Origin of the sequence: Streptomyces hamibioticus, assembly GCF_047946815.1 — a bacterium.
GTDB lineage: Bacteria > Actinomycetota > Actinomycetes > Streptomycetales > Streptomycetaceae > Streptomyces.
The window spans coordinates 1,072,532-1,130,026 of the sequence record NZ_JBKKQY010000001.1; the positions used below are offsets into that span (position 1 = coordinate 1,072,532).

General features: G+C 71.8%; 45 protein-coding genes and 5 pseudogenes (2 of these 50 only partly in view). 29 read left to right on the forward strand and 21 right to left on the reverse strand.

Annotated elements, in window-relative coordinates; all coding sequences use genetic code 11:
* Positions 1 to 981, reverse strand: partial view of a M14 family metallopeptidase gene (locus ACLGIH_RS04930; protein WP_416523982.1) — the 5' portion only. 306 nt of this gene lie to the left of the window's left edge; the window shows 981 of its 1,287 coding nt (coding positions 1-981); its start codon is at positions 979 to 981; the stop codon falls past the left edge of the window.
* Positions 978 to 2,933 carry a Xaa-Pro dipeptidyl-peptidase gene (locus ACLGIH_RS04935; protein WP_416523983.1) on the reverse strand — a complete coding sequence of 652 codons (1,956 nt, stop codon included), beginning with the start codon at positions 2,931 to 2,933 and terminating at the stop codon, positions 978 to 980. The genes ACLGIH_RS04930 and ACLGIH_RS04935 overlap by 4 nt, the downstream gene beginning before the upstream one ends.
* A 188-nt stretch (positions 2,934 to 3,121) precedes the next feature.
* Between ACLGIH_RS04935 and ACLGIH_RS04940 the strand changes: the two are divergent.
* Together ACLGIH_RS04940 and ACLGIH_RS04945 are read left to right on the forward strand one after the other, a co-directional pair.
* Positions 3,122 to 4,049: pseudogene (locus tag ACLGIH_RS04940) on the forward strand (gluzincin family metallopeptidase); the annotation flags it as partial.
* Positions 4,050 to 4,137: 88 nt separating this feature from the next.
* Positions 4,138 to 4,839: pseudogene (locus ACLGIH_RS04945) on the forward strand (MerR family transcriptional regulator); the annotation flags it as partial.
* Positions 4,840 to 4,953: 114 nt separating this feature from the next.
* Here ACLGIH_RS04945 and ACLGIH_RS04950 read toward each other — a convergent pair.
* From ACLGIH_RS04950 to ACLGIH_RS04965, 4 genes are all read right to left on the reverse strand, one after another.
* Complete coding sequence (locus ACLGIH_RS04950; RefSeq protein WP_416523984.1) at positions 4,954 to 7,158, reverse strand: 3-hydroxyacyl-CoA dehydrogenase NAD-binding domain-containing protein; 2,205 nt, start codon at positions 7,156 to 7,158, stop codon at positions 4,954 to 4,956.
* A 34-nt stretch (positions 7,159 to 7,192) separates the two neighbouring features.
* Complete coding sequence (locus tag ACLGIH_RS04955) at positions 7,193 to 8,407, reverse strand: acetyl-CoA C-acetyltransferase (RefSeq protein WP_416523985.1); 1,215 nt, start codon at positions 8,405 to 8,407, stop codon at positions 7,193 to 7,195.
* Positions 8,404 to 9,591 (reverse strand): CaiB/BaiF CoA transferase family protein, encoded by a 1,188-nt coding sequence (locus ACLGIH_RS04960; RefSeq protein ID WP_416523986.1) that lies wholly within the window; start codon positions 9,589 to 9,591, stop codon positions 8,404 to 8,406. Before ACLGIH_RS04960 ends, ACLGIH_RS04955 begins: the two co-directional genes overlap by 4 nt.
* 96 nt (positions 9,592 to 9,687) lie before the next feature.
* Positions 9,688 to 9,843: a hypothetical protein gene (locus ACLGIH_RS04965; protein WP_416523987.1), complete on the reverse strand. Its 156-nt coding sequence runs from the start codon at positions 9,841 to 9,843 to the stop codon at positions 9,688 to 9,690.
* Positions 9,844 to 9,944: 101 nt separating this feature from the next.
* On the opposite strand from ACLGIH_RS04965, the gene ACLGIH_RS04970 reads away from it, so the two are divergent.
* Positions 9,945 to 11,123 carry a saccharopine dehydrogenase family protein gene (locus tag ACLGIH_RS04970; RefSeq protein ID WP_416523988.1) on the forward strand — a complete coding sequence of 393 codons (1,179 nt, stop codon included), beginning with the start codon at positions 9,945 to 9,947 and terminating at the stop codon, positions 11,121 to 11,123.
* A 31-nt stretch (positions 11,124 to 11,154) separates the two neighbouring features.
* On the opposite strand, the gene mmpA is transcribed toward ACLGIH_RS04970, so the two are convergent.
* The gene (gene mmpA, locus ACLGIH_RS04975) at positions 11,155 to 11,301 is read right to left on the reverse strand and encodes a morphogenic membrane protein MmpA (protein ID WP_416523989.1); all 147 of its coding nucleotides are present in this window, start codon (positions 11,299 to 11,301) and stop codon (positions 11,155 to 11,157) included.
* A 204-nt stretch (positions 11,302 to 11,505) separates the two neighbouring features.
* Here mmpA and ACLGIH_RS04980 point away from each other — a divergent pair, with 204 nt between their 5' ends.
* Positions 11,506 to 11,700, forward strand: a complete 195-nt coding sequence (locus tag ACLGIH_RS04980) for a hypothetical protein (RefSeq protein ID WP_416523990.1) — start codon at positions 11,506 to 11,508, stop codon at positions 11,698 to 11,700.
* Here ACLGIH_RS04980 and ACLGIH_RS04985 read toward each other — a convergent pair.
* Positions 11,697 to 12,401 (reverse strand): endonuclease V, encoded by a 705-nt coding sequence (locus tag ACLGIH_RS04985; RefSeq protein WP_416523991.1) that lies wholly within the window; start codon positions 12,399 to 12,401, stop codon positions 11,697 to 11,699. The two genes, ACLGIH_RS04980 and ACLGIH_RS04985, sit on opposite strands and share 4 nt — an antisense overlap.
* A gap of 153 nt (positions 12,402 to 12,554) precedes the next feature.
* Positions 12,555 to 12,878, reverse strand: coding sequence for a plasmid stabilization protein (locus tag ACLGIH_RS04990; RefSeq protein ID WP_416523992.1), 324 nt, complete (start codon positions 12,876 to 12,878; stop codon positions 12,555 to 12,557).
* A gap of 252 nt (positions 12,879 to 13,130) precedes the next feature.
* Here ACLGIH_RS04990 and ssgD point away from each other — a divergent pair, with 252 nt between their 5' ends.
* The 5 genes and pseudogenes from ssgD (at position 13,131) to ACLGIH_RS05015 (ending at position 18,888) form a co-directional block, all read left to right on the forward strand.
* On the forward strand, positions 13,131 to 13,547 hold the full coding sequence (gene ssgD / locus ACLGIH_RS04995; RefSeq protein ID WP_416523993.1) for a spore wall synthesis regulator SsgD: 417 nt from the start codon (positions 13,131 to 13,133) through the stop codon (positions 13,545 to 13,547).
* Positions 13,548 to 13,954: 407 nt separating this feature from the next.
* Entirely contained in the window at positions 13,955 to 15,577 is a 1,623-nt protein-coding gene (locus ACLGIH_RS05000) for an ABC-F family ATP-binding cassette domain-containing protein (RefSeq protein WP_416523994.1), read from the forward strand.
* A pseudogene (locus ACLGIH_RS05005) lies at positions 15,558 to 16,834 on the forward strand (hypothetical protein). Before ACLGIH_RS05000 ends, ACLGIH_RS05005 begins: the two are co-directional and overlap by 20 nt.
* 98 nt (positions 16,835 to 16,932) lie before the next feature.
* On the forward strand, positions 16,933 to 17,709 hold the full coding sequence (ddaH, locus tag ACLGIH_RS05010) for a dimethylargininase (RefSeq protein ID WP_416523995.1): 777 nt from the start codon (positions 16,933 to 16,935) through the stop codon (positions 17,707 to 17,709).
* Between the two features lie 204 nt (positions 17,710 to 17,913).
* Complete coding sequence (locus ACLGIH_RS05015; protein ID WP_416523996.1) at positions 17,914 to 18,888, forward strand: acyl-ACP desaturase; 975 nt, start codon at positions 17,914 to 17,916, stop codon at positions 18,886 to 18,888.
* 223 nt (positions 18,889 to 19,111) lie between these two features.
* On the opposite strand, the gene ACLGIH_RS05020 is transcribed toward ACLGIH_RS05015, so the two are convergent.
* The 6 genes from ACLGIH_RS05020 to ACLGIH_RS05045 form a co-directional block, all read right to left on the reverse strand.
* Positions 19,112 to 19,576: an iron chaperone gene (locus ACLGIH_RS05020; RefSeq protein WP_416523997.1), complete on the reverse strand. Its 465-nt coding sequence runs from the start codon at positions 19,574 to 19,576 to the stop codon at positions 19,112 to 19,114.
* A gap of 53 nt (positions 19,577 to 19,629) precedes the next feature.
* A complete protein-coding gene (locus ACLGIH_RS05025; RefSeq protein WP_416523998.1) occupies positions 19,630 to 20,265 on the reverse strand; it encodes a glyoxalase in 636 nt (211 codons plus the stop codon).
* Between the two features lie 39 nt (positions 20,266 to 20,304).
* Positions 20,305 to 20,697: a helix-turn-helix transcriptional regulator gene (locus tag ACLGIH_RS05030; RefSeq protein WP_416523999.1), complete on the reverse strand. Its 393-nt coding sequence runs from the start codon at positions 20,695 to 20,697 to the stop codon at positions 20,305 to 20,307.
* A gap of 172 nt (positions 20,698 to 20,869) precedes the next feature.
* Positions 20,870 to 21,121 (reverse strand): WhiB family transcriptional regulator, encoded by a 252-nt coding sequence (locus tag ACLGIH_RS05035; protein WP_416524000.1) that lies wholly within the window; start codon positions 21,119 to 21,121, stop codon positions 20,870 to 20,872.
* A gap of 315 nt (positions 21,122 to 21,436) precedes the next feature.
* Entirely contained in the window at positions 21,437 to 22,492 is a 1,056-nt protein-coding gene (locus tag ACLGIH_RS05040; RefSeq protein ID WP_416529285.1) for a LacI family DNA-binding transcriptional regulator, read from the reverse strand.
* Between the two features lie 124 nt (positions 22,493 to 22,616).
* The gene (locus tag ACLGIH_RS05045) at positions 22,617 to 23,615 is read right to left on the reverse strand and encodes a multicopper oxidase domain-containing protein (RefSeq protein ID WP_416524001.1); all 999 of its coding nucleotides are present in this window, start codon (positions 23,613 to 23,615) and stop codon (positions 22,617 to 22,619) included.
* 210 nt (positions 23,616 to 23,825) lie between these two features.
* On the opposite strand from ACLGIH_RS05045, the gene ACLGIH_RS05050 reads away from it, so the two are divergent.
* A complete protein-coding gene (locus ACLGIH_RS05050) occupies positions 23,826 to 26,303 on the forward strand; it encodes a ThuA domain-containing protein (protein WP_416524002.1) in 2,478 nt (825 codons plus the stop codon).
* 47 nt (positions 26,304 to 26,350) lie between these two features.
* Entirely contained in the window at positions 26,351 to 28,507 is a 2,157-nt protein-coding gene (locus ACLGIH_RS05055; RefSeq protein WP_416529286.1) for an OmpL47-type beta-barrel domain-containing protein, read from the forward strand.
* 15 nt (positions 28,508 to 28,522) lie between these two features.
* Here the strand turns inward: ACLGIH_RS05055 and ligD are convergent, their stop codons facing one another.
* Positions 28,523 to 29,551 (reverse strand): non-homologous end-joining DNA ligase, encoded by a 1,029-nt coding sequence (gene ligD, locus ACLGIH_RS05060; RefSeq protein WP_416524003.1) that lies wholly within the window; start codon positions 29,549 to 29,551, stop codon positions 28,523 to 28,525.
* 74 nt (positions 29,552 to 29,625) lie between these two features.
* On the opposite strand from ligD, the gene ACLGIH_RS05065 reads away from it, so the two are divergent.
* On the forward strand, positions 29,626 to 30,693 hold the full coding sequence (locus ACLGIH_RS05065; protein WP_416524004.1) for an ATP-dependent DNA ligase: 1,068 nt from the start codon (positions 29,626 to 29,628) through the stop codon (positions 30,691 to 30,693).
* Here ACLGIH_RS05065 and ACLGIH_RS05070 read toward each other — a convergent pair.
* The gene (locus ACLGIH_RS05070) at positions 30,690 to 30,956 is read right to left on the reverse strand and encodes an SMI1/KNR4 family protein (RefSeq protein ID WP_416529287.1); all 267 of its coding nucleotides are present in this window, start codon (positions 30,954 to 30,956) and stop codon (positions 30,690 to 30,692) included. The two genes, ACLGIH_RS05065 and ACLGIH_RS05070, sit on opposite strands and share 4 nt — an antisense overlap.
* A gap of 488 nt (positions 30,957 to 31,444) precedes the next feature.
* Between ACLGIH_RS05070 and ACLGIH_RS05075 the strand changes: the two genes are divergently transcribed.
* The 11 genes from ACLGIH_RS05075 (at position 31,445) to ACLGIH_RS05125 (ending at position 42,974) form a co-directional block, all read left to right on the forward strand.
* On the forward strand, positions 31,445 to 32,473 hold the full coding sequence (locus tag ACLGIH_RS05075) for a 3-deoxy-7-phosphoheptulonate synthase (protein ID WP_416524005.1): 1,029 nt from the start codon (positions 31,445 to 31,447) through the stop codon (positions 32,471 to 32,473).
* Positions 32,474 to 32,549: 76 nt separating this feature from the next.
* A complete protein-coding gene (locus ACLGIH_RS05080) occupies positions 32,550 to 33,968 on the forward strand; it encodes an aldehyde dehydrogenase family protein (RefSeq protein ID WP_416524006.1) in 1,419 nt (472 codons plus the stop codon).
* Positions 33,965 to 35,290: a phenylacetate--CoA ligase family protein gene (locus tag ACLGIH_RS05085; protein ID WP_416524007.1), complete on the forward strand. Its 1,326-nt coding sequence runs from the start codon at positions 33,965 to 33,967 to the stop codon at positions 35,288 to 35,290. Before ACLGIH_RS05080 ends, ACLGIH_RS05085 begins: the two co-directional genes overlap by 4 nt.
* Entirely contained in the window at positions 35,287 to 37,041 is a 1,755-nt protein-coding gene (locus tag ACLGIH_RS05090) for a prenyltransferase/squalene oxidase repeat-containing protein (RefSeq protein ID WP_416524008.1), read from the forward strand. The genes ACLGIH_RS05085 and ACLGIH_RS05090 overlap by 4 nt, the downstream gene beginning before the upstream one ends.
* Before the next feature lie 13 nt (positions 37,042 to 37,054).
* Positions 37,055 to 37,498, forward strand: coding sequence for a hypothetical protein (locus ACLGIH_RS05095; RefSeq protein ID WP_416524009.1), 444 nt, complete (start codon positions 37,055 to 37,057; stop codon positions 37,496 to 37,498).
* The gene (locus tag ACLGIH_RS05100) at positions 37,485 to 37,766 is read left to right on the forward strand and encodes an acyl carrier protein (RefSeq protein ID WP_416524010.1); all 282 of its coding nucleotides are present in this window, start codon (positions 37,485 to 37,487) and stop codon (positions 37,764 to 37,766) included. The genes ACLGIH_RS05095 and ACLGIH_RS05100 overlap by 14 nt, the downstream gene beginning before the upstream one ends.
* A complete protein-coding gene (locus ACLGIH_RS05105; protein ID WP_416524011.1) occupies positions 37,763 to 38,908 on the forward strand; it encodes a class I adenylate-forming enzyme family protein in 1,146 nt (381 codons plus the stop codon). Before ACLGIH_RS05100 ends, ACLGIH_RS05105 begins: the two co-directional genes overlap by 4 nt.
* The gene (locus tag ACLGIH_RS05110) at positions 38,896 to 39,645 is read left to right on the forward strand and encodes an SDR family NAD(P)-dependent oxidoreductase (RefSeq protein ID WP_416524012.1); all 750 of its coding nucleotides are present in this window, start codon (positions 38,896 to 38,898) and stop codon (positions 39,643 to 39,645) included. Before ACLGIH_RS05105 ends, ACLGIH_RS05110 begins: the two co-directional genes overlap by 13 nt.
* 78 nt (positions 39,646 to 39,723) lie before the next feature.
* Entirely contained in the window at positions 39,724 to 40,776 is a 1,053-nt protein-coding gene (locus ACLGIH_RS05115) for a phenazine antibiotic biosynthesis protein (protein WP_416524013.1), read from the forward strand.
* A 31-nt stretch (positions 40,777 to 40,807) separates the two neighbouring features.
* Positions 40,808 to 42,454, forward strand: coding sequence for an HAL/PAL/TAL family ammonia-lyase (locus tag ACLGIH_RS05120; protein ID WP_416524014.1), 1,647 nt, complete (start codon positions 40,808 to 40,810; stop codon positions 42,452 to 42,454).
* A 13-nt stretch (positions 42,455 to 42,467) separates the two neighbouring features.
* Positions 42,468 to 42,974 carry an allene oxide cyclase barrel-like domain-containing protein gene (locus ACLGIH_RS05125; RefSeq protein ID WP_416524015.1) on the forward strand — a complete coding sequence of 169 codons (507 nt, stop codon included), beginning with the start codon at positions 42,468 to 42,470 and terminating at the stop codon, positions 42,972 to 42,974.
* Between the two features lie 21 nt (positions 42,975 to 42,995).
* Here ACLGIH_RS05125 and ACLGIH_RS05130 read toward each other — a convergent pair whose 3' ends face one another.
* Entirely contained in the window at positions 42,996 to 43,868 is an 873-nt protein-coding gene (locus ACLGIH_RS05130) for a helix-turn-helix transcriptional regulator (RefSeq protein WP_416524016.1), read from the reverse strand.
* Positions 43,869 to 44,019: 151 nt separating this feature from the next.
* On the opposite strand from ACLGIH_RS05130, the gene ACLGIH_RS05135 reads away from it, so the two are divergent.
* Entirely contained in the window at positions 44,020 to 45,420 is a 1,401-nt protein-coding gene (locus ACLGIH_RS05135) for an MFS transporter (protein WP_416524017.1), read from the forward strand.
* Between the two features lie 77 nt (positions 45,421 to 45,497).
* Here ACLGIH_RS05135 and ACLGIH_RS05140 read toward each other — a convergent pair.
* Positions 45,498 to 46,328: pseudogene (locus ACLGIH_RS05140) on the reverse strand (chorismate synthase).
* Positions 46,329 to 46,597: 269 nt separating this feature from the next.
* Here ACLGIH_RS05140 and ACLGIH_RS05145 point away from each other — a divergent pair.
* Positions 46,598 to 48,193, forward strand: coding sequence for an FAD-dependent monooxygenase (locus ACLGIH_RS05145; protein WP_416524018.1), 1,596 nt, complete (start codon positions 46,598 to 46,600; stop codon positions 48,191 to 48,193).
* Between the two features lie 56 nt (positions 48,194 to 48,249).
* Here ACLGIH_RS05145 and ACLGIH_RS05150 read toward each other — a convergent pair whose 3' ends face one another.
* Positions 48,250 to 49,206, reverse strand: a complete 957-nt coding sequence (locus ACLGIH_RS05150) for a hypothetical protein (RefSeq protein WP_416524019.1) — start codon at positions 49,204 to 49,206, stop codon at positions 48,250 to 48,252.
* A gap of 315 nt (positions 49,207 to 49,521) precedes the next feature.
* On the opposite strand from ACLGIH_RS05150, the pseudogene ACLGIH_RS05155 reads away from it, so the two are divergent.
* The 3 genes and pseudogenes from ACLGIH_RS05155 to ACLGIH_RS05165 form a co-directional block, all read left to right on the forward strand.
* Positions 49,522 to 50,225, forward strand: a pseudogene (locus ACLGIH_RS05155) (transposase); the annotation flags it as partial.
* Positions 50,226 to 50,392: 167 nt separating this feature from the next.
* Complete coding sequence (locus tag ACLGIH_RS05160) at positions 50,393 to 54,511, forward strand: type I polyketide synthase (protein WP_416524020.1); 4,119 nt, start codon at positions 50,393 to 50,395, stop codon at positions 54,509 to 54,511.
* Between the two features lie 220 nt (positions 54,512 to 54,731).
* A complete protein-coding gene (locus ACLGIH_RS05165; RefSeq protein WP_416524021.1) occupies positions 54,732 to 55,361 on the forward strand; it encodes a TetR/AcrR family transcriptional regulator in 630 nt (209 codons plus the stop codon).
* A 501-nt stretch (positions 55,362 to 55,862) separates the two neighbouring features.
* Here ACLGIH_RS05165 and ACLGIH_RS05170 read toward each other — a convergent pair.
* Positions 55,863 to 57,053 (reverse strand): zinc-dependent alcohol dehydrogenase, encoded by a 1,191-nt coding sequence (locus ACLGIH_RS05170; protein ID WP_416524022.1) that lies wholly within the window; start codon positions 57,051 to 57,053, stop codon positions 55,863 to 55,865.
* Positions 57,054 to 57,275: 222 nt separating this feature from the next.
* Here ACLGIH_RS05170 and ACLGIH_RS05175 point away from each other — a divergent pair, with 222 nt between their 5' ends.
* On the forward strand, positions 57,276 to 57,495 hold the start of the coding sequence (locus ACLGIH_RS05175) for a DUF3048 domain-containing protein (protein ID WP_416524023.1). 755 nt of this gene lie beyond the right edge of the window; only the first 220 of its 975 coding nucleotides appear in the window; the start codon lies at positions 57,276 to 57,278; the stop codon falls past the right edge of the window.

The window sequence follows — 57,495 nt, forward strand, 5'->3', positions numbered from 1 at the left end:
CTCGATGCGTCCACGCCGTTCGTCCGCGTAGCCGAACAGGCCTCCGAGGGCGGCGAGTTGCGAGTGCACCCGGCGCCGGTTGTTCAGCGCCTCGTCGCGCCGCTCGGCGTCGGTGAGGGGGTCGACGCGGCTCTCGATGAGCAGGCCGATGGCGTGCTTGATTCCGGACATGTTGCGCAGGATGCGCTCCTGGCCGTCGCCGGCGGTCTGCTTGATGGGTTCGCCGGTGCCGGGGTCGGTCCAGATGCCGTACGTGCCGGTCGAGTAGCCGGCGTGTCCGGCGGCTGGGCGGACGTGGGCGCGGGACAGGGTCCGGGCCTCGTCATGGACGGCCTCGTGGGTGTTGAGGTTGCGCGGCCAGAGGTCGAACAGGTCCTTGTCGTAGTACGGGGGTGTGGCGCCGTACTCGTGCAGGTCGTAGACGACGTCGGGGCGGTGGTCGCGGACGACTGCGGCCAGGGCGCGGGCCTCGGCCGTCTTCAGGGCGAGGTGGTCGCGGTTGATGTCGACGCCGTCGCCGTTGCCGCGGGTGCCGGCGGCCCGGCCGTCGGGGTTGACGGTGGGCACGACCAGCAGGGTCGTACGGTCCAGGAAGCGACGGGTCTGCCGGTCCCGGGCCCAGGCCAGGTCGCGGACGGTGGACAGGCAGGCCTCGCGGCCGGAGGGTTCGTCGCCGTGCTGGCTGCACACGAGCAGCACCTTGCCGGGGGCGGAGCGCCTGCCGACGGTGACGAGCTGGAGGGGACGGCCCTGCTTGGTGGTGCCGATGCGGTCGACCGAGACCCGGTCGCTCGCGCGGTCGGCGGCGGCCAGCAGGGCCTGTTCCTCGGGCTGGGTGGTCCAGCGGGCCCCGTCGGACTTCTCGAAGCCGGTGCGGGGCGGACCGGCGTGCGCGGAGTCGGCGGCCCGGGCGGGTGCGGTGACGAGGGACGCGGCGAGCGCCGCCGCGGTGAGGGTCAGAACGGGGATGCGGTACTTCACTGGGCTCCCTCCGGGACGCGGTGCGTGGTGCGCGGCGCGGTCACGCCGTCCAGGGGCGTGGCGGCGGGCGCGGTGGCGGCCGTACCGGCGGTGGCGCGGGCGAACGCGGCGGTGCCGCCGACGAACGGTACGCAGGCGGCGGTGCGGGCCAGGTCGAGCGTGAGCGTCGGTGTGTCGGCCGGGGGGTCGATGAGGTCGCGGTCGGTGCCGGCGACGATCAGCGCGAGCCGGTGCCCGGCCGGGACGACGTGGTCGGTGGCGGCGAGGTCGAGGGTGATGGTGTGCGGCTTGCCCGGGGTGAGCGGGCGGCCGTGCCAGGGCGAGGCGTGGTTGCCGAGGTCGGCCCAGCCGCGGCTGACGACCGTGTGGTCCACGTCGGCCGTCTTCGCCGCCGTCTCCCGGTAGCAGGAGCTGTCGCCGGCCGTGCTCGCGCCCCAGCAGGTGCGGTGGTCGAGGGTGGTGATGCCCTCGCCGCGGTCGGCGTAGTCACGGATGGTGGCGGGGCCCAGGTCGACCAGGACGGCGGACAGGTGGGCCGTGGCGGTGGTGGGCGTGGCGGTGACGGTCACCGTCGAGGAGCCGGACAGACGCAGGTCGCGGGTGAGCGGGCCGGTGACGAACCCGGCCTTGTCCGGAGTGGGTCGGTCGATGTCCGCCGCCCAGTCGGTCTCGCCGCGCGACGGGTCGTCGGTGAAGGTCTCGGTGCCCCGGTCCGGCCGCAGGCCCAGGGTGCCGACGCCCGGTTCGGTGCCATCGGCGGGGCGCAGGGTGGCCGTGGCGGTGCCGTGCGGCGGCCAGCTGGCGGACGTGACCCACTGGTCGGGACGGCGCTCGATGTCGGCCATGGGCTCACGGTCGATGCCGTTGTCGTAGCCGAGGAGTTCGTGGTCGAACCAGCGGTGCAGCGTGCGGACCCACTCGGCGCGGCGGAAGTCGAACGGGTCGACGTGCCCGGTCTGGGAGAGCCAGATCTTGCGCTCGACGCCGTGCTCGGCGAGCGCGTCCCACCACGGGCCGACGTGCTGCATACGGACGTTGAGGTCCTGCAGGCCGTGGACGAGGAAGACGCTGGCCTTCACCTTGCCCGCGGCCTTCACGTAGTCGCGTTCGGACCACAGCCGGGTCCGGTCGCCGCTGCGCGGGGCGCCGTCGGCCAGCCTGCGCTGCACGGCGTCGCACCTGGCGCGGGCGTCGGGGCTGTTGACGTAGTTCGACAGCCAGTCGGGGCCGGAGTCGTACAGCGGGGCGCCCTCGGAGAAGTAGTAGTCGTACCAGGAGGAGATGGCGGCGATCGGGACGATGGTCTCCAGGCCCTCGACACCGGTGGCGGCGACGCCGTTGGCGATGGTGCCGTCCCAGCTCTTGCCGATCATGCCGGTGCGGCCGTTGGTCCAGTCGGCTTCGGCGCGTTCGGTGCCGGTGCGGGTGGTGTACGCCTTCGCCCGGCCGTTGAGCCAGTCGACGACGGCCTTCGCGGAGCGGATGTCGGACCGCCCGCCGACGTCTACGCAGCCGTCGGAGCGGTTGGTTCCGGCCAAGTCGACGCCGACGAAGGCGTAACCGCGCGGCACGAAGTAGTTGTCGTAGTACAGCGGCATCCGGTCGACGTCGCCGTCGGCGTCGTACGTCTTCCTCTGGCTCTCGTTGCCGCGCCCGCAGCAGGAGTAGTACGGGCTGGCGTCCATGATGACCGGGATCTTCCGGCCCTGCCGGGCGGGTTCGCGCGGGCGGACGATGTCGACGGCGACGCGGTCGCCGCGGCCGTCGCCGTCCCCGTCGAGTCCGGTGTCCACCCAGACGGCCTCGCGGATGGCGTGCTCGTAGGAGTGGACGGGCTTGCTCTCGCGCGGGGTGGCGTGGGCCGCGGTCGGCGAGAGCAGGGTGGCCATCAGGGCGGCCAGGGCCGCGGTCGCGAGCGGTCTCCAGTTCGTGAAGCGCATGCGTGTCGGCATGGGCGGACGGTACATCGGTCAACTGCCGTGCAGAAGAGGGCATCCGGGCACCGGTGCGGGGCGCGCGCCGGGTGTCGCATGACGGCCGAATGGCGATCGTGTGACGGTGGTGGCCATGGAAACGCCCGGGGGTGAGGCCTCTGAATGGGCTCCGAACGCACCTCGTGCCCCCACGACTTGGAGCGTTCGTGCACCGCAGAATCATCGCGCCGGGCGCACTGGCCGTGGCCTTCCTGATGCCGGCGATCCCGGCGTCGGCCGCGAGCGCCTCCCCCGGCGCCCCGGGCATCGGCGACCCCTACTACCCGGCCTACGGCAACGGCGGCTACGACGTCTCCCACTACGGCCTGCGCCTGAAGTACCGGCCGGCCACGGACCGGCTGGAGGGAACGGCGACGATCCTGGCGAGGGCCACGCAGGACCTGTCGCGGCTCAACCTCGACTTTCTGCTGGACGTCGGCGAGGTGCGGGTGAACGGCCATGAGGCGGCGTACCGCACCTCGGGCGAGCACGAGCTGGAGATCACCCCGGACGAGCCGCTGCGCAAGGGCTCACCGGTGACCGTCGTGGTCCGCTACAGCGGTGTGCCGTCCGAGCAGCGGGCGTACGGCTTCACCGGCTGGCACCGCAACCCCGGACGGCGGCGTCGCGGCCAACGAGCCCGAGGCGGCCTGGTGGTGGTTCCCCGGCAACGACCACCCGTTGGACAAGGCCACCTACGACGTGTCGGTACTGGTGCCGGACGGCACCCAGGCCATCTCCAACGGCACGCTGCAGTCGACGGGTTCGCGGCCGGGCTGGACCCGCTGGAACTGGCGGTCCGGCAAACCGCAGGCCACCTGTCTCGCGACGCCGGCGGTGGGGAGGTTCGACATCACCACCGGCACCACCGAGAGCGGCATCCCGGTCGTCAACGCCTACAGCGAGGATCTCGGTGCCCGCGCCGGTGCCGCGCGGGCCGGTGTGGAGCGGACCGGGGAGGTCGCCGAGTGGCTGACCGGCTACTTCGGGCCGTACCCGTTCAACGCGCTCGGCGGCTATGTGCCGAACACCACCCTGATCGCGGCACAGACCGAGGCAGCGCCTTCCCTCGCCGGGCGCCCTGCACACCATGGTCAATGTCACACAGAGTGACCTCGCACGGCTCCGTCCCAGAGGTCCACGGTGGTTTCACAGTATTGGTGAGACAGCGATACTGCTGCACATGGAGAGCCATGCCGAGGAGCTGACGCTGACGGTCGACGAGCTGGCCGCGCAGGCGGGTGTGACGGTGCGCACCGTCCGCTTCTACAGCACCAAGGGGCTGTTGCCGCCGCCCGTGATCGGGCCGCGCCGGGTCGGTCACTACGGCCGTGCGCACCTGGCCCGCCTCGCCCTCATCGAGGAGTTGCAGGGGCAGGGGATGACACTGGCCGGTATCGAGCGCTATCTGCAGCAGTTGCCGCCGGACCTGAGCGCGCACGATCTGGCCATCCACCGCGCGGTGGTGGCCTCCTGGGCCCCGGACTCCCAGGAGACGCTGACCCGCGAGGAACTCCGGCGGCGGGCGGGGCGGACACTGGGCGACGACGACGTGGACCGGCTGACGGCGATGGACGTGCTGCGGCCCGTGGCCGGCGGTTACCGCGTCGACCTCGGCCTGCTGCGGCTCGGCGTGCGGTTGCTGGACGTGCCGCTGTCCGAGGAGGCGATCCTGGCGGCGCGCAAGGTTCTGATCGAGCACTCGCGCGCCGCGGCACATGAGCTGTCCCAGCTCTTCCGCGGCGAGGTGGCGGAACGCGACGCCCGGGACGTGCGGTCCCTGTCGGCGCACATGCAGCCCCTGGTGGTGCAGGCGCTGCTGACGACGTTCCAGCGGTCGCTGCGGGAAGAGCTGGGCGAGTGGCTCACCGGGTCTCGCGCGGAAGACGCGTCGCGCGAGGCAGGCGCCTCGCGCGAGGCAGACGTCTCCCGCGCGGGAGACACATCGCGCACGGGAGACGCCTCGCGCGCCGGTGAAGCGTCACGCTCGTCAGGGGCGTCACGCGCCGGCTGAGTCGCTGAAGACCTCTCCCTTCTCGGCCTTCTCCACCAGCAGCGCCGGCGGCGCGAACCGGTCGCCGTAGCGCTCGGCGAGCTCCCGGGCGCGAGCCACGAAGCCGGGCAGCCCCGCACCCGCCCCGGCGTAGGCCTCGTAGCCGTTGATGTACTGGAGCACGCCGCCGGTCCAGCCCGGGAAGCCGATGCCGAGGATGGACCCGATGTTGGCGTCGGCGACGGAGGTCAGCACCCCCTCCTCCAGTAGCCGGACGGTGTCCAGCGCCTCCGAGAACAGCATCCGTTCCTGCATGTCCCGGAACGGGATCTCGTACCCCGGCCTGGTGAAGTGCTCGCGCAGGCCCGGCCACAGGTCGGTGCGGCTGCCGTCCTCGCCGTACTCGTAGAAGCCGGCGCCGCCGCTGCGGCCGGTGCGGCCGAACTCGTCGACCATGCGGTCGATGACGGCCTCGGCGGGGTGCGGGGTCCAGGTGCCGCCCGCCTCCTCAACGGCCCGCTTGGTCTCGGCCCGGATCTTGCGGGGCAGGGTGAGCGTCAGCTCGTCCATCAGGGACAGCACCTTGGCCGGGTAGCCCGCCTGCGCGGCGGCCTGCTCCACCGACGCGGGCTCGATGCCCTCGCCGACCATGGCGACGCCCTCGTTGATGAAGTGGCCGATGACCCGGGAGGTGAAGAAGCCGCGGGAGTCGTTGACGACGATCGGCGTCTTGTTGATCTGCCGGACCAGGTCGAAGGCGCGCGCGAGCGCCTCGTCGCCGGTGCGCTCGCCCTTGATGATCTCCACCAGCGGCATCTTGTCGACGGGCGAGAAGAAGTGCAGCCCGATGAAGTCGGCCTGGCGCTCGACGCCCTCGGCGAGTGCGGTGATGGGCAGGGTGGAGGTGTTGGAGCACAGCAGCGCGTCAGGGGCGACGACCTGCTCGACCTCCTGGAAGACCTTGTGCTTGAGGGAGGTGTCCTCGAACACGGCCTCGATCACCGCGTCGCAGCCGGCCAGGTCGGCCGCCTCCGCGGTGGGCGTGATGCGGGCGAGCAGCGCGTCGGCCTTCTCCTGCGTGGTACGGCCCTTGGTGACGGCCTTGGCGCACAGCTTCTCGGAGTAGCCCTTGCCCTTGACCGCCGCTTCCAGGGAGACGTCCTTCAGCATGACGTCGATGCCCGCGCGGGCGCAGGAGTAGGCGATGCCGGCGCCCATCATGCCGGCGCCGAGGACGGCGACCTTGCGGACCCGGCGGGGCTCGATGCCCTTCGGCCGGTTGGCGCCGGAGTTGACGGCCTGGAGGTCGAAGAAGAACGCCTGGATCATGTTCTTCGACGTCTGTCCGGCGGCCAGCTCGACGAAGTAGCGGGCCTCGATGACCTGGGCGGTCTCGAAGTCGACCTGGGAGCCCTCGACGGCGGCGGCCATGATGTTGCGCGGGGCCGGGTAGGGGGCGCCGTTCGTCTGCTTGCGCAGGTTGGCCGGGAAGGCGGGCAGGTTGGCCGCGAACTTCGGGTGGGCGGGCGTACCGCCGGGGATGCGGTAGCCGGGCCGGTCCCAGGGCTGGGCGGACTCGGGGTGGGCGTCGATGAAGGCGCGGGCCTTGGCCAGCATCTCCTCGGGGCTGTCGGCGACCTCGTCGACCAGGCCGTTGTCCAGCGCGCGGCGCGGGTTGTACTGCTGGCCCTGGAGGAGCACCTTCAGCAGCGCGTCGGCGATGCCGAGCAGCCGCACGGTGCGGACGACGCCGCCGCCTCCGGGGAGCAGGCCGAGGGTGACCTCGGGGCAGCCGATCTTGGAGCCGGGGGCGTCCAGGGCGACGCGGTGGTGGCAGGCGAGGGCGATCTCGTAGCCGCCGCCGAGCGCGGCGCCGTTCATCGCGGCGACGACCGGCTTGCCGAGGGTCTCGATGCGGCGCAGGTCGCGCTTGATCGCCATGCCGCCGTCGAACAGGTCCTGGGCGGTCTCCGGGGTGACGCGGATCAGGTCGCGCAGGTCGCCGCCGGCGAAGAAGGTCTTCTTGGCCGAGGTGAAGATGACACCGCGGATGGCCTCCTTCTCGGCCTCCAGGCGGTCGGTGACCGCAGCGAGCGACGCGCGGAACGCCTGGTTCATGGTGTTCGCGGACTGGTTCGGGTCGTCCAGGACGAGGGTGACGACGCCGGTGTCGTCCTGCTCCCAGCGGATGGTGGTGGACTCGCTGCTCATGAGGGTGTGCTCCAGGTGATCCGTCGGGAGGGGGTCAGATGCGCTCGACGATGGTGGCGATGCCCATGCCGCCGCCCACGCACAGGGTGGCGAGGCCGTACCGCTTGTCCTGGCGCTCCAGTTCGTCGACGAGCGTGCCGAGGATCATCGCGCCGGTGGCTCCGAGCGGGTGGCCGAGCGCGATCGCGCCGCCGTTGACGTTGACCTTGTCCAGGCTGAGGTCCATGTCCTTGACGAAGCGCAGGACGACCGCCGCGAAGGCTTCGTTGATCTCGACCAGGTCGATGTCGTCGATGGTCAGCCCGGCCTTGGCCAGCGCCTTGCGGGTGGCGGGGGCGGGGCCGGTGAGCATGATGGTGGGCTCGGAGCCGGACACGGCGGCGGAGACGATCCGCGCGCGCGGGGTGAGGCCATGGCGGTCGCCCACCTCCTTGGAGCCGATGGCGACCAGGGAGGCGCCGTCCACGATGCCGGAGGAGTTGCCCGCGTGGTGGACGTGGTCGATCTTCTCCACCCAGTGGTACTTCTGCAGCGCCACGGCGTCGAAGCCGCCCAGCTCGCCGATGTCCGCGAAGGACGGCTTCAGCCCCGCGAGGGAGTCGGCGGTGGTGCCGGGCCGCAGGTGCTCGTCGTGGTCGAGGACGGTCAGGCCGCTGCGGTCCTTCACCGGCACCACGGAGCGCTCGAAGCGGCCCTCCTTCCAGGCCGTGGCCGCCCGCTCCTGGGACAGGGCCGCGTACTCGTCGACGTCCCGCCGGGAGAAGCCCTCGATGGTGGCGATCAGGTCGGCGCCGATGCCCTGCGGTACGAAGTTGGTGGCGAGGTTGGTCATCGGGTCGTTGAACCAGGCACCGCCGTCGGAGGCCATCGGCACCCGGGACATGGACTCGACGCCGCCCGCGAGGACCAGGTCCTCCCAGCCGGAGCGCACCTTGGCGGCGGCCAGGTTGACGGCCTCCAGGCCCGAGGCACAGAAGCGGTTCTCCTGCACGCCGGCCACCGTGTCGGGCAGTCCGGCGGCGATGGCGGCGATCCGGGCGATGTCGGAGCCCTGGTCGCCGACCGGGCCGACCACGCCGAGCACGATGTCGTCGACGGCGGCCGGGTCGAGGCCGGGGAACCGCGCGCGGATCTCGTGGATGAGTCCGACGACCAGGTCGACGGGCTTGGTGCCGTGCAGGGCGCCGCTTGCCTTGCCGCGTCCGCGCGGGGTGCGGATCGCGTCGTACACATACGCTTCGGTGGTCACTGGCCGGCCTTTCGGTGAGGGTGGGAGAGCGGGGTCAGGAGCCGGGGGAGGTCCCAGTCGCGGGCAACGGCCTCGGTGTCGGCGCCCGGCCGGGCGGGGCCGGTGCGGACGGCGGTCGGGGTCGCGGAGAAGCGGGGTGCCGGGGCGGGCTGGGTGATGCCGTCGTGGTCGGTGAAGGTGCCGCGGGCCGCCAGGTGCGGGTGGTGCGGGGCCTCGCGCAGGGACAGCACCGGTGCGACACACGCGTCCGAGTCCGCGAAGACGGCCGTCCACTCGTCCCTGGTACGGGACTTGAAGCGGGCGGCGATGGCCTCCCGCAGCTCGCCCCAGCGAGTCGGGTCGTCGCGGGCCGGGGCCCGGTCGGGGATGCCGAGGAGCGCCGTGAACTCGTCGTAGAACCGGCGCTCCAGCGCCCCGACCGCCATGTACTGCCCGTCGGCGGTCTCGTAGGTGCCGTAGAACGGGCAGCCGCCGTCGAGGAGGTTGGCGCCGCGCCGGTCCTGCCAGCCGCCGGCGGCGAACATGCCGTGGATCATCGCGGAGAGGTGGGCGGCGCCGTCCACGATGGCGGCGTCCACCACCTGCCCGGTGCCGGTGGCACGCGCGTGGTGCAGGGCGGCGAGGATGCCCACGACCAGGTAGAGGGAGCCGCCCGCGTAGTCGCCGAGGAGGTTGGCGGGGACGGCCGGCGGCTCGTCGGGGCTGCCGATCATGCCGAGGGTGCCGGTGGGCGCGAGGTAGGCGATGTCGTGCCCGGCGCGCGAGGCGAGGGGGCCCTCCCGGCCCCAGCCGGTCATCCGGCCGTAGACGAGGCGCGGGTTGCGGGCGTGGCAGGGCCCGGGGCCGACGCCGAGGCGCTCGGCGACGCCGGGGCGGTGGCCCTCGATCAGCACGTCGGCGCGGGCGGCCAGGTCCAGGACCCGGCCGGGGCCGTCGGGTGCCTTCAGGTCGACGATCACCGAGCGCTTGTTGCGGTTGGTGACGTCGTACGCGGGGTCGATCGCGAGGCCGGGGCCGCCGGGCCGGTCGACGCGGACCACGTCGGCGCCGAGGTCGGCGAGGAGCATGGCGGCGAAGGGGCCGGGGCCGATGCCCGCCAGCTCGACCACCCGCACGCCGGTGAGCGGACCGTGCGGTGGCGGCGTCGGCGCCGTGGGCGGTCCCGTGGTCGGTCCGGTGGTCATCCAGCCCCCAGTGTGTGACACAACTGATGTAACACCAGTGATGCTAGGAACGTGTTCCAGTCGGCACAAGGCCCGGGCGAGCAAGCGCTTAGACAATTATGCGCCGCGGGCGCCCGCCGGGCCGGTTCGGCGTGCCGGACCGCGCCGCGCCGGGCAGCCGGTGTGCCGCGCCCGCCAGCCACCCTGTTTCTTCTCCCGCTTCACCAGGGCGTCCGTCAGGACGTTCGTCGGCACGTTCTGGGACACGGCCACCTGCGCACCTCCGGGCTCGTGGTCGGGCTCCGCACGGTTCACGCTAGCCTCGGCCACCGACAACGGCGCGTGCTGCCGACCGAAGAACGGCGGAGGATGTCATGAGCAGGCCCAACAGGGACGACCGTCCGTACGATGTGGTGCTCTTCGGAGCGACGGGGTTCGTCGGCGAGCTGACCGCACGGTATCTGGCCGCGCACGCACCCGAGGGGCTGCGCTGGGCGATCGCCGGACGGAGCGAGGACAAGCTCCGCCGGTTGCGTGAACGACTGCCCGGCGCCGGGGACGCCGGGGTGCTGCGGGCCGACTCGGCCGATCCCGCCTCGCTGCGCGAACTCGCCGGGCACGCGCGCGTGGTGGCCACGACGGTGGGCCCCTACCTGCGCTACGGAGAGGGACTCGTCGCCGCCTGCGCGGAGGCCGGTACGGACTACCTCGACCTCACCGGTGAGCCGGAGTTCGTCGACCTGATGTACGTCCGCCACGACGCACGCGCGCGGGAGACCGGCGCCCGGCTGGTGCACGCCTGCGGCTTCGACTCGGTCCCGCACGACCTCGGCGCGTACTTCACGGTCCGGCAGCTGCCGGAGGGCGTGCCGCTGAGCGTGGACGGCTTCGTGACGGCGAGCGGGATGTTCTCGGGCGGTACGTTCGCCTCCGCGCTGGGCCAGTTCGCCCGCGGGCGGCAGCTGGCGGCGGCGGCGCGGGAACGGCGCCGGTACGAGCCGCGCCTGGTGGGCCGGCGGGCGACGACGCCGGCGGCCGCGCCGCGGTTCGCCGCGGAGATCGGTGCCTGGGCGCTGCCGCTGCCGACCATCGACCCGCAGATCGTGCGGCGCTCGGCGAAGGCGCTGGAGCGCTACGGCCCCGACTTCCGCTACCGGCACTACGCGGCCGTGCGGCACCTGCCCGTGGCCGTGGGCGGGGCGGCCGGCCTCGGGGCGCTGGTGGCGGCGGCCCAACTGCCACCGGCCCGGCGCTGGTTGTCGGGCCGCCTCAGGCCCGGGGACGGGCCGAGCCCGGAGAAGCGGGCGAGGAGCTGGTTCTCGGTCCGGTTCGTGGGCGAGGGCGGCGGCCGGCGGGTGTTCACCGAGGTCGCGGGCGGCGACCCCGGGTACGACGAGACGGCGAAGATGTTCGCCGAGGCGGCGCTGTCCCTGGCCCTGGACGACCTGCCGGCCACGTCCGGGCAGGTCACGACGGCGGTGGCGATGGGCGACGCGCTGATCGACCGGCTGCGCGCGGCGGGCCTGCGGTTCCGGGTGGCCGCGACCCGCTGAGGCGCCGCCCCGTCCCGCCCTGCGGCGGTTCCTACAGCCCCCACCCGGCGAGGGTGTAGATCATCCCGCCGATCCAGCCCACCCCGGCCAGGACCCCGAGGACAAGTGCCGCGTTGACGGCACGCTCGACGGGCCGGCCGGGGCGGGCTGCGGGCTTCGGGGCGCGATGTGTCGTCATGCGCCCAGGCTGCCGGCGCCGGCCCCGCCGGCACATCCGTACGGATACTCAGACGGCCTGGGCGATACGCCTCTCGACCGCCGCCCGCCCCACCACTCCCCCGGGCGCCCCCCGGTTTGAGGGTTGCGCGCGCCCGGACGCCCCGGTGCCGACGAGCACGGGCACGCAAGTGCCAACAAGCACTTCAATGAAACCCTTGAAGGTATGAAATTCCTTCTCGAAGTCACCATGGACGACGACGCTCTGGCCCGGGATCCGGCGGGGGAACTCGGACGGATCCTGCGCTACTGGGGCGGCAACCTGAAGCACTACGAGCTGCGGCCCGGCGACGGTTCCGCCGTCTACGACTCGGAGTACCGGGAGGTGGGCCGCTGGACCGTCGAGGGCCGGGACGCCTAGCGGCCGCGGTCCGGGCGGAGGGCCTCGCGCAGCGCCCCGCGGCACAGGGCGTCCGCCCTGCGGGTGGTCTCCGGCAGACGGTAGGCCGGGGTCAGCGCCAGGGTGTGGGCGCAGGCGTTGTCGAGGCCCACGCGGTGTCCGACGGAGACGAACACCGGCTTGACGGCGTCCCGGGTGCGCAGGGCCCGGCCGACCTCCTCGGTGCCCGCGCGCAGTGCCGACGCACTGCCGCGCGGCGCGTCCGGGTCGTCATACGTGAAGGTGAACGGGTTCTTGGCCACGCCGATGGTGGGCAGTCCGGTGAGGACGCCGAGGTGGCTGGCGAGGCCGAAGCGGCGGGGGTGGGCGAGTCCGTATCCGTCGCAGACCACCAGGCCGGGCGGTCGGTCCAGCGCGTCGAGGGCGGCGAGGACGGTCGGGATCTCGCGGAAGGCGAGCAGGCCGGGCACGTACGGAAAGGAGATCCGTCCGACGGCGGTGGCCTCGGCGACCACCGTGAGCGTCGCGGCGTCCAGGACGACGGCCGCGGCGGCGACGACGTCCCGCTCGTCGTCGTAGGCCACGTCGACGCCGGTGACATGGCCGGTGCCGGGCGGCGGCCCCGGTTCGTCGAGCACCACGCGTGCCCGCAGTTCGTCCTGGACGGCACGGGCCTGCGCCTCGGTGGCGGGCCAGCCCTCGGGGATGCGTACGGTCGTCATGGTGGCCACGAGCCTACGGGTGCCCGCCCGTTCGGGTGAGCGCCGGCCCCGGCCGCCGGCGTCCGGGTACGACGACCCCCGCGACGGCGGATGATCAACGCCGGCGCGGGGGACCGTGCGGCCGGTGGCCGGAGCGGATGCGGGGGCGCGGGGTCACTTGCCCAGCGCGCGCTGCAGCTCGCTCTTGTTCATGTTCGAACGACCGGAGATGTCGCGGCGCTTGGCCTCCTGGTACAGCTGGTCGTAGGTCTGCCCCTGGGAGCCCTGACCGGACCGTTCGCCGCCCCGCTTGCTCGGGGACTTTCCCCGCGTCGATGACTTGCTCGCGCTCTTGGACTCCCCGGTCCGGGCGCGTTCCTTGTTCACCGTCCGGGCGGCCATCTCCTTGGCGCGGCCGGTGCTCGCGCCGCGCTCCTCGGCGCTCTCCTTGATGTGCTCGTACTGCCGCTCCCGTTTGGAGCTGGATCCGCGTGGCATGTCCGCTCACTTCCTTTCCTCTGCAGCGAACGGATACCCACGTTACGGACAAACGCGACACCCCGCGCGGCGGCAAGTGGCGTACGGGGCGCCCGGGGAGAGCCGTGTCACTTGTGTCCCGCCGCCGAGCATGAACGCGGTGACAGAGGTCACTCGCCTCTCGTGTGCACGGATCGGCGCGTTCCGTCGTCTTTTCCGGTGCCCGGCCGTCCGCCCGCCATGTCCGTCCAGCCGTCACGAGGGAGCAAGGCGTTGTCCACCGTCATAGAGCAGCCCGTCGAGGCACGCCTCGTCGCCGCCGCGCCCCGCATGCCGAGCATTCCCGCGATGCTGCACTACGACCAGCGCGACCCGTTCGCCGTCCGCATGACCTTCCCCGCCCCGGCCACGCTGGAGGGCGTGGAGGTGTGCTGGACCTTCTCCCGCGAGCTGCTGGCCGCGGGCATGGAGGAACCCGGCGGCCAGGGCGACGTGCGCGTGCGGCCGTACGGGTACGACCGCACCGTGCTGGAGTTCCACGCCCCCGAGGGCACCGCCGTGATCCACGTCCGCTCGGGCGAGCTGCGCCGGTTCCTCAAGGCCGCCAACGAGCTGGTCCCGGTCGGCCTGGAGCACCTCCAGCTGGACCTGGACCACGACCTGGCGGAGCTGATGCGCGGCACCTGCTGACACCGGCGTGCGGCCCCGGCCGGCCGTCGGCGCCGCGGCCACGGCCCTCGCCGCGCCCGGGGCGGCGCGCCGTGCCCCATACGACGGCCCTGGGGCACGGCGTGGAAAAAAAGGGGGTTGCTGGTACTCCCGAGTTCCCTTACGCTGTACAGCAGTCCTGTTGTCGTCGATTGGAGAAGGACGTTGCTCGTCTGAGGTCCTGAGACACCGCGTCACACCTGAGGTGTGTTCGCCGCGTGCGACCTCGGCGTTCGAGCCGTCCCCCGACGAGCAGGGCTTTCTTTGTGCCCCGGCCCGGCCCAGGGGCTCTCCTCTTCGCCCCGGCGGTTCTCCCGCGACGGTCGCCCACCCCCGGTGTCTCGATACGCGTTTGCCCCTGAACGCTTCAAGCAACCGCGGAGGCCCGCATGCCTACTTCCATCAGCTGTACGTCCCTCTCCTTCACCTGGCCCGACGGCACCCCCGTCTTCGAGGATCTCGACGCCGCCTTCGGTCCCGGCCGGACCGGGCTCGTCGGCGTCAACGGCTCGGGGAAGTCGACCCTGTTGAAACTGATCGCCGGGGAGCTGACCCCTGCCGACGGCTCGGTCCGGGTCGCCGGCGAGGTCGGCTACCTCCCGCAGAACGTCGCCCTGGACACCGCCCTGCGGGTCGACGAGGCGCTCGGCATCGCCGCACAGCGCGCCGCACTGCACGCCATCGAGGGCGGCGACGTGGCCGAGGAGCACTTCGAGACCGTCGGCGACGACTGGGACGTCGAGGAACGCGCCCTGGCGACCCTCGGCGAACTCGGCCTCGGCCACGTCGGACTCGACCGCACCGTCGGCGAGTTGTCCGGCGGCGAGTCCGTGCTGCTCCGTCTGGCGGCGCTGCTGCTGCGCCGGCCGGACGTCCTGCTGCTGGACGAGCCGACCAACAACCTCGACGTGTACGCGCGCCGGCGGCTGCACGCGGCCGTCGCGTCCTGGCCCGGGGTGATGGTCGTGGTCAGCCACGACCGGGAGCTGCTGGAGCTGGTCGACCAGATCGCCGACCTGCGCTCCGGGGAGATCACCTGGTACGGCGGCAACTTCTCGGCCTACGAGGAGGCACTGGCCGTCGAACAGGAGGCGGCCGAGCGCATGGTGCGGGTCGCCGAGGCCGATCTGCGCAAGCAGAAGCGGGAACTGGCCGACGCCCACGTCAAACTGGCCCGCCGCAAGCGGTACGGGCAGAAGATGTGGGACAACAAGCGCGAGCCCAAGGCCGTCATGGCCGAGCGCAAACGCCAGGCCCAGGTCGCGGCCGGCAAGCACCGCATCATGCACGAGGAGAAGCTCGCCGAGGCCAGGGAACGGCTCGACGAGGCCGTGGAGGCGGTACGGGACGACGACGAGATCCGCGTCGACCTGCCGTACACGGCCGTCCCCGCGGGCCGGACCGTACTCACCCTGCGCGATCTGGAACTCGCCTACGGAGCCCGAGTGGAGGGAGGTTTCGACCTGCACGGTCCGGAGCGGATCGCGCTGATCGGGCGCAACGGCGCGGGCAAGACCACGCTGCTGCGCACGATCGCCGGGGAGCTCCGGCCGGCGGCCGGCGAGGCGACGGCGCACGTGCCGCTGCGGTTCCTGCCGCAGCGTCTCGACGTCCTCGACGAGGAGCTGACCGTCGCCGAGAACGTGGCCCGGTTCGCGCCGGGCGCCACCAACAACCGGATCCGGTCGCGGCTCGCCCGCTTCCTTTTCCGGGGCGCCCGCGCCGACCAGAAGGCGGCGACGCTGTCCGGCGGCGAACGCTTCCGGGCGGCGCTGGCCGCGCTGATGCTGGCCGAGCCGGCGCCGCAGCTGCTGATGCTGGACGAGCCGACCAACAACCTGGACCTGGCGAGCGTACAGCAGCTCACCACGGCCCTGGAGTCGTACGAGGGGGCGCTGATCGTGGCCAGCCACGATCTGCCGTTCCTGGGGTCGATCGGCATCACGCGCTGGCTGATGCTGGACGGAGAGCTGAAGGAAACCACGCCAGAGGCTGTCGGGTTTCCCGCCTAGCGTCCCCGGCACGAGCGAGTTCATCACCATCACCGGAGCCCGGGAGAACAATCTCGACGACGTCACGCTCCGCATCCCGAAGGGCCGGCTGACCGTCTTCACCGGCGTTTCGGGATCGGGGAAGTCGCCGGTCGTGTTCGACACGATCGCGGTGGGAGCCGCAGCGTCAGCTGAACGAGACGTACACATGGTTCATCCGCAACCGGCTGCCCGAGTACGAGCGGCCGCACGCGGACGGACTCACGGACCTGCCCCCCGCGATCGTCGTCGACCAGCGGCCGGTCGGGGGCCACTCCCGGTCCACCGTCGGCACCATGACGGACGTCTACGCGGTGCTGCGGGTGCTGTTCTCCCGGCACGGCACCCCCGGCGCCGGGCCGGCGACGGCCTGCTCGTTCAACGATCCGTCCGGCATGTGCGCCCGGGCTGCGACGGGCTCGGCCGGACGGTGCGGCCCGACTGGGACCGCCCACCCCGACGCCGTGGTGGTCGACCAGTCGTCGATCGGGATCTCGGCGCGGTCGACCCCGGCGACGTACCTCGGGATCATGGACACGGTACGCAAGATCTTCGCGCGGGAGACGGGCGCCGAGCCGGGCCTGTTCAGCGTCAACTCGGCGGGGGCCTGCGCCACGTGCGAGGGCCGCGGGATCATCGACACCGACCTGGCCTTCATGGACCCGGTGACGACCACCTGCCACGCCTGCGAGGGGCGGCCGTTCCGGGACGAGGTGCTGCGCCTGACGATCGACGGCAGCTCCATCGCGGACGTGCTCGGGATGACGGCCGGCCAGGCCCTGGACTTCTTCACGGACCAGGGCGTACGGCGCCGGCTGCGCGCCCTGCGCGACGTCGGCCTCACCTACCTCACGCTGGGTCAGCCGCTGTCCACGCTCTCCGGCGGTGAACGGTGGGGGTGCCCCCAGGCCGTGCAGGCACTGGGGGAGCATCAAGCCGGCGACCCGGCTGCACCGCACGGGTACCGTCTACGTCCCGGACGAACCGACGACCGCGCTGCACATGTCGGACGTCGACAAGCTGCTCGCCCTGCTGGACCGACTGGTCGACACCGGCAACACGGTGGTGGTCGTCGAGCACGACCTCGACGTGGTGGCGCACGCCGACTGGGTGATCGACCTCGGGCAGGACGGGGGCCGGTCCGGCGGCCGGGTGATCTTCGAGGGCACCCCGCGGCAGCTGCTCACCCACCGCGGCTCCTGCACGGCGGAGCACCTCAGGCGGGCCACGGGCCACTGACGGGGCTTCCGTCCGCGCGGGCGGGCACTGCATGATGGCGGACCGGCGCCGCACCACCGGGCGCCGGTACAGCCACCCCCCGATACGGAGACCCGCACGTGCCCAGCAAGAAGGCCCTCGTCCGCCGCCCCAGCCCGCGCCTCGCCGAAGGCCTGGTGACGCACATCGAGCGGGGAAAGGTCGACCACGACCTCGCGGTCGAGCAGTGGGAGTCGTACGTGACGGCGCTGCGCGCACACGGCTGGGAGACGCTGGAGGTCGACCCGGCCGACGACTGCCCGGACTCGGTGTTCGTCGAGGACACGGTGGTGATGTACAAGAACGTCGCCCTGATCACCCGGCCCGGCGCCGAGTCCCGCCGGGCGGAGACCGCCGGGGTAGAGGAGGCGGTGGCCCGCCTGGGCTGCTCGGTCAACTGGATCTGGGAGCCGGGCACCCTGGACGGCGGCGACGTGCTGAAGGTCGGCGACACCATCTACGTCGGCCGCGGCGGGCGCACCAACGCGGCCGGCGTCCAGCAGCTGCGGGCCGCCTTCGAGCCGCTGGGTGCGCGGGTCGTGGCCGTCCCCGTCAGCAAGGTGCTGCACCTGAAGTCGGCGGTGACGGCGCTGCCGGACGGGACGGTCGTCGGGCACATCCCGAAGACGGACGCGCCCTCGCTGTTCCCTCGCTTCCTGCCGGTGCCCGAGGAGGCGGGGGCGCATGTGGTGCTGCTCGGCGGTGACAAGCTGCTGATGGCGGCGAGCGCGCCGCGGACGGCGGAGCTGTTCGCCGATCTCGGGCACGAGCCGGTCGTGGTGGACATCAGCGAGTTCGAGAAGCTCGAGGGCTGTGTGACATGCCTCTCGGTGCGGATGCGGGAGCTGTATGGCTGACGGCCCGCGCATCGTCCGTTCGGCCCCGGGACCTGCGACTTCCGGGGCCTTTCCGTATCACGGACACTCCGCTGATCAGGCACCTTTACGCGAAGTTTAACCTACGGGCTCGTAACCTACGGATTCGTAGCCTACGATCCCGTAGGTTCCGGCACCGCTCGCCGGGCCGCTCTCCGTTTTGCCGCTCGTCCCCCTGGAGTACTCGTGACGCTCACCTCTTCCCACCTCGGCAGCTCTTCCGCCTGGACCGACGCCCGGCTGCTGTACGCACTGGAGGAAGTGGTCGAGAAGGAACTCAACCGGCACCTGAAGATCGCCAAGGACTGGATGCCGCACGAGTACGTGCCGTGGAGCGACGGCCGCAACTTCCCCGGTCTGTTCGAGGACGGCGAGGCCTGGGAGAAGGAGCAGTCCAAGGTCACCGAGATCGGCCGTATCGCCCTGGTCGTCAACCTGCTGACCGAGGACAACCTGCCCAGCTACCACCACGAGATCGCCAGCCTCTTCGGCCGCGACGGCGCCTGGGGCACCTGGGTGCACCGCTGGACCGCCGAGGAGGGCCGGCACGGCATCGTGATGCGGGACTACCTGCTCACCTCCCGCGCGGTCGACCCGGACAAGCTGGAGCAGTTCCGCATGGCCCACATGAGCGAGGGGTTCGAGCACGACCACCGGCACTCGATGCTGCACTCGGTCGCCTACGTCGCCTTCCAGGAGCTGGCCACCCGCATCTCGCACCGCAACACCGGCCACCAGTCCGGCGACCCGGTCTGCGACCGCATGCTGGCCCGCATCGCGACCGACGAGAACCTGCACATGGTCTTCTACCGCAACCTCCTCAAGGCCGCCTTCGAGCTCGCGCCCGACCTGACGATGCAAGCGGTGCGGGACGTGGTCGTCGACTTCCGGATGCCCGGGCACGGCATCCCCGGCTTCGAGCGGGCCGCCGCGCAGATGGCCATCGGCGAGGTCTACAACCTGCGCATCCACCACGACGACGTGCTCCAGCCCGTGCTGCGCTTCCTGAAGGTCATGGAGATCGACGGGCTCGGCCCCGAGGGTCTCAAGGCGCAGGAGGAGCTGGGGCTGTACCTGGAGGGGCTGGACGCCGAGGCCGCCAAGTTCGACGAGAAGCTGGCGGCGCGCAAGGCGCGGATGGCGGCCCGGGCGGCGGGCTGAGGACACCGACGACCACTTCGACGCCGCCCGCCCGCCGGTCCTGGGCGGCGTCCCGCCGGGCCGGGTACGAGGACTTGGCGGGCCGGAACAGGGCTTGACGGGCCGGAACAGGGCTTGACGGGCCGGGCCGGTGGCTTGGCCGGGAAGCGTCTTGCGGGACGAGCCGGTGGCCTGCGGGCCGGGGGCGGGTGGCTCGCGGGACGGGGCGGCCGGGGCGTCGGCCTCAGCCCACCGCCCTCTTGATGAGATCGCTGATGCGCCGCTCGTCGGCGGCGGTCAGCTTCGTCACCGCGTACGAGGTCGGCCAGACGGCGCCGTCGTCGAGGGCCGCCTCATCGCTGAAGCCCAGCGTGGCGTACTTCGACTTGAACTTCTGCGCGCTCTGGAAGAAGCAGAGGACCTTGCCGTTCTTGGCGTACGCGGGCATCCCGTACCACAGCCTCGGGGTCAGCTCGGGGGCGCTGGTCCTGACGATGTCGTGGATCCGCTCGGCCAGTGCCCGGTCCGCGTCCGGCATCTCGGCGATCTTCGCGAGGACCTCGCTCTCCGGGTCCGCCTTGGCCCCGCGCCGGGTGCCCTTCAGCTCCTTGGCGCGCTCCTTCATGGCCTCGCGTTCCTCGGCCGTGAACCCTTCCCGCTTCCCGGCCTCCGCGCCGGAGCCCTTCGCGGTCCTCTTCGTGCTCGTCATGGCAGGTTTCCTCTCTCCGTACCGGACTGTCGCGGTTCTGCCGCGGGTGATCGTCAGGACGAGGCGGGGGCCGACGGCTCGGCGGCCTCCCAGACGAACCCGTCCGGGTCGGTGAAGGGGCCGGCCGGGCTGCCGAGCACGATCCGGTGCGACCCGCTGCCCTCGGCCGGGACGCCGAGGTCCTTGGCCAGGCCACGGCGCTTGTACAGCGCCAGCTTGACGGGGCTCGACTCCTCGGCGACGAACTCGACGTACCTGCTGCCGAAGCTCCTCTCCACGGCCAGGCCCTGCTCGACGTAGAACTGCTTGCTCGCCTTGACGTCCTCCACTCCCAGCAGGAGCACGATCTCTTCGAGGTCTCGGGTGGCCGGTCCGGTGTTCTTCTTCGCCGGGGTCGCGGCCTTCCAGATGGTCCCGTCCGGGGCCTGCACGACGCCGCCGTAGCCCCACAGCGACTTGCCGGCCGGCTTCAGGGACGTGGCGCCGGCGGCGAGGGCGGCGTCCAGGAGGAGGTCGGCGTCGGCCGGCTGGGACACCTGGAGCGACAGGGTGAAGCCGCGGAACCCGGTCGTCGGCGTGTCGCCGGCCCGCAGGCCCACCTGTGGGCCCAGGCCGAAGGCGGTGGAGTAGAAGCGCTCGGCGGCCGCCGGGTCGGCCACTTCCAGGGTGACGGATGCGATGGAGTTCATGACGATCACGCTAGCCGCGGCGCGCTGGCCGGGGCTTCTTCATTTCTGCTCGGTACCGGCGCGGGTCGCGCGGAGCCGGTAGGCGGCGGGCGACATGCCGACCAGCGCGGTGAAACGGGTGGTGAACAGGCCCGGCGACGGGCAGCCGACCGCGCGGCAGACCTCGGTGACGTCGAGGTCCGCGCCGCGCAGCAGTGCCGTCGCGCGCTCCACACGGCGCGCCATCAGGTAGTCGTGCGGCGACCGGCCGTAGGCGAGGCGGAACTGTCCTGCGAGGTGCCCGGGCGGCATGTCCGCGTCGCGGGCGAGCGCCTCGACGTTCAGCGGCTGCGCGTACTCCCGGTCGATCCGGTCGCGGACACGCCGCAGCCGCGCAAGGTCGCGCAGGTGCTGCGCGGCGATCCGCGCACGCCTCCAAGCGGGATGACACATCGGCAAGCTCCTTCCCCCGTGGCCGGGAGAGCGTCGGCGGGTGCGACGGGCCGTCATCGCGCCGAGGTCGCGGCACACGGCGTGCGGCCCGGGACCGTCACGGTAACCGCGGCGCGGCGGCCGGGCTTCTCCATTACTGACGCGTCTGCCTCAGGTGCCGACGCGGTCTGCCTCAGTGCACGGCCGGGGTACGCCGGAGTGCCAGCCGTTCCTTCTCCGACAGGCCGCCCCAGACGCCGAAGCGCTCGTCGTGGTTCAGCGCGTGTTCCAGGCAGGCGGCGCGGATCGGGCACAGTCCGCAGATCCGCTTCGCCTCGCGGACGGAACTGCCGGGCTCGGGGAAGAAGAAGTCAGCCCCGGTCTGCGCGCACAGCGCCTCCTGCTGCCAGGCGAGGTCGGGCGCCGCGTTGGTGTCGATGTGCATGCCCGGGATCGTGCCGGTCGGCGAAAAACGTTCGATCAACGCGCCATCAACGCCGGGGTGCCACCCGGCGCGGCCCTCGGCCCCTGGCGTCCGGCGTCCGGCCCCCGGCATCCGGCGGCCCCCGGGCACCCGGGCACCCGGTATCCGGCCCCTCGATGGTGGCCCGCCCGGCGCCGGTGCGCACGGCGGCGCGCGGGACGCACAGGGCGCGGCCGCGGCGTGCTCACCGGAACCTCCCCGGCGGTGGGAACCTCCCCGGTGACCGGGGCGCCCCAGGTGACCAGGTCGCCCCCGGCAACCGGGCCCCCGGCGCACTCACGCCGACGCGCGGCGGATCAGCGTCGTCGGCAGGACCACTCCGGCCGGCGCGGTGCCCGTGGTCCCGGACCCGACCGCCCCGGCGCCGGTCCCGGGTTCGAGGCCGCGCAGCAGCAGCCGGGCCATCAGGCGGCCCATCTCCTCGATGTCCTGGCGCACCGTGGTCAGCGGCGGGTCGGTCTGCTCGGCGACCGGCAGCATGTCGTCGAAGCCCACCACGGCCACGTCCTCGGGCACCCGCCGCCCGTGCTCGCGCAGGACCCGCAGGGCGCCCGCGGCGGTGAGGTCGTTGGCCGCGAACACGGCGTCCAGGTCCGGGCACCGGCCGAGCAGTTCCCGCATCGCCCGCTCACCGCCGCCCGGGGTGAAGTCGCCGCGCACGACCAGCGCCGGGTCGGTCTCCGCCCGGACGTCCCGGTAGCCGGCGAGCCGGTCGGCCGCGGAGGTCTGGTCGAGGGGGCCGGTGATGTGCGCGATGCGGCTGCGGCCGAGCGCGACGAGGTGGCGCACGGCCTCCCGGGCCCCGCCGCGGTTGTCGCTGTCGACGTACACCGCCTCGCCGCCGCGGTCGTCGCTCCAGCCGGGCCGCCCGCCGAACACGGTCGGCACTCCGGCGCGCCGGATCAGTCCGGGCAGCGGGTCGTCCAGGTGCAGGGAGAAGACGAGCGCGCCGTCGACGTGCCCGCCCGCGAGGTAGCGGCCGACTCGGGCGTGGTCCTCGCGGCCCTCGGTGAGCAGCAGCACGAGCTGGTTGTCGTGGGCCGTCAGTTCCTTGCTGATGCCGCGGAGCTGGAGCGCGAAGTAGGGGTCGGCGAAGACCCTGGTCTCCGGTTCGGCGACGACGACGGCGACGGCGTCGTGCCGCTTCGTGACCAGGCTGCGGGCGGCCTGGTTGGGGACGTACCCGAGTTCCTCCACCGCCCGCCGCACCCGTTCCACGAGCGACTCGCGGACCCCGGCGGCGCCGTTGACCACCCGCGACACGGTGGCGCGCGAGACCCCGGCCCGCGCGGCCACGGCCTCCAGCGTAGGACGCGGCGCGGTCTCGGTCACGGCCTCCGGCGTGGGACGCGGCGCGGTCTCGGTCACGGGCGCTCCTCCTCGGCGGCTGCGGCCCAGGATAGCCGCGGGTCGCCGGGCGGGAGCGGGTGCTCCGGTCAGCGCGAGCATTCCACGCTCAGTGCTCGTGCGCCGGGTCGGCCTCGGCCTCCTGCTCCTCGCCGTGCGGATGGTGCGGCTCGTACCCCGGTATCGTCCCGTCCTTCTTCTTCACCAGGAACAGGCCCACCATCCCCATGTCGGAGTGGCTCTGGACGTGGCAGTGGTACATCCACGCCCCGGCGCCCACCCCCTCCCCCGCGATCACCTGGAAACCGAAGGAGTCCGCCGGTCCGCAGATCTTGTTGTCGATGACCTGGCTGGGGTCGTCGGGACCGGTGAGCATGCCGGTGCGGTTGTCCGCCCAGCGGTGACCGTGCATGTGGAAGGTGTGGTAGTACTCGCCGTGCGTGATCACCACGAACTCGACGCGGTCCCCCACCGTGGCCTCGAAGTCCGGGCCGGTGTGCGGTCGCCGGTTGTTGATGAGCATGTCGTTGAAGACGACCGTGTGCGTGGCGTCCGGCAGGACGTCGCCCTTGCGGCGCACGATCACCGGCCCGTACAGGCCCTTGCGGATGCCGCCGGTGCCGTGTTCGGTGCCGACGACGTGGTCGTGGTAGTGCCAGTAACCCGCGCTGCCCGCCCGCCAGGTGCCGTCCTTGCGGCGGCCCGGGGCGTGGGTGCGCCAGGTGTAGGTGCGGGTGCCGCCGGGCGGCACGTCGCTCTTGTTCATCCTGGTGCCGTCGCTGGAGATCTCGTAGTCCAGGCCGTGGACGTGCAGGCTCACCGGGACGTCCATGAGGTTCTCGAAGGCGATGTGCACCGTGTCGCCCTCGTTGAGTTCGATCAGCGGGCCGGGGATGCTCGCCCTGCCCTTCTCGAAGCCGTAGCCCATCTGCCCGTCGGGCAGCTTCTCGGCGTAGAGCTTGAGGTGCCTCACCTCGCCCCCGGCCGGCGCCGTCCTCGCGGGGGTGGCGGGGGGCGGGGCGGCCGAGGACTCCTGCGTCAGCGACAACGATGTCGCGACGGCCGCGCCGCCCAGCAGCACTCGCCGGTTGAAGCCGCGTCTGTCCATGCCGAACTCCCCACACTCGTACGGATGTTGCGGGAACATGACCGCTGATGGGCCGTCAAGAGCCGTGGTACGCCGGTGAGACGGTACCGGCCACCGCATGGTTTATCCACGTCCAGGACAAAGTTCGTTCCCTCTCGGTGATACCTATTGGCGCAACACGCAAAGAGGTCTACCTTCCTTGGCGCTGCTGCCGTGACCGAGGAGGTGCCCATGCACTTACGAGGGTTGAGCGCGAGAAGAAGAGGGTGGGCGGCCGTCGCGACCGCCGGGTTCGTCGCCGCCGGGCTCCTGACCGGGCCCGCCGCCAGCGCGCGCCCGGCGCCCGAGCCGCCTGTGACAACGATGTCGATCAAGTCCCCGCCGGGCGGTGCCAACGTCCGGGTGCTGGTCTTCCACGGGTCCGCCGCGCCCGGTGACGAGTCACCGCTGGTGAACGCCGGGATCGCGGCCATCGAGCGGATCGGGCTGTCCGGCCCGGCCGACGAGCGCTTCCGGGCCGAGGCGACGGATGACGCCTCGGTCTTCACCGACGAGCGGAGGCTGGGGCGTTACAACGCGGTGGTCTTCCTGACCGGCGGCGGCGACGTCCTCAGCCCGGAGCAGGAGGCCGGGCTGGAGGCGTACATGGAGGCCGGCGGCGGGTTCGTCGGCCTCCACGACGCGGCGCGCGCGGAGCCGTACTCGGACTGGTTCACCGGGCTGGTCGGTGCCCGCCCGGCCGCCTCGAGCCCGGCGAAGGTCCAGCGGGCCACCGTCGAGGTCGGCGACCGACGTCATCCGGCCACCAAGGACCTGCCGGTCCAGTGGAAGCGCCCCGACAAGTGGCTGAACTGGGTGGAGAACCCCTCGGGCGACGTGCACACCGTGGCCCGGGTGCGCGAGTCGTCGTACCGGCCGGGCGAGGGCGCGAACGGATGGGACCATCCGGTCAGCTGGTGCCGGGACTACGACGGCGGGCGGTCCTTCTACACCGGCATGGGCGGCACGGTGTCGTCCTACGACGAGACCGACTTCCGCGAGCACCTGCGCGGCGCCCTGCTGTGGACCACGCGGCTGGTGCGGGCCGACTGCAAGGCGACCATCACCGGCAACTACGAGGCGGAGCGGCTGACGAAGCCCAACCGGCCAGGGCGGAACGACCAGATCGGCGAGCCGCACGGGCTGGTCACCGCGCCCGACGGCCGCGTGTTCTACATCGGCCGCGGCGGCGCCGACGCCTCCCGGCCCGTGGTCACCGACTGGAACGACCCGGACGTCGGCAAGGGCAAGGGCCAGATCCACGTCTACGACCCGAGGACCGGGCAGGTCACGCTCGCGGGAGAGCTGACCGTCTTCGGCAACAAGGGCGGCGGCGACGAGCTGACCAAGGTCGAGGAGGGGCTGCTCGGCATCGAACTGGACCCGCGCTTCGAGCAGAACGGCTGGGTGTACCTGCACTACACCCCGCACTCCCGGATCGACCGCGGGACCCACCTGGGCGAGCGGCGCGTCTCCCGCTTCACGCTCGACCAGGTGACGAACAAGCTGGACCTGGACAGCGAGAAGGTGCTGCTGAAGTGGCCGGTGCAGATCCACAGCTGCTGCCACGCGGGCGGCGGGATGGCCTGGGACTCCGAGGACAACCTGTACATCGCCACCGGTGACACCAACTCCAGCGGCTTCAGCGGCGGTTACTCGGGCAACAACCCCGAGCCGGACTTCAAGGGCGTGTCCTTCGCCGACGCGCGCCGCACGGCCGGCAACACCAACAACCTCAACGGCAAGATCCTGCGCATCCACCCGGAGCCGGACGGCACCTACACCCTCCCCGAGGGCAATCTGTTCACCGGGAAGGAGACCGACGAGGGCGGCGGCAAGACCCGCGGCGAGATCTATGTGATGGGCGTCCGCAACCCGGCACGCATCTTCGTCGACAAGTCGACCGACATCCTCTACGCCGGCTGGGTCGGCCCGGACGCCGGCTCCCCGTCGCCGACCTGGGGCCCGGCGAAGTACGACACGTTCGCCGTGATCACCGAGGCGGGCAACCGGGGCTGGCCGTACTGCATGGGCAACAAGCAGCCGTACCGGGACCGGAACCTGCCGGACCCGTCGAAGCCGCTGGGCTGGTACGACTGCGACGCCCCGAAGAACGAGTCGCCGAACAACGACGGTCTGGTCGACCTGCCGCCGGTGACCGGCAACAACATCTGGTACTCCCCGCAGGGCGGTGCCCCGGACTTCCCGCGCGACGAGAACGGTGTGCCGTCGTACGAGGCGGAGGAGGCGACGTACGGGCTGCCGTGGCTCAAGGGCGGCGGCCAGGCGGCGATGAACGGTCCGGTCTACCGCTACGACGCGGACAGCACCAGCGGCACCAAGTGGCCGGCCTACTGGGACGGCAAGTGGTTCGTCGGTGACTTCTACGACGCCGGCCAGCCGCGCAACGCGGTGCTGATGGACCCGAGGACGCAGGGTGACGGCGGGCTGCCGGTGCACTCGGAGTCGCTGAAGAAGATCGTGCCGGTGGGCAACGACGGCATCAAGAACCTGATGGACTGGAAGTTCGGTCCGGACGGGGCGCTGTACGTGCTCGACTACGGCCGCGGCTTCTTCACCTCCGACGCCAGGTCGGCGCTGTGGCGCGTGACGTACACGGGCGGCGGGCCCACCCCGGCCGCCGGAGAGCTGGCGAGGGGGAACCGGTGATACGCGAACGAAGAGTCTGGGCCGCCCTGCTGGCGGGCGTTCTGGTGATGCTCGGCCTGCAGGCGATGCCCGCGGCCGGGCAGCCGAAGGCCGCGGCGGCCGCCGGGGAGGCCGCGGAACAGGTCCTCACCTGGACCGCGGGCAACGAGATCGACCGGTATCTGTCCGCGCCCGGGACGGCGGTGGCCGGCCCGGCGACGATCGTGTTCGAGAACAGCGCGGCGACCGGCAACACCACGGGCATGCCGCACACGCTGACGTTCGTGACCAGCGACCCGGAGTACAACAACGACGTCCAGCTGAACATCCTGGCCAATCCCGACGACGACCAGGGCGGCCGGCACACCGCCGAGGTCACGCTCACGCCCGGCCGCTACCTGTACCACTGCACGATCCCCGGCCACGGCCAGATGCGGGGCGTGCTGGTGGTGACCGAGGGCGGCGGCGACGACACGACGGCGCCCGAGACGGCGGCCGAGGTGCAGGGCGCGCGGAACGCCGACGGCGCCTACGTCGGTTCGGCGAGCGTCGTGCTCACCGCCACCGACGCGGGCGGCTCGGGCGTCGACCGGATCGAGTACGCGCTCGGTGCCGACGGCGCCTGGCAGCCGTACACCGCGCCGGTCGTGGTCGACACCGTCGGCGGGCACACCGTCCGCTACCGGGCCTTCGACCAGGCGGGCAACGCCGCCGCCGAGAAGAGCGTCACGTTCACCGTCGTCGCCCCGCCGACGGACGACACGACCCCGCCGGAGACCTCGGCGACGGTCACCGGTGAGCGGAACACCGACGGTGCCTACATCGACATGGCGACGGTGACGGTCACCGCCTCCGACACCGGGTCCGGCGTCAACACCATCGAGTACGCGATCGGCGACGGTGCCTGGCGGCCGTACACCGCGCCGGTGATGGTGCACGAGGTGGGTGCCCACACCGTGCGCTACCGGGCCACCGACAAGGCGGGCAACGCGGCGGCGGCCAAGAGCGTGGAGTTCACCGTGGTCGCCGCTCCGCCGCGGGACACCACCCCGCCGGTGACCGGCGCGACCGTCGGGGGCACGAAGAACTCCGACGGTGCCTACGTGGGCTCCGCCGAGGTGACCGTCAGCGCCACGGACGAGGACGGTTCGGGTGTCGCAGGCATCGAGTACTCGCTCGACGGCGGGCCCTACCTGGCGTACTCCGCACCCGTCGTGGTCGACCGGGTGGGCCGGCACACCGTGGCCTACCGGGCCACCGACAAGGCGGGCAACACCTCGGAGCCGCTGACGGTGAGCTTCACGGTGGTGGCGGGCGAGGTGCCGGCGCCGCCCTGCCCGGAGTACGACGAGCGGCTGACGGTGATCGTCGGCACGGTCGACTCGGGTGTGCCGAACCGGGTGACGGACAACCGGTGCCGGATCGGGGAGCTGATCGAGGACGAGAAGGAGTGGACGTCCCACCAGCTGTTCCTGAAGCACGTGCGGGAGGTCCTGGACGCGCTCCTGGGCGAGGGCGTGGTCGACCGGCGCGAGTACCGGGCGATCGAGCGGGCCGCCCGCCAGTCCGGCGTCGGCAAGCCGGGCCAGACCGAGGGCTACCGCAAGATCATGGACGGCAGCCCGGAGTCCTTCGCCCGGTGGGAGCAGGTCGGCGGCGGGTCGTTCGCCCTGAACCCGGACGGGTCGATCACCTCCGGCACCGCGGAACCCGGCCTGGGCATGCTGTGGCTCCCGCAGCGCAAGTACGGCGACTTCTCGCTGCGGCTCCAGTGGCGGGACGACGCCCCCGGCACCGGCAACGCCAACTCCGGTGTGTTCGTGCGCTTCCCGCACGTCCACGACCACCCGGAGGAGTCGCGTCCGGAGTGGGTCGCCATCAAGTACGGCCATGAGGTGCAGGTGCTCGACCGGCCCGACGGCGACATGTACAAGACGGGCTCGGTCTACGGTTTCGACCGGGTGGGGCTCGCCGGGGCCGGCGTGACCGAGAAAGGCACCTGGAACGACTACGAGATCCGCGTGGTGGGCCAGCACTACGAGGTCTACCGCAACGGCCTGCTGATCAACGAGTTCGGCAACACCGGCGGCCAGGACTTCCACCCGCCGCGCCCGGACGACCCGGGCACGGACGGGCGGCGGTACGCCTCCGGGTACATCGGGCTCCAGGTGCACGGCACGGCGGACGTGGTGTCGTACCGGGACATCCGGATCAGGGAGCTGTAGGGCCGCGGGCCCGGGTCACTGGGCCGCGGGCCCCGGCTGCTTCTTCGCGCGGCTCGGCTGTACCCGCCTGGGTTCGCCCGGCATCTTCGGATACTCGGGCGGGTACGGCAGGTCGGCGAGGCCGTGGTCGCGTTCGTCCTTCGAGGCCAGTTCCAGCAGGGCGTCGAGGGAGTAGCGGTGGTCGTCCATGTCCGCGTGCACATCGCCGAGTTCGGCGAAGCGCGCGGGCATGGTCGTGATGTCGAAGTCCTCGGGGTGCGCGACTCCGACCTCGTCCCAGCGCAGCGGCGCCGAGACGGGGGCGTGCGGGCGCGGTCGTACGGAGTAGGCGGAGGCGATGGTGCGGTCCCGGGCGGTCTGGTTGTAGTCGATGAAGATGCGCTCCCCGCGCTCCTCCTTCCACCACTTGATGGTGACCCGCTCCGGCATCCGCCGTTCCATCTCCCGGCCGACGGCGATGGCCGCGCGCCGCACCTGGGTGAAGGTCCAGCGCGGTTCGATCGGTACGAAGACGTGCAGGCCCCGGCCGCCGGAGGTCTTGGGCCAGCCGCGCAGGCCGCCGAACTCCTCGAGCACCGCCCGCAGTTCGTGGGCGGCACGGGCCGCGTCGTCGTAGTCCGTGCCGGGCTGCGGGTCGAGGTCGATGCGCAGTTCGTCGGGGCTGTCCACGTCGGCGCGGCGCACCGGCCAGGGGTGGAAGGTGAGGGTGCCGTACTGGGCGGCCCACACCACCGCGGCCTCCTCGGTGGGGCACATCTCGTCGGCGCTGCGCCCGCTGGGGAAGGTGATGTGCGCGGTGGGGATCCAGTCGGGCATGCTTTTGGGGGCGCGCTTCTGGTAGAACCACTCGCCGGCGATGCCGTCCGGGTAGCGCTCCAGGGTGGTCGGCCGCTCGCGCAGGGCGCGCAGGATGCCGGGGGCGACGGCCTGGTAGTAGCGGGCCAGGTCCAGCTTGGTGTAGCCGCGTTCCGGGAAGAAGATCTTGCCGGGGCTGGTCAGCCGCACGGTCCGGCCGCCCACTTCCAGTTCCACCGCTTCTCCCATGCGAGCCACGGTAGGCGCACCGGGCGACTCTCGCATATCAGGCGACGAGCCGCATATCCGGTCAGAATCGGACCATGGATCTGCCCGTGATGCCTCCCGTGAAGCCGATGCTCGCCAAGTCCGTGGCGAAGATCCCGCCCGGCATGCAGTACGAGGCGAAGTGGGACGGCTTCCGGGCGATCGTGTTCCGCGACGGCGCCGAGGTCGAGTTCGGCAGCCGCACCGGCAAGCCGCTGACCAGGTACTTTCCCGAGCTGGCGGACGCCGTGCGGGAGCGGCTGCCGGAGCGCTGCGTGGTGGACGGGGAGATCGTGATCGCCCGCGAGGGGCGGCTGGACTTCGACGCGCTCACCGAGCGCATCCACCCGGCGGACTCCCGGGTGCGGATGCTGGCCGAGAGGACCCCGGCGTCCCTCGTCGCCTTCGACCTGCTGGCGCTGGACGGCGAGTCCCTGCTCGACGTGGGGCTGTCCGACCGGCGGGCACTGCTGGTCCGGGCGCTGGAGGGGGTCACCCCCCCGGTGCACGTGGCGCCGGCGACGACCGATGTCGCGGTGGCCCGCAAGTGGTTCGAGCAGTACGAGGGGGCCGGGCTGGACGGGGTCGTGGCCAAGCCGCTCGACCTGCGCTACCGCCAGGACGAGCGGGCGATGTACAAGGTCAAGCACGAGCGGACGGCGGACGTCGTGGTGGCCGGCTACCGGTTCCACAAGAGCGGTCCGGTGGTCGGTTCGCTGCTGCTGGGCCTGTACGACGACCGGGGCGCCCTCCAGCACGTCGGCGTGAGCGCCGCCTTCTCCATGAAGCGGCGCCAGGAACTGGTGGCGGAGCTGGAGCCGCTGCGCATGGACGACGTCACCGGGCATCCGTGGGGTGCCTGGGCGGACGAGGCCGCGCACGAGACGGCGCGGCTGCCCGGCGCGCCGAGCCGCTGGTCGGGCAAGAAGGACCTGTCCTGGGTGCCGCTGCGCCCCGAGCGGGTCGCCGAGGTGGCCTACGACCACATGGAGAACGGGGCCCGCTTCCGGCACACGGCCCGGTTCCGCCGCTGGCGTCCGGACCGCACGCCGGAGAGCTGCACGTACGCCCAGCTGGAGGAGCCGGTCCGCTACGACCTGGCGGAGATCCTGGGCGGGCCTTAAGCCGACCTGGGGAGATCCTGGGCGGGCGGGGACTTTGGGAACGCGTCTTGGTACTTCAGCCGGACGTCTGTATTCGTCCTGACGATGTCCGCGACTCCGGCCGGCGGCCCGTGGTGGCTCAGCATCGGTGCCCTCGCCCAGTTCCCCCCGTCATGGCAGCGCAGCGACGCCACCAGGTCGTCGGGTAAGGAGACACCGAGCGCGCGCTGGGCGGCCTTGATGTCCGCGCCGGACTCCGGCGGACGCAGCAGGGCGTGGCTGATGGCCCGCCATCGACACTCGGTCGGGAACGGTCCCCGCGCGTGCGGCGCTCAGCGGCCACGAGACGAATGCCGGAAATCGCCGCCGGTTCCTCACCAGAAGACGGGATCAGGGGAACCGTCCGCCCCGCACGCGGAACACGGAAATTTCCGAAATCGACGGTGTGCGTTGTCGTGCAGCTAGATGCACCACAGCTTGCTGCACGCGACGCGGGTGGCGAGCCGGCCGCGAGATGCGGCACGGTGATCCACGTGTTCGCCGGACGTTTCCCCGCCACTCGACATCGTCCATTCGATCGGTCCTCTCAGGATGTGCACTTACTGAATTTCTGAGAGCCACCCGGATGATTCGTTGCCGACTCCCAGCCGGTGCGCTGAGTAGCACGAATTGAGGAACGATGCAGACTCTTGACACCCTGGCCGAAGAGAAAACCGATTCCACTACAGGACAATTACTGCCGGACGACGTCGGCGGGCGCTGCCGCGCGTATGTGACGAGCACCCCCGACGAACTCCTGAGCGAGCTTCCGCTGACCGAGGCCGCGGCCCGCTCGGTGGGCGCCGGCCGTGTGATGACGCGCCGTGTGCTCAGTGGCGCGGACGACCGGCTACTCGTCGTGGTCGGTCCGTGCTCGATCCACGACGTGAACGCCGGTCTGGCCTACGCCAGGTCCCTGCGCAGCCTGGCCGACGAGCTGGCCGAGGACCTGGCGGTCGTCATGCGGGTGTACGTCGAGAAGCCGCGCACCACGGTGGGCTGGACCGGGCTGCTGTGCGACCCGGTACTCGACGGCGGCCTGGACCTCAACCGGGGGCTTCGCGCCTGCCGGACGCTGATGCTGGAGATCGCCGAACTGGGCCTGCCCATCGCGACGGAGTGGCTCACCCCGGCCGTCCCGGCGTACCTGGCCGACCTGGTCTCCTGGGGAGCCATCGGCGCGCGGACCGTGGAGAGCCAGGTGCACCGGCAGCTGGCCAGCGGTCTCCCCATGCCCGTGGGCATGAAGAACGGCAGCACCGGTTCCGTCAGCGTCGCCCTGGACGCCATGCGGTCCGCGGCGGCTCCCCACGGCTACCTCGGCCTCGGCCCGGACGGCAGGCCGGTCACCCTGCGCACGAGCGGCAATCCGCACTGCCATGTGGTGCTCCGCGGCGCCTCGGGCCGGCCCAACTACCGCGCCGAGGACGTGCGCGAGACGGCGCGACTGCTGTCTGCCGCGGCGCTGCCGGCCGGTCTGGTCATCGATGCCAGTCACGGCAACAGCGGCAAGGACCACCTGCGGCAGGCCGAGGTCGCCCGGGAGATCGGAGACCAGGTCGCGGCCGGCGACCCGGACATCCGCGGCGTCATGCTGGAGGGCTTTCTGGTCCCCGGGCGTCAGGACCTCGACGCGGGCGAGCCCGTGTTCGGGCGGAGCATCACCGACGCCTGCATGGGGTGGGACGCCACCGTGGACGTGCTCCAAGACCTCGCGGCGGCGGCGCGACAGCGCCGCGCGCTGCGGGCCGTCAGCCGCTGACCCGGCCTTCTTCCCCATGCCTGTACGCCCCTGACGCGTGCGCCCTTGACTCGCCGGAAGGAACAGGAGAGCGAGCATGCTGGACATCCCCGCGCTGGGCCCGGCAGGGCCCTACCGGACGCGGAACCGCACCACCGTCGCGGACGCCTCGGGCATCCCGGCACTGGACGTGGCGGCGGTCCCGGGTCTGGTGGTCTCCCATTGGATCGACCAGCTCCGTGACCACGCCCCCCTGCCCGTCGCGGAGGTCCCGGACGTGCTCGGTAAGGCGGCCGACGTCTTCGAGGCCGAGGAGATCCTCGGGGACCGCCTCGACGCCCACGAGCGACGGGTGTCTGCGCTGACGGGCACGCCCCTGACGGTCGTCCGCGCCAGTGACGCGCTCATCACGGACACGCTGCGCGACGTGGCCCGGGCCCCATCGGCGGCACGTCCCACGGGCTGCGCACCGCTCGGCATCGCCGTGTCCGGCGCGCCGTTGGCGGGCGCCGCGTGGTGCCGTACCGGCGATGTGTTCGCCGTGCACGCCGCGGGCAACAGCCCGGGCGTCCACGCCATGTGGCTGGATGCACTGGCGCTCGGCTACCGGGTCGTCGTACGCCCCTCCCACCGGGATCCGCTCACGCCGTTCCGCCTCGTCACGGCGCTGCGCCGGGCGGGACTGCCGCCGGCTCAGCTGATCGTGGCGCCCTGCGACCACACGACGGCGGATCTGATCATCGAGCGCGCGGACCGTGCCCTGGTGTACGGCGGTCAGGACGTCGTGGACAAGTACGGCGACCGCGCCGACGTCCGGCTGCAGGGGCCGGGCCGTTCGAAACTGGTGGTGGCCGCCGACGGGGACCGCGGCGCCGCGCTGGAGCTCGCCGTCACGGGCGCGCTGTATCACGCGGGCACCGCCTGCACGGCCACCACGGGCGTGCTGGTCGAGCGGGATCCCGCGGGTTTCGCCGCAGAACTGGCCGCCGCGCTGGGGAAGATGGCACCGGCTCACCCGCTGGACGTCGGGGCGGTGCTGCCGTGCATGCCCCGGGCCGCCGCGGAACGGCTGACATCCGTGCTCCTGGGGCGGGCGAAGGACGCGGTCGTGCACCTGGCTCCGAGGGCGGAACCGCTCGGCGGCGAGGGCTCCCTGACGGCGGTGACGCCCGCCGTCGTGGAACTGGCGTCCGCGCGGGACCCTTCCCTGTCGTACGAGATGCCCTTCCCGTGTGTGTGGGTCGGGCCCTTCGAGCGGGCCGCCCCGGACGTGCTCGACGGCTCGCTGGTGCTGTCGCTGCTCACCGGGGACCGGGAGCTGGTGGCGGCGGCCACGGAGCTGACAGGGGTCTCCAACGTGTATCTGGGCCGGCCGACGTCCTGGACGCACCCGGACGTTCCGCACGACGGGTTCCTCGGGGAGTTCCTGATGCGTGCCAAGGGGCTGGCGCACGGTGTCCCGCCGACGGGGCTCGTCGATACCCCGGCTCATCCGCGATCGAGGAGTGACACATGAAGATCAAGTCCAGGAGTGAGCTGGACTACCTGGAGCGGATCCGGCGTGAGGTGACCACGCGCCCCCGCGACGCCGCCTCCGACGAGGCGTTCCACACCGCGAAGCTGGCCGAGGTCTGGCAGCGTGCCGCGCGGACGAGCGCCTACACCTCCCTCGGCCCGTTCTCCATGGACGCGTTCCGGGGCCTGCCCGCGACCGCCAAGGAAGACCTGAAGGCCCGGCCTCTCGACTATCTGCGCGTGCCGGTCGGCGATGGGCTGAAGTACTACCAGACCACCGGGACAACCGGAGTCCCCACGCCGACGCCCCGCACCGCGCGGGACATGATCGCCAACACCGTGTCCGTCGCCGAGGCCTGGCGCACCATGCTCGCGGGCCAGGGGCACCGCGCTCTGATCCTGCTGCCGTCGGACATCGTGCCGGTGGCCGACCTCATGGTCGGCGTCTGCGAGTTCCTGGAGGTCCCGCACGTCAAGGCCTATCCCTACACGACCGGGATCTCCGACTGGGACCGCATCGCCGGCCTGTGGGAGGTCTTCGGGCCGACCGTCGTCTTCGTGGCGCCCGGGGTGCTGCTGCAGTTCTCCCAGATCATGAAGAGGCGTGGCGTGCTCGACCGGATGCGTCGGCCGGTGGAGCTTCTCATGCTGCTCGGCGAGGTGAGCACCCCCGAGCTGCGGGCCATGGTCGGGCACTGGTGGGACGCGCGCGCGTACGACGCGAGTTACGGCAGCACGGAAAGCGGCACGCTCGCCGCGTGCTGCGCGCGGGACCGGCTGCATCTGCTGCGCCGGGCCAACTACTTCGAAATCACGGACGAGGACGGCATCGCGCCGGCCGAGGCGGGGCGCGAGGGACGGCTCGTCGTCACCCCGCTCAACAACGACGCCCGTCCGCTCCTGCGCCTCGACATGGGTGACGAGGTGTCCCTGACCGGCGGCTGCCCCTGCGGCGCGGACACCCCGGTGGTGACGGTCCACGGCCGGGGGACCGACGGCACCGGGATCAAGGGCAGCCGGGTGCGCACCCGTGACTTGGAGGGCATCGTCTACGCCAACCACGACGTCATGGGTTATCTGATCGAGGTCGACGAGCGCGGCACCTGGGCCAGGCTGCTGCTGGAGCGGGATCCCCGCACCGACCGCGAGGCTGAGCCCGCGAAGCGGGACCTCATCCAGCGGCGCACGGACGAGCACCTCGGCTTCCGCTGGGACGAGGTCCGGTTCGTCAACCGGCTGCCGGTCACGACGAAGAGCGGCGGGTCGCAGAAGAGCTGGAAGCGCTCGAACTTCCGGGTCGTCGACGAGGTGGTGCCGGCATGACGTACGAGACGCTGCTCAGGTCGTCCGGGGTGGTCTCCGGGGAGTCGGACCTGTGGTGCACCTACGCGGCCGTGCGCACACTCGCCTGGCTCGGCCGCATCGGCGACCTGCCCTCCCCCGGGTCCGTCGCCGGCTTCCTCGCCTCCCGGCAGAACTCCGACGGCGGATTCGCCTGGTCGGCCGGTATGTCCTCCGACGCCTGGGCCACCTACTACTGCACCCAGGCACTCGCCGAACTGCCCGCCCGCGGCCGCGGTACGACGACCAGGCCGAGTTCCGCGTGGGTGCGGAGCACCGCCCACGCGGACGGCGGATTCGCGATGACGCCCGGTCAGGCGTCGGACGTCTGGGCGACCTACTACTCCGTACGCACCCTGGTGGAGATCTACGGCGAGCAGCCGCCGGAGGCGCTGTTCGACTGGCTCGCGGCGCTGCAGGCCGAGGACGGCGGGCTGGCGTGGAGCCCGGCCCATGCCAAGAACGGCGTGTCCGACGTACGGGCCTGCTACTACGCCGTCACTGCGTGGAGCACCGCCACCGGCGGACGCGGTCCGCTGCCGTGGAACCGTGAGCGGTTGACCGATTGGCTCATGGCCCGGCAGAGCGCGGCCGGCGGATTCACCTTCCAGGCGGGCGACGCGACGGACTGCCTGTGGGCGACTTTCCGGGCCACCGGCGCGCTGGCCCGCCTGGGCGAGACCCCGCGGGACCCCGAGGGCTGCGTGGCCTGGATCCGGACCCGGATGCACCCGGAGGGGTCGTTCACCCGGTGGCCCGGATATCCGGTGCCCGACGTGTGGGCGGCGTTCTGCGCGGTGGGAGCGCTGCGGGAACTCGGCGCCGATCTCGACGACGCGGCCGAAGGGGTGGTCCGCACCGTGCTGTCCTTCCGGACCGGACAGGGCGGCTTCACCTATCGCGTGCCCGAGCTGGCCTCGGACGTGCTGACGACCTCCGCCCATCTGATGGCGGGCCGTTTCACGGACGCCGAAGCACGGGAGGCCCTGCGGTGGATGGAGAGCTGCATGCTGCCGAACGAGAACGGCATCATGTACATGCCCGGGCGAGGGAGTGAGGTGCGGTGCACCCTCTGGGCTCTCTCGGCCGGGGCGTTCCACGACGACCCACCCGCCCGTGCCCGGGTCGCGGACTGGCTCGCCGGTGCCATCCAGAACCCCGACGGCGGATTCGGCTACTGGGAGGGCCGCGCCTCGGACATGGTGTCGACGTGCGCGGCCTCGGAGATGCTCCACAACACGGCACGCACGTCCGCCGCCGCCTCCCTGCGCAGCATCGCCGGGTACGTGGCCTCCTGCGAGACCGCGCCCGGTCGGTACGCCAACGTGCCCGGTGGCCTGCCCACACTGCGCGCCACCCTGCAGGGACTCCGGGCGCTGCACAGGACGACGGGCGCGGACGGCACCCGCGCCGGTGAGGCGCTCGCCCGGCACGCCGGCGACGCGCTCGCCCGGCACCGGGTCCGGGGCGGGGGCTTCGCGAACGAGGGCAACCGGGTCCCCGACCTACTGAGCACCTACGAAGCCGTCCTCGCGGCGGACGTGTTCGGCCTTGACTGGGACGCCGACCACCTGACGAGGTTCCTGGACCGCGTGCGCACGGCCGGCGGCGGGTTCGCCTGGACACCCCTCATGTCCGCCGACGGCGGCCCGCTCGCCGACTGCCTGGGACGGCGTCTGGAGACGCGGCTGTCGCCCGGCCGGGCCGCCCTGCCACCGCTGTCCCTGTCGTGAAAGGCGCGGAATCTTGCCGACTGTCGATGTGACCAGCACCCCGCTGGCCCCCTCCGCACGGCTCAGGGCCGCCCTGCGCCTCACCCGGTGGATGGCCGCGCACGGGTCCGACGCCGTCCATGTCGTGGTCACCTTCCGCACCGCGGAGCCCATGACGTACTTCTGCGGCGGCGTGCCATTGACGTCCTATCAGGACGGCGCGGACGAGGGTCCGTCCGCCCGGTGGGCGTCCGCCGTGTGCCACATCCATCCCGACCGCGACCACGCCTACCGGGCGGAGCTGGCCGAGGAGATCAGAGAGGCGCTCGGTCTTGAGGAGAGCGCCCACCTGACGGTCCGCTTCGAACCCACCCAGCCCGACCGGGTGTTCTACCTGGAATCGGGGTCGATGACGAGCGGCGGCCCGGCACTGGCCGACCGCGGAGCAGAGAAAGGTTTCGAACATGCCCACCTCTGACACCGACCTCACCCGGATCCACGGCCGGGTCCGGGCGGTCCTGGAAAAGCGCTTCGGTGACGCCGCCCGAGCCCTGGCCCCGGACGCGGATCTGTCCGCCGCGCTGCCGGGTTTCGACAGCCTGGCGGCTCTCGAGTACGTCACCGCCGTCGAGGGGGAGTTCGGCATCGAGGTCGACTTCGTCGGGGACGACGTGCGTTACTGGTTCAGCACCCTCGACCGGACCGCCGAGTACGTGCGGGAGCGCGTCGAGGACCAGGCGGCATGACGACGAGTACGGCGTACTCCCCCGCCGGGCTCCGCGACGAACCCGGTGAGCCCCGTGAGTCCGGTGAGCCCCGTGCATCCGGTGAGCTTCGTTTCGAGACGTCCGGCAGTACCGGGACCGCGCGTCGCTGGTTCCGGCGCCCGCGCCAGATGGAGCGCGAGGTGGAACTGATCGGCGGACGTCTGGTCGGCCCGGTTGATCACGTGATCAACTATGCCCCGCCACGGCACCTGTTCGGTGCCCTGTTCGGCCGGTGGCTCCCCGGCATGGCGGGGGTGAGCGTCCACCAGGCGTGGGCCGATCCGTTCGCGCCCCTGTCCGTCTCCCCGGGTGCGCGGGTCCTGGTCGTCTGTGTTCCGATGGCCTGGGACCTGCTGCGGCGCGGCTGGCCGGCGCTGGAACGCGCGGGCTCGGTCGTCGCCCTGCACAGCTCGGCGGCCCCGCCGCCCGGGGCCCGTGAACTACTCCGGCGAGCCGCTTCACGGCTGCGCGCCCACGAGATCCTGGGTTCGACCGAGACCGGGGGCATCGCCCACCGGCCGCTCGTCGCCGAGGACGGCGAGTGCGGCGAGGGCGCCGAGGGCCCTTGGGAGGCCTTCCCCGACGTGTCCTTCGTCCGTGCCGCCGGGGCACCGGCGGGAGCGACGGAGGAACTGGTGGTCCGCGGCCCGCGCCTGGCCCGCCCGGAGCACGGGACCCGACCGCCCGCCCAGTGGGCGACCGGCGACCTGGTGGAGTTCACGGGCCCCCGCGCATTCCGGCTGGTCGGGCGCGACAGCTCGCTGCTCAAGGTGAACGGCAGGAGAGTCCATCTCGCCGGGGTCGACGAGCGGCTCAATGCCCGTCTGCCGCACGCCGAATGCGTCACGCTCGCCCTGCCCGGCGACCGGCTCGCCGGGGAGGGATACGCGGTCTTCTGGTCCGCCCGCGACAGCGGAACAGGCGTGGCGGACATCAGAGCGGCCCTGCGGGACTTCCCCAGCCCGTCGCGGATCGTGGAACTGGCGGCCATCCCGAGGACCGCCGCCGGCAAGCCGGATCGCCGGGCGCTCCTGGCGGCCCTCCGGTCACCGTCCGCCTCCCTTTCCCTCTCTGCTCTTCCCTCCCGTAGTCGTACAGAGGATTCAGTGTGTCCAGGTTGATCGTGGTGACCGGTGCGAGCGCCGGCATCGGCAAGGCCACGGCGCGGCGGTTCGCCGAGAACGAGGACAAGGTGCTGCTGATCGCGAGGGGTGAGCAGCGGCTCCGTCAGGCGGCCGAGGAGATCACCTCCAGCGTGCCGGGAGCGGACGTCGAACCGCTCGCCCTCGACTTGTCCGACGCCGCGTCCGCGGAGATTCTGCGCGGTCGGGTCAGGCAGACCGGACTGCCCGTCGGCGGGCTGCTGTGCTGCGCGGGTGCCGTCCCGCCATCCGGTGGCGAGGAGCTGGCATCGGTGGTGGCGGAATGGCAGGACGCCTACCGGTCGAACGTCCTGACCGCCGTCATCGCCGTGGAGTCCCTGCTGCCCCTCATGGCCGACGGCGGTGGCATCGTGCTCTACAGTTCCATCGCCGCCTACCGGGGATCGCGCGGAACCGGCGGCTACGGCGCCGCCAAGGCGGCCCTGCACTCGTACGTCCACGTCCTCGCGACCCGCCTGGGACCGCGCGACATCAACGTCAACGCGATCGCTCCCGGCTATGTCGCGGGCACCGACCTGTTCGGCGGCGAGCTTCCCGCCGCGCGGGAGTCCATGCTCGTCCGGCAGACGGTGCTGGGACGCGCAGGAGCACCCGCGGACGTCGCCGAGCTGGGCTTCTACCTCTGCTCGCCGTCCGGCGGCTACGTCACCTCGCAGATCCTCCAGATCAACGGCGGCTCGCAACACGGCGTATGACGGCGGCGGGGCCGCTCCCCGTCCGCGTCCGCACTCGAATCCGTCCCTCCTCTCGACCGAGAAAGCACGGTGATACGCATGACCGCCCGAGAACAGGCCGACGCGCACGTCCGGGCCATGATGCGCTGGCATTTCGACCCGGCCACGGGCTCCCGCTTCTGGCTGGACCGCCGCGACCGGCTGGGTTTCGACCCGGTCGAGGACGTGCGGTGCGTCGATGACCTGCTGCGGTTTCCCAACCTGGTGGACGAGCTGCGGGACGTACCGGTCGAGGACCTGATCCCCCGCGGCCTGGACGCGACGGAGAAGGTGTTCGCCGTGTACGAGAGCGGTGGCACCACCGGGGCGCCCAAGCGCTTCGTGATGTTCGAGAACTGGTTCGACCAGTACATGGCGTGGGAGAACTCCCACTACCCCGACGACGGCCGGGGCCACGCCTTGGCCGTGGCCCCCAGCGGCCCGCACATGCTCGGCGAGTACTCCCGGCGGATCGCGGAGGCCAGGGGCGGCATCCGGTTCTCCATCGACCTCGATCCCCGCTGGGTGAAGCGCCTCATCGCCGCCGGTGACACGGCCGGCGCCCGCGCCTACGTCGACCACCTCGCCGACCAGGCCGAGCTGGTCCTGCGCTCACAGGACATCGCCTTCCTGATCACCACGCCGCCGCTGCTGACCCGGTTGGCCGAGCGGGCCCCGGTCCGGGCGCTGGTCCAGGAGAAGGTGCGTCTGATCATCTGGACCGGAGCGCACATGGACGCCGACACCCTGGACTATCTGTCCACCGAGCTGTTCCCCAAGGTGCGGTTCCGCGGGTCGTACGGCAGCACCTCCGTCCTCAGCGGCACGGTCCAGCGCCCCGACCCGGAGGGCACCGGCGACACGGTCTTCGACTCGTACGCGCCGTACGTCTTCTATCGCGTGGTCGATCCCTCCTCCGGCCGGCCGGTCGAGTTCGGAGCGGAGGGGGCCGTGGTCATGAACCACCTCACCAGTTACGGCCTCGTACCCAACAGCCTCGAACGCGATCTGGCCACGCGCGTGCCCAGCCCCACGGGTGTCGGGGACTCGCTGCGCGACATCCATCCGGTTGCCGAGGTGGACGGCCAGAAGCTCATCGAGGGCGTCTACTAGGCCACCGGCCGCAGGGGAAGGAACGGTACACATGGCGTACGGGTCCACGGCCGGGCACCTCGAACTCGACGGCGCGGGCCTCTCCTCCCGCGCGGTCGCCGCAGCCGCACGCCGGGGCGGCGGAGGCACTCGGGTGACGCTGAGCGCCGCGGCGGCCGAGCGGATGCGTGCCTCCGTCGGCCTCAAGGAGAGGCTGCTGACCCAGGAGATCCCCGTCTACGGCGTCACCACGGGCTTCGGGGACAGCTGCGTCCGGCAGATCTCGCCGGACAAGGCGCACGCGCTCCAGCGCAACCTGGTGCTCTACCACCTCAACGGAGTGGGGCCGACGGCCACGCCGGAGGTGGCCCGGGCAACCATGATCATCCGCGCCAACGCACTGGCGAAGGGAGTCTCGGCGATCCGGCCGCAGACGGTGTCGACCCTGCTGGAGTGTCTGGGCCGGGACATCCTGCCGCTGATCCCCGAACGCGGCTCGGTCGGCGCCAGCGGTGATCTGGTGCCCCTGTGCTATCTGGCCGCGGCGCTGATCGGGGAAGGCCGGGTGCTGCACCGCGGCACCGTGCGCCCGGCGGCCGAGGCCCTGCGCGAGGAGGGCGTCGAACCGCTGCGGCTCGCGCCCAAGGAGGGCACTGCGCTGATCAACGGCACGTCCTTCGCCGCGGCGTACGCGGTACTCGCCGCCTGGGACACACGGGAGCTGGCCTTCGTCGCCGAACTCGCGACGGCCATGACGATCGAGGCGCTGCGCGGCAACGCGTCCGCGCTGCATCCCTTCGTGCACGCCGCCAAACCGCACCAGGGCCAGGTGCGGTCGGCCGAGGTCATCCGGGATCTGCTGACGGGGTCGAAACTCGCCACGTCCTTCGAGGAGATCCTGGTGCGCCGGGAGCGGCTGCTCGGGCGCGGTCACCTCCAGCTCACCGAGCGGATCCAGGACAAGTACTCGGTGCGCTGCGCCCCGCAGGTCATCGGCATCGTCCGGGACACGCTCGCGTGGACGGAGAGCTGGCTCGACACCGAGATCAACTCCGCCACCGACAACCCCCTGTTCGACGCCGGCACGTCCGTCCTCCACCTGGGCGGCAACTTCTACGCGGGGCATGTCGGACAGGCCATGGACAGCCTGAAGACCGCGGTGGCGGGCCTGGCCAACCTGCTCGACCGGCAGCTCGCACTCGTCGTGGACGAAAAGTTCAACGAGGGACTGCCGCCCAATCTGATCGTCGCAAGGCCACCGGACGCCCCCGAGGCGGGTCTGCATCACGGGTTCAAGGGGATGCAGATCGCGGCCTCGGCCGTCACCGCCGAAGCCCTCAAACAGACCGGGCCGGTCTCCGTCTTCTCCCGCTCCACGGAGGCGCACAACCAGGACATCGTCAGCATGGGCACCATCTCGGCCCGCGATGCGCGCACGGTCAACGGGCTGGTCCGCGAAGTGGCGGCCATCCACCTGCTGGCCCTCGCCCAGGCGATCGACCTGCGCGGCGCCCATCTGGCGGCACCGGCCGTCCGGGCGGTGCACGGGCTCATCAGGGAACACAGCCCCTTCGTCACCCGCGACCGGCGGCTGGACCACGACATCGCCGTGGTGACCGGTCTGATCGAAACCGGAGCGCTGCGGCGCGCCGCGGGGTTCGGCGACGAGACCTTCGACGACTTCGACGACCCGCACTAGGGAGTTACCTCGCGTGTCCAAAACCCCTTTCATGTCCAAGACCCACGTTCTGCGAAAGACCCATGTCGCCCTGTTCGGCGCCGTCGCCACCGGAGTGCTGGCACTGGGCATATCCTCCGTGCTCGCCTTTCCCGCACAGGCCAGGCCCGAGAAGGTCATCGATCTGGCCGTGGGCAACGACGGGGTCGTGCACACCGACGTCGGCACCCCCGGGCTGAGCGTCGGAGACGAGTTCGTGTACGCCGACAAGCTGTTCCGGGACGGCAAGCAGGTCGGCGAGGACGGCAGTTCCTGCCAGGTGGCCAAGCTGGACGGCTCGAAGATCGTCACCAACTGCGTCCTGTCGGTCCAGCTGCCGGACGGGCAGCTCACCGCCCAGTCCCTCTGGATCAAGGGCACCGACACCGTGCGGATGGCCATCACCGGCGGCACCGGCGCCTACCGCGGCGCCACCGGCGAACTCACCTGCAACGACATCCAGACCCCGCACGAGACCTACCGGATCTCGCTGGACAGGTGACCGAGCACGGCGCCGACGGGGTCACCGCTCACTCCTCGCGGAGTGCGCGTCCTCGCCGAGGTCGGCCATGTCCAGCAGCAGCATCGCGTCGTGATCCGGGGTCCCCGGCACCGCCTGGTAGGTGACGAGGCGCTGACCGTCCGTACGGGAGATCGTCATCACCTCGAAGCTGAGGCACATCGAGCCGACCTCGGGGTGCCGGAAGTGCTTCCGGCCACCGCCGTGCGCCCGTACGTCGTACCGCTCCCACAACTGGGCGAACTCCGGGCTCTTCATCACCAGCTCGCCCACGAGCTGGGCCAGCTCCGGCACGTCCGGATCGGCACCCGCCATCGCCCGCAGGTGGGCCGCGCTGTGCGCCGCCATCGTCTCCCAGTCGCGGTACAGCCTGCGGCCCATGGGGTGCAGGAACATGTAGCGGGTGAGGTTCCGCCGCTCCGGCGGCCAGTCGGTGAGCCCGGGGAAGAGACGCAGGCCGGGGCGGTTGGCGGCCAGCAGGTCGTTGGCGCGGCTGACGACGTACGCAGGTGACGGACGCAGCGTCTCCAGCAGGGTGCGCACCGAGTCCCGTACGGCGTGCGGCGGCTCCGGCGACCCAGCCGACGGCTGGCCGGCGGCGAGGGCCACCAGCTCGTGCAACCGGTGCAGCGCCTCCGGCGACAGCCGCAGCGCTCTGCCGAGCGCCTCGACGACGGCGGGCGAGGGCCGGGTCTCGCGGCCCCGCTCCAGCCGCGTGTAGTAGTCGACGCTGACCCCGGCCAGCGTCGCCAGCTCCTCGCGGCGGAGGCCCGGAGTGCGGCGGACGCCCGTGCCGGCGGGCAGGCCCACGTCCTGCGGGCGGACCTGTCCGCGCCGGGCACGGAGGAAACGACCCAGTTCCGTACCTTCACTCATCCGGCCATTGTCGCAAGCCGTCCCGCACCCAGGGAGGTCGTGTCAGGGCCAGGAACACCGTTCCCCCGTACAGCTCGGTCTGCCTGACGGCGCACGAACCGAGCACTGTGATCCCAGGTGAAACGAACGTCTCAGTGAGGAGCAGTACGCGATGAGCGTGGCGCAGTCCAGGACAGGCGCGACGGCCAGGGGAGGGACGGCTCCAGGAGCGCCGGGGCGAGCCGGCTCCGCCACCGCCGCTCTCGTCGCCGCCGTCCTCGGCTTCTTCGTGATCACCCTTGATGTCTCCGGCGTCAACGTGGCCCTGCCCGCCGTGGGGCACGACCTCGGCGGCTCCTTGTCCGGACTTCAGTGGGTCGCCGACAGCTACACCCTGATGTTCGCGGCGCTGATGCTCTCCGCCGGCGCCCTCTCGGACGCCGTCGGCGCGCGGCGCGCGTACGGCTGGGGGATCGGCGTCTTCACCCTCGCCTCGCTGGCCTGCGGGCTGGCGCCGTCAATCGGGACGCTGACCGCCGCGCGGGTGGTGCAGGGAGGCGCGGCGGCGGTGATGGTGCCCGCTTCACTGGCGCTGATCCGGCAGGCCTTCCCCGACGACCCGGACGCGCGGGCGCGCGGCATCGCCCTGTGGACGGTCGGCGGCGCCGTGGCCATCGCCGCGGGCCCCGTCCTGGGCGGGCTGCTCACCACGGAGTGGGACTGGCGCACCGTGTTCTTCCTCAATGTGCCCGCCGGGCTCGCCGCCTTCCTCACGCTGATGCGTGCGGTGCCGTCCCCCCGCCACCCCGTCGTCTTCGACCTGCCGGGGCAGCTGACGGCGGTCCTGGCGCTTGCCTCGCTCACCTTCGCCGTGATCGAGGGCGGGCACCACGGCCTGACCGCGACGGTGCTGGCCGCGGCCGGGGCCGCGGTGGTGACCGGAGCCGCTTTCGTGGTTGTCGAGGCACGGCGGCGCGCCCCGATGCTCCCCCTGGAGCTGTTCCGCCAGCGCGGAGTCAGCGTGCCGGTCGTCGCGGGCTTCGCCTGCAACGCCGCCTTCTACGGCGGGGTCTTCGTACTGAGCCTCTTCTTCCAGGAGCAGCGGGGGCAGTCGGCGTTCTCCGCCGGGCTGATGTTCGTGCCGATGGCGGTGATCACCGCCCACTTCAACTACTTCTCCCCAAAGGCGGTCTCCCGCTACGGCCCGCGGACCGTGGTCGTCGCGGGGCTGCTGACTGGTGCCGTGGGCTGCGGCGGGCTGGCCGCCGTCGGCGCGGACACCCCGTGGTGGGTGACCGCCGTGCTGATGATCCCGCTGGGCGTCGGCGGCGCCCTCGCCATGCCGGCGCTGACCTCCCTGATGCTCGACAGCGTCGCCGCCGAGCGGGCCGGCACGGCCGCCGCGCTGCTCAACACCAGCCGGCAGACGGGTGGAGCACTCAGCATCGCGGTCTTCGGCGCACTCCTCGCGGGCGGTTTCGCCACGGGTATGCGGGAGAGCCTGCTGCTCGCCGCGGGCCTGCTCGTGGCCAACGCACTGGGCGCGGCGACCCTGTTGCCACGGCACCGATGACCGACGAGGACGCCGACGGCGGGCGTACCGGGCCAGGACCCGGTACGCCCGCCGTTCGTTCCCGGCAGGCCGGCGTTCTATCGGATGGGGAGGTTGTCGAGGCGCGACCGCACATTGCCGCGCGTCTCGGTCACGCTGTCCCCACCGAACCTCTCCGCCACCGCGTCCGCCGGCACCAGCGCCACCGTCGCCTCCGCGACGATCCCCGCCGCCGGTACCGCGCACACATCCGAACGCTGATGATGCGCGGCAGCGGGCTCACCCGTGGCCACATCCACCGTCTTCAGCGCCCGCGGAACGCTCGCGATCGGCTTCCCGACAGCGCAACCGCCAGCCGCGCGTCCAGCCGCCGGTCCCAGTGCACAAGCGAACCCAGACCCACCAGCACGCCGTACGCCAGCACCTCCACCACACCCCGGAGCGAGCGTGTCGCCGTCCTGGTGGGCCTGGTCGATCTCGCGACCACCGCCTTCGACGCGTCCGCGTCCAGAACCGCACCGGATCGGCGTCCAGCCTCTCCACGTCCGCCGGAGACGGGTAGACCGCGTACGGCGTCTTCGCAGCCGCCAGCTCAACGACATGGACGATCTCGATCCCGGCCGTCTCCCTCAGAAACGACCGCGCCCAGCGCCACCCGCGCGCCGTCTCCCGCGCCGACGCCCGCTCCAGCACCGGACGGGCCTCGTCGAAACCGTACTTCTGCATCCCCGCCAGATCGGCGTGACCGGGCCGCGGCCGGGTCAGCGGCGCGTTACGCGCCAGCTCGGCCAGCTCCGCCGGATCGACCGGACCGGTGGCCATGGCCTTCTCTCCGTGGTGACCGGCACACCGGCCGGAAGGCCCTCCAACGTCGCGACGAGTGCGGGTCCATGGGACTCCCCCGCGGTCAGCCAGCGCAACCTGCTCAACGGTACTCCTCGTCCATCTGCCCCCGGGTCATAAGGAATTAATAGAGCCACCAGGAATTTTTGTGCAGCAGCAACGGATTGACCGCCGGTGATGTCAGCGCGCCCTTCATCGGTCCCTGACATGCAGGAAGCTGCACCACAACTTGCTGCGCCCGCCGCACGGTGGCCGAAAGACCCGGCGCATCCTCAAGCTGGATCGGTCGGGTGTAATCCGCTCGGCTGCATAACCGCCGGGACGTTCTGTGACCGCCATGTAGGAGGCAGATGTCATGTCAGTTCAAAGAGTTCCCGTCCTCGTCGTCGGTGGCGCCTATACCGGGCTCACGACTGCTGTGAGTCTTGCCGCACGTGGCGTGCGTCCGCTTCTGGTGGAGCGGCGGCCGACTGTTTCCACGCTGCCGAAAGCATGGGGACTCAACACACGTTCGCAGGAACTGCTCAACACGCTGCCTGGAGTCGCGCGGCGCATCCGCGACGCCATCGCCGGCGCGCAGTGGCCCCGTATGAGCCATGGCCTCTCCCTGGCCGATCCGGAGCGGCGCTTCCTCGACCCGCCGGCGGAGCCCGACCCGCGCGAACTGTCCGCTGTGCCGCCGCTGGCCTGGATATCCCAGGCCCAGGTGGAGGAGATCCTGCGGGTCAGTGCCGAGGAAGTCGGCGCGGATCTGCGGCCGGGCACCGAGATGGTCGCCCTCACCCAGGACGAGGAGAAGGTCACTGCGACACTGCGTGAGGTGACCACCGGCCGCGTCTACACGGTCGAGGCGGACTATGTGGTGGCGGCCGACGGCAATATGAGCAGGACTCGGGACCTGCTCGGTATCACGGTCGAAGGCAGCGGAGTCATCGGCCATATGTACATCATCACCTTCGAGGCCGATCTCACGCGATATGTGAAGAAGGGCGCGGTCGAGGTCATCGGCATGCCCGGCAGCGGATCCAGCTTCATTCTGGACGGCTCCGAGCGGCACACCCTGTGGGTCGACTATTTCCCCGAACGGGGAGAAACTCCGGAGGACTTCACCGAGGACCGGTGCGTCGAGCGGATCCGCCGGGCCGTCGGCGATCCCGAGATCGATGTCGCCTTCGTCAACGCCCGTTTCTTCCCCATCAATCACAAGCTGGCCGAGCGGTTCCGGGAGGGCCGAGTCTTCCTGGCCGGTGACTCCGCGCACGCCTGTCCGCCCAACGGCGGGCAGGGCGGCAACCTCGCCATCCAGGACGCCTACGACCTGTCCTGGCGGCTCGCCCTGGTGCTCACCGGACAGGCGGGAGCCGGACTGCTGGACATGTACGAGACCGAGCGGCGACCGGTCGTCGACATCACCCTCAGGCGCGAGGTCGAGCTGGCGAAGATCTCCGAGGGCCGGGTGCCCGCCAGTTACAACCCGGCCGATCCGAACGCCCCCGTTCCCATGCCTAAGGAGTATCTGGGCTTCCGGTACCGCTCGTGCGCGATCCGCACCGAGGCCGACGACGACGACAGCCTCCAGGAGGATCCGTGGCACCCCACTGGGCGACCCGGGGGGCGCGCCCCGCACGTCCCCCTCACCGACGGCCTGCGGGAGTTCTCCACCCACGACCTGTTCGGCCGTGGTTTCGTCCTGCTGGCCGGGTACGAGGCGCCCGAGTGGGTCGCCGCCGCGGAGAAGGTCGCCCGCATGCTCGGGGTGACCATGGCCGCGCACCGGCTAGGTGACCGCTTCACCGACAGGGACGACCTGTGGCGCGGCCGCTACGGCGTCGGGCCGACCGGCGCCTCGCTGATCCGCCCCGACGCCGTCGTGGCCTGGCGCAGCAAGGGGGCCGCAAACGACCCCGAGGCTCAGCTCACGGCGGCCCTCACCGCGATACTCGCCCGCTGACCGCAGCGAGCCCGGCAGGTGACCGCCCGCGGCGCACGGTCACCGGACAACGCCTGTCACCGGGAGCCGCGGGCGGTCGGTTCATGCCGCCGTATGATCCCCGACGGGCCTTCGAAGCCTGCCCCGTCGAGCCCGGACACGAGCAGGTGATCGCGGACCAGCCACCCGGCCTGGAACCGGCTGTGCGCCCCGAGGTCGCCGAACAACTCGGCGATGTACTTCCGACACGTCCGCACACCGATGCCGAGACGCCTGGCCACCACCTCGTCCTTGTAGCCCGCGGCGAGCAGCTGGACGATCGCGGTCTTCGTCTCCTGGGTCAGGCTTTCCGGGATGCGGTTCTTACCGCCCGTCCGCTGGAAGGCCGTGCTTGTCGCCCAGGCACTCACCACCGTGTGCACGATGAACCCCACCAGGGCTTGGTGCTTCACCATGTGCGCCCTGCAGACCTTCTCACCGCCGCCGCCCCCGCCGTCGCCGTCGCCGTCGCCGTCGCCGTCCAGCAGGAACGCCACGGAGCGGTCGAAAACGATCAGCGCGGGCAGCGGCGCGGCGGTGGTGCGCACCTCACCCCCCGATGCCGAGATCCGTTCGACGCAGTCGCGCACCTCGGCGTCGTAGCGGGACAGGTGAGGCAGCAGCACCCGTACGCCGGCCTCCGGCCTCATGGGTTCGAAGTCCCGGCAGACGATGTCCCGGGCGAGTTCCGGAGCACCCCGCCCCAGGGGCTGCACGGCGAGCACGTCGTCGGCGCACCGTGACGCGCACTCCTCCAGCGCGGCACGGATGTCGGCCGCGCCTTCGACCGTGACGACGGAGCCGAGTCCGGTGCCCTGCGTCCCGTCGGCACACAGCCCGGAGAGCGTGTCGAGCTGCTCGCGGATCTGGACCAGCTGGGCCTGCCACGCGTCGATCACTCCCGAGAGGGGCTTGGCGTACTGAAGTCCGACCAGGTCAGGGTGGACCGCGGTCCAGGCGCTGCGGCCGTGTGCCTCGGTTCGCGCGAGCCGCATCCTTCTCAGCCGTGACAGTACGCGCTCCGTCTGTCCCGGGCCCCAGCCAAGGTTTCTCGACAGCCTCTCCAAGGTGGCACCACCTGTGCTGACGAGAAACTGATAAGCCGTCAATTCTTCGTCGGCCAGGAGTGGAACCATCTGACTGATGTCCACAGCCTCCCCCTACCTGCTCTCGGACCAGAGTGATCCAACAATAAACACCGAGTCACTCTTGAACGCAAGTACAAATATTTCGGGGTGCGGGATGCCTGCGCCACGGGGCAAACGGTGCGTCAAGTCCTGCTGACAGCACTTCGTCAGGTCGGGTGATCTCGCAAGTCGGTCCAGCCGACGGCCGATCGGCCGCCGGACGGCAACATGCAGGCCCTGCAGCAGTTCGTGAACCAGTCGCCGTGAGATCGGGCGCCGTGCGGCGGCGGATCGCCGAGCGATTGTGCGGGGCGATCAGCCCTGACGTGCGGGTCGTCGACGATGTGCCTTTCCCCAAGTGCGGGGCAGCGTCGGCGGGGGCGGCACGGCAGCACTGCGGGACCCTGGGCAAGCGAGCGAACTCAGGTCGCGGTCGGCGTGCACGCCGCCACGGACACGACAACAGGTCACGTGGCGACACGGCAACAAAGGCACGACGGCCTCACGTTTCGCTGCTCTTGAGGTGCGGCCGTCGGGCAAGGAAGCCTCCCGCACCGCCCAGGAACAAGCCGGTGGCCGCAGCCGGTGGAACGGGGTACTGCCTTTGCGAACGCCGCTCGCCGAACAGCCCGAAGAAGCCGACGAGCCGACCGGCTACCGGATGACCAACCTGTCCGCCACCACGCCGATCGCCGACCTGGTTCGGTGGGCAAAGATGCGATGGCGGATCGAGCACGACTGCCGCGAACTCAAACGGCCTGGGCCTGGACCACTTCGAAGGCCGCAACTGGCGCGACTGGCACCACCACGTCACTCTCGTCACCGCCGCCCAGGCCTTCCTCACCCTCAGGCGGCTCGACCCAAGAGCCCACAGGCCGGCCACCTAGTCCTCGACGCGCTCCAGGACCTACTGAAAGTCCGAACCAAGCACTGCTGGTTAAGGGTTCCTTAAGAGCATGGATGGGATCCCGGGGCAAGAATGAATCTCGGTGTATTTTTGGATCCCCGCTCGATGATCAACCGGCTCAGTCATGCAGCAAGCCTGGAGTCCTCCATGCACGCACAACAGTTGCCTCAAGCACCCGTCGCGATCGTCGGCATGGGGTGCCGCTTCCCCGCGATCGGAAGCATCGACGAACTGTGGGACGTGCTCATCACCAATACCGACACCGTGACTCCGGTCCCCCGTGAGCGCTTCGACATCCGTGACCACTACGACCCGAGCCCCATGACCCCCGGCCGGACCGTGTCCCGGCACGGCGGCTTCCTTGCCGATCCCTTCGGCTTCGATGCGGCGTTCTTCGGCATCTCGCCCGTGGAGGCCCGCGAGACGGACCCGCAGCAGCGCCTCCTTCTGCACGTCGTCTGGGAAGCCCTGGAGTCCGCCGGGATACGTCCCTCCCGGCTCGCGGGCAGCCGGGGCGGTGTGTTCGTCGGGCAGGCGACGGCGGAACACGCGGACACCGACCCGCGGGGACACGCTCAGGACGTCCGCGGCATGGTGGGAAGCCGGCTGCGCGCCGTCACGGCCGGCCGCGTCTCCTACGCCCTGGACCTGCGCGGACCGAGCGTCGTCCTGGACACGGCGTGCTCCTCCTCGCTGGTCGCCGTGCACGCCGCACGGCAGAGTCTGCTCACCGGCGAGAGCGACCTGTGCGTCGCCGCGGGGGTCAACCTCATCCTCTCGCCGCACGACGCCATCGCCTACTCCCAGGGCGGCATGCTCTCTCCCGACGGCCGCTGCCGGTTCGGCGACGCCCGGGCCCACGGCTTCGTCCGCGGCGAGGGCGTGGCCGCGATCGTCCTCAAACGGCTGGACGACGCCCTCCGGGACGGCGACCCCGTGTGCGCGGTCCTGCTCGGCAGCGCGGTCACCAACGACGGCGCGGCGAGCGAACTGCTGATCCGCCCCTCCGTGGAGGGGCAGGCCGACACACTGCGCCAGGCCTGTGCCGTCGCCGGTGTCAAACCGTCGGAACTCGACTACGTCGAGGCGCACGGCACCGGAACGCAGGTCGGGGACGCGGTCGAACTCCAGGCGCTCGCCGAGTCGGCCGGCCGTGACCGTCCCGCCGGGCAGCCGCTGCTGACCGGGTCGGTCAAGACCAACATCGGTCACGCCGAGGCCGCAGCTGGAATCGCCGGGCTGATCAAGGCGGCGCTGATCCTCCGGCACGGCGTCATCCCCGCGTCACTGCACCTCGACGAGCCGCACAGCCTGCTCGCTCGGGACGACTTCCCGGTACGGGTGGTGACCCGCAACCAACCCCTGGAACCGGCCGGTTCCGGCGCCCTGCTCGGCGTCACCTCCCTGGGGCTGTCCGGGACCAACGCCCATGTCGTCGTCGGCGCCCACACGCCCGCGCCGGCATCCGCTTCCGTATGCGCATCGGCATCGGCATCCGCTTGTGGGTCCGCATCCGCATCCGTACCGGAGACCGCACCAGTACCCGGTTCCGTACCTACCCCTCCCGGCACTGACGGGAACGCCGGCCCCCACCTGCTGGTGCTCAGCGCGCGAACGCCCGGCTCCCTGCGCCGCCTGGCCCGGGACTACGCGGCCTACCTCGCCCCAACCGGCCCAGGGCACGGCCATCCGCTGGGCGACATCTGCTCCGCCGCCACCACCGGACGCGACGCCCATCCCCATCGGCTGTGGGTCGTGGGCGACGACCATGACGCGCTGTCGCGGCGGCTGTCCGCGCTCGCCGCCGGTGAGACGATTCCCGACGGCGGGTTCGCGGAGGCGGGCCTGTCGGGCGACCGGCGCGTCGTCTTCGTCTTCTCGGGGCAGGGTTCGCAGTGGGCGGGCATGAGCCGGGCGCTCTACCGCGCCTCGCCCGCCTTCAAGGCGGCGCTGGACGCGTGCGACCGGGCCGTGCGCGAGGAGTCGGGCTGGTCGGTGCTGGACCGGCTGATGTCCGGGGACTCCGAGCTGCCCACCGACGTGAGTGTCGTCCAACCCGCCCTGTGGGCCGTGCAGGTGGCCCTCGCCGCAGCGCTGCGGGAACGCGGGGTGGAGCCGGACCTGTGCCTGGGCCACAGCATGGGGGAGACCGCTGCCGCCCAGGTCAGCGGCGCGCTGTCCGTCCGGGACGCAGCTGCCGTGATCTGCCGCCGCAGCCGACTGATGCAGCGAACGGCCGGCCAGGGCGCCATGCTCGCCGTGGAGTTGCCGGCCGCCGAGGCCAGGCGGTCCATCGAGGCGTACGGCGACAGCCTGTGCGTGGCGGTCGAGAACGCGCCCACCAGCACTGTACTGGCGGGAGATCCCGTGGCCCTCGCCGCCGTGCGGTCCGAGCTGGAGGAGAGGCACGTCTTGTGCCGCGCGGTGAAGGTGAACGTCGCCTCGCACTCGCCGCAGATGGACGCCCTGCGCGACGACCTGCTGCGCGAGCTGGCCGACCTCGCACCGGGCCGCGGTACGCCGGGGATGGTCTCCACCGTGTACGGCTCCCGGGTCGCGGGCCCCGACCTGACGGCCCACTACTGGGTGGAGAACCTGCGCCGCCCCGTACGGTTCGCCGACGCGGTACGGCGGGTGGCCGAGGAGGCGGAGAGCGTCTTTCTCGAGATCAGTCCGCATCCGGTCCTCGTCGCCGCCATCACCGACACGCTCGCCGACGGCCATGGCGCCGCCGCGGTGTCCTCGCTGCACCGCGCGTGCGACGAGCCCACCGAACTGGCCCGCGCGGCCGGCCGCCTGTTCGCCCACGGCGGGCGGGTGGACTGGCAGCGGTGGCATCGCGGCGGCCCACGGCACGTTCCGTCCCTGCCCACCTACTCCTGGGACGTCGTGCAGTTCCGCCGCGAGGCGGCCGGACCCGCGGCCCGGCCGCGCTCCGGGGTGTCACGGGTGCGCCGTATCGACCTTGCGTCCTGGGGCCGGACCGCCGACTGGGGTGACGGCGTCAGGATCCGCGGAGTCGCGCCCGTCCCGCCCATGGCCCATCTCGCGGCCATGCTGGAAACGGCCCGCGAGGCCGACCCCGAGGCCGCGTTCGCCCTGCGGGACGTACGGCTGGGCGACACGCCCCTGTTCCTTGAGGCGGCCGGCGACACGTCCCTGCGCGTCACCCTGGACGGACCGTATCCGGACGGAGACGGAACCGACGGTACGGTGACGGTGCACGCCGTGCCGCCGGGCACCGCGGACCCTGTCTTCTGCGCCTCGGGACGGCTCGTCCGGGCGGAGACCGCGGGCCCTGCGGCCGGTGATGTCCTCGACTCGGCTCTGGCCCGGTGCCGTGACTACCTGGGGGGGCGGGAATTCGACGCACTCGCTCGGCGCCACGGGTACGACATCGGGAAACCCTTGCGGGGCGTGCAGCATCTGTGGCGGCGCGACGGTGAGGCCGTGGCGCGGGTACGGCTGACGCATCCCCTGCTCCGAATCGGCTGGGAGGCGGGCCTGCTGCCGCTCCTGGCCGCCCTCCCGGGAGCGGCGTCGGGCGACGACCGCCCCCTCGTCCCCGTCTCCTACGACACGGTCCGCTGCCACGCCGAGCCGGAGCCGGATTTCTGGAGCGTGAGCCGCGTACGGACCGAGGCCGGGGAAGACGCGGTCCTGGCCGATGTCCTCCTGCTCGCACCGGATCTGCGCCTCCTCGCGACCTTTTCCGGTATCCGTCTACGGCGTATCGCCGAGACGTCCCGGACGAGGACGTCCCGGGCGGGCACACCCTCGGTGCGCGTGCCCGCGATGGTCTCGGCGCTCGCCGGCCCGTACCTGGCGCCGCTCACCCGCGCGGTCAGGAAGATCACGCACCCCCTCGGCACCGGCCTGCGCACCCGGTTCCCGCGTCCCGTCGTCCCGGCCGCCGACGACCGGGTCCGCGCATCGGCCACGGCGCGAACGCCCGTCGCCGCGCCGCCGCCCGGGAGCGATCCCACTCCCGCGTCCCGTCCCTATGGCGTCAGCGCCGCGGAGTCGCTTCTCGAACACTCCGCGGTGCTGCTCGGCATGCCCGTGTCCGCCATCGACGAACGCCGGTCGCTCCGCGAACTCGGGCTCGACTCCCTCATGGCCGCCCAGCTCCGGCAGCGTCTGCGACGCAGTCACGGCGTCGACATCAGCGCCGGGCGGCTCCTCGGCGCGGAGAGTGTCGCCGGCCTGCGCGAGAGCCTGGCCCGGCACGGCACCGGCCCGGAGACCCTTCCGGACGGGGAGTGACGGCACTCCGCGTGACAGCAGGGCCGGGGAGGCATGTGTCGGCCGGAATACGACAGGACGAGCGGCATCAAAACTTGCACTGTGGTATAAAAAAATCGCGGTCGGGCCGGCAGTGCCACCGACACGCACCGCCGCGACACGCCGCCGAACGGTCCGGGCCTCTCGCTGCCACAGGACCGCGCACCCAGGCTTGAGGGCTCGACACATCCAGGAGGACGGAATGGACTCGCCCGCGACGATGCCGCCGGTCGGCCGCCGGGAACGCAACAAGCAGCGGGTCAGGGAGCGCCTCTACTCGGCGGCGGTCGAGCTGTTCGTGGAGAAGGGGTACGAGAACACCTCCATCAACGAGATCGCGGAACGGGCCGATGTCGCGAGGGGAACGTTCTTCAACTACTTCCAGCGCAAGGAAGACATCATCACCGCCTGGGGAGAAAGGAGGCGTGCCGCGCTCGTGACGAGCCTCGAGGAGTACGGTGCGTTCACCCCGAGTTCGGTCGCGCAGCTTCAGCAGTGCATGGCGATCCTCGTCCGCATCAACCAGGAGGAACCGGATCTCACCCCCGCCATGCTCACCGCCTGGGTGAAGGCGGGCCGACCGATACTGGAGGAGCCGTACGTCGCGGAGGTGTTCGCCAGGATCGTCGAAAGCGGGATGGGCCGGGGGGAGTTGAAGCCGGCCATGCCACCCATCGGCGTCGGCAACGTGCTGCGTGACGTCTACCTCGGAGCCCTCTACCGGTGGGCCAGCCAGCCGTCGGAGGCGAGCGGTTCGTCCCTCGCCGACGAACTGCAGCAGATCCTGCGGCTCCTCCTGGAAGGCATGACCCCCGCCTCCCCGCCTCGCTGAACCCGACCTCACCTGCCTGAGCCGACCTGCGACTTCCTACGGCGTGCCCGCGGCGGCCTTCGGCGTGATCCGGGGCGACCGGTGCGCTGAGCAGGACGCTGGTGCAGGCGGCGCCGCCGAAGCCGCCGCTGGCGGTGTCACTTTGCAGACGGCGGCCCCGCACGGCGACGGCACAGTGCGCCCGGCCGCCCTTCTCGCCGAACACGATGCTCACGTACCCGTCGGCGCCGGGATCGCCTCGCCGACCTGGTCGCACTCGCAGCACAAGCCCACGCCGACAGCGAGGCAAAGGGGGCTGCAGAAACGGATCAGCACTCGCCCCGCTCACCGTGGCAGAGATCCGGCGACTCCTGAACGCTCTCCTGCCCTACCCACGAGCCGACCACGGTCCCGTCGCCCCACGCACTGAACCGGTCCGCATGGAGGAGACACCGCCAGACTGCCGCCCGCCGCTGCCACTACCGAAAACGCACCTCAGCACACGCACCGCTGCTGGAGGTACTAGGGCTGCATCAGCACCTTGACCGCGCCGTCCCGCTTCTTCTGGAACATCTCGTAGGCGTGCGGCGCGTCGGTGAGCGGCACCCGGTGGGTGGCGAAGTCCTCCACGCCGAGGGGGTCCTCATCGGTCAGGTACGGGACGATGTCGTCGCTCCAGCGGCGGACGTTGGCCTGGCCCATCCGCAGCTGGATCTGCTTGTCGAAGAGGGTGAGCATGGGCAGCGGGTCGGCCATGCCGCCGTAGACGCCGGACAGCGAGATGGTGCCGCCGCGCCGGACCAGCTCGACGGCGGTGTGCAGGGCGGCGAGCCGGTCGACGCTGAAGCGTTCCGCCAGCGGACCGCCTATCTTGCGGGGCAGGATCGCGGCACCCTGCTGAACCAGCTTGGCCGCAACGCTGCCGTGCGCCTCGGTGCCGACGGCGTCGATGACCGCGTCCGGTCCGCGGCCGTCGGTCTCGTCCTGGATCGCGGCGACCAGTTCCTTCTCGTTGTCGAAGGACCGCAGGTCGTACGTCTCCACACCCCGCTGCTTCGCCCTGCGCAGCCGCTCCGGCACCAGGTCCACGCCGAAGACCCGTCCGGCGCCCCTGAGCTGGGCGACCCGGCAGGCCATGTCGCCGATGGGGCCGAGGCCGAGCACGGCGACGGTGCCGCCCTGCGGCACGTCGGCGTAGGAGACCGCCTGCCATGCGGTGGGCAGCACGTCGGACAGGTAGACGAAGCGGTCGTCCGGCGGCCCCTGGGGCACCTTGATCGGCCCGTACTGCGCCTGCGGGACGCGCAGGTACTCCGCCTGGCCGCCCGGCACCGCTCCGTACAGGCGGGTGTAGCCGAACAGGGCGGCACCCATGCCCTCGCCGGTGACCTGCGTGGTCTCGCACTGGGTCGGCAGCCCCGTGTCGCACATGAAGCAGTGCCCGCACGCGATCTGGAACGGCACCACGACCCGGTCCCCCGGCCTGAGGTCCGGCACCTCGGCGCCGACCTCCTCGACGATGCCCATCGGCTCGTGCCCGAGGATGTCGCCGGGGGTCATGAACGGGGTGAGCACTTCGTACAGGTGAAGGTCGGAGCCGCACAGCCCGGTGGACGTGACACGGATGACCGCGTCCGTCGGTTCCTGGATCTTCGGGTCGGGCACCTCCTCGACCCGTACCTCCCGTTTGCCCTGCCAGGTCACTGCCTTCATCGTCTCGTGCTCCTCTGTCACCGATGGGTGGCACGTCCGGTCCGCGGTGGCGCCCGGGTACCCGGGGCCCTTCTCGCCCAACCGTGACGAGCCAGGCCGATGAACCGACTGGGCCGATCAGCCGATTAACCGCGCACATTCAGAAAAGGTCGGGTATGGCCATAAACGCATGAAGAAGCGCACAATCGATGACACAGGAATGGTGGGTGGCCGGTGGTGGGGATGCGACGAGGGACGCGCACCCGGAACGGTGCCGCGAGGACGCTGGCGACCGCCGCAGTGGCGGTCCTGCTGGCGGCGGGCTGCACGGCACAGTCCGGCCCGCGCGACGACGGACGCGGCACCGTCCGGGAGCCGGCGAGCAGCCCGGAGAGCCGGAACGACGCCTCGGTGCTGGCCGTGAAGGTCGACAACGTCCGGGCGGCGCGCCCGCAGTCCGGCC

Coding starts and splice junctions, on each gene's coding strand:
- ACLGIH_RS05030 (WP_416523999.1), bottom strand. CDS start 20,697: ATGTGTCATCCCGCTTGGAGGCGTGCGCGGATCGCCGCGCAGCACCTG.
- ACLGIH_RS04985 (WP_416523991.1), bottom strand. CDS start 12,401: ATGACGACCGTACGCATCCCCGAGGGCTGGCCCGCCACCGAGGCGCAG.
- ACLGIH_RS05090 (WP_416524008.1), top strand. CDS start 35,287: ATGACGTACGAGACGCTGCTCAGGTCGTCCGGGGTGGTCTCCGGGGAG.
- ACLGIH_RS05120 (WP_416524014.1), top strand. CDS start 40,808: ATGGCGTACGGGTCCACGGCCGGGCACCTCGAACTCGACGGCGCGGGC.
- ACLGIH_RS04960 (WP_416523986.1), bottom strand. CDS start 9,591: ATGACCACCGGACCGACCACGGGACCGCCCACGGCGCCGACGCCGCCA.
- ACLGIH_RS05150 (WP_416524019.1), bottom strand. CDS start 49,206: ATGCGGCTCGCGCGAACCGAGGCACACGGCCGCAGCGCCTGGACCGCG.
- ACLGIH_RS05035 (WP_416524000.1), bottom strand. CDS start 21,121: ATGCACATCGACACCAACGCGGCGCCCGACCTCGCCTGGCAGCAGGAG.
- ACLGIH_RS05020 (WP_416523997.1), bottom strand. CDS start 19,576: ATGACGAGCACGAAGAGGACCGCGAAGGGCTCCGGCGCGGAGGCCGGG.
- ACLGIH_RS04950 (WP_416523984.1), bottom strand. CDS start 7,158: ATGAGCAGCGAGTCCACCACCATCCGCTGGGAGCAGGACGACACCGGC.
- ACLGIH_RS05045 (WP_416524001.1), bottom strand. CDS start 23,615: ATGGACAGACGCGGCTTCAACCGGCGAGTGCTGCTGGGCGGCGCGGCC.
- ACLGIH_RS05115 (WP_416524013.1), top strand. CDS start 39,724: ATGACCGCCCGAGAACAGGCCGACGCGCACGTCCGGGCCATGATGCGC.
- ACLGIH_RS05050 (WP_416524002.1), top strand. CDS start 23,826: ATGCACTTACGAGGGTTGAGCGCGAGAAGAAGAGGGTGGGCGGCCGTC.
- ACLGIH_RS05085 (WP_416524007.1), top strand. CDS start 33,965: ATGAAGATCAAGTCCAGGAGTGAGCTGGACTACCTGGAGCGGATCCGG.
- ACLGIH_RS05135 (WP_416524017.1), top strand. CDS start 44,020: ATGAGCGTGGCGCAGTCCAGGACAGGCGCGACGGCCAGGGGAGGGACG.
- ACLGIH_RS04980 (WP_416523990.1), top strand. CDS start 11,506: ATGAAATTCCTTCTCGAAGTCACCATGGACGACGACGCTCTGGCCCGG.
- mmpA (WP_416523989.1), bottom strand. CDS start 11,301: ATGACGACACATCGCGCCCCGAAGCCCGCAGCCCGCCCCGGCCGGCCC.
- ACLGIH_RS04990 (WP_416523992.1), bottom strand. CDS start 12,878: ATGCCACGCGGATCCAGCTCCAAACGGGAGCGGCAGTACGAGCACATC.
- ACLGIH_RS05145 (WP_416524018.1), top strand. CDS start 46,598: ATGTCAGTTCAAAGAGTTCCCGTCCTCGTCGTCGGTGGCGCCTATACC.
- ACLGIH_RS05025 (WP_416523998.1), bottom strand. CDS start 20,265: ATGAACTCCATCGCATCCGTCACCCTGGAAGTGGCCGACCCGGCGGCC.
- ACLGIH_RS05170 (WP_416524022.1), bottom strand. CDS start 57,053: ATGAAGGCAGTGACCTGGCAGGGCAAACGGGAGGTACGGGTCGAGGAG.
- ligD (WP_416524003.1), bottom strand. CDS start 29,551: ATGGGAGAAGCGGTGGAACTGGAAGTGGGCGGCCGGACCGTGCGGCTG.
- ACLGIH_RS04935 (WP_416523983.1), bottom strand. CDS start 2,933: ATGCCGACACGCATGCGCTTCACGAACTGGAGACCGCTCGCGACCGCG.
- ACLGIH_RS05160 (WP_416524020.1), top strand. CDS start 50,393: ATGCACGCACAACAGTTGCCTCAAGCACCCGTCGCGATCGTCGGCATG.
- ACLGIH_RS05065 (WP_416524004.1), top strand. CDS start 29,626: ATGGATCTGCCCGTGATGCCTCCCGTGAAGCCGATGCTCGCCAAGTCC.
- ACLGIH_RS05100 (WP_416524010.1), top strand. CDS start 37,485: ATGCCCACCTCTGACACCGACCTCACCCGGATCCACGGCCGGGTCCGG.
- ACLGIH_RS05055 (WP_416529286.1), top strand. CDS start 26,351: ATGCTCGGCCTGCAGGCGATGCCCGCGGCCGGGCAGCCGAAGGCCGCG.
- ACLGIH_RS05130 (WP_416524016.1), bottom strand. CDS start 43,868: ATGAGTGAAGGTACGGAACTGGGTCGTTTCCTCCGTGCCCGGCGCGGA.
- ACLGIH_RS04970 (WP_416523988.1), top strand. CDS start 9,945: ATGAGCAGGCCCAACAGGGACGACCGTCCGTACGATGTGGTGCTCTTC.
- ACLGIH_RS05165 (WP_416524021.1), top strand. CDS start 54,732: ATGGACTCGCCCGCGACGATGCCGCCGGTCGGCCGCCGGGAACGCAAC.
- ACLGIH_RS05000 (WP_416523994.1), top strand. CDS start 13,955: ATGCCTACTTCCATCAGCTGTACGTCCCTCTCCTTCACCTGGCCCGAC.
- ACLGIH_RS05080 (WP_416524006.1), top strand. CDS start 32,550: ATGCTGGACATCCCCGCGCTGGGCCCGGCAGGGCCCTACCGGACGCGG.
- ACLGIH_RS05105 (WP_416524011.1), top strand. CDS start 37,763: ATGACGACGAGTACGGCGTACTCCCCCGCCGGGCTCCGCGACGAACCC.